Genomic DNA, 57,671 nt, shown 5'->3' with positions numbered 1-57,671 from the left:
CCTGGTTGTAGAGATTGGCGGCGCTGATGTCCAGTGCGCCGCCCTGCACGACCGCGTTGCGGCTGTCGACGTCGCCCGCCGTGGCCAGCGTGACCTTGCCGATGGCAGACAGTTTGCCGCCCGCCAGGTTCAGGCTGCCTGCCGACAGGCTCAGATCGCGGCCGGCGAGACTGGTGCCGCCATGAACGATGGAACCCCCGGTCAATCTGATGCTGCCCGGCTGGCTGAGCGAGCCGTCGGCGCCCACGCCCGCCACGAAGCGGCCGGCATTGGAAAGCTGGCCCAAGGCGGTGGCGATGAGATCGCCGCCAGCCAGCACTGAGCCGGTGTTGTCCAGCGTGGATCCCGCCCACAGTTTGGCATTCGTACCCGCGGACGCGATGCCCGCGTTGAGCAGCGCGCCGCCCGCGCTAAGGTCCAGCGCCGCGCCGGACTGCAAGCGGCCGTCCGCCAGGATGGTGAGTTTGCCGCCGGCGCTGGCGACCAGGTCGCCGGCCTGCGTGGCGGCGATGCCGCCCAGCGTCGCGTCCGTGCCGGCCCGCAAGGTCATGCCTTGTTCCGCGGCGGCCGAGCCGAGCGCGGTAAGCGCGCCCCCCGCCTGCGCGGTCAGCGCGCTCCCTGCCTGCAGGCGCGACGCCGCGCCCAGCGCGATATCGCCGCGCTGGGCGATAAGCGACAAGTTTCCTTGCAAGGCGGCCACCGTGCCATCGACCGAGATCTTGTCGCCCGCGGTCAAGATCTGCGAGGCGCCGGCCAGCATGCGTCCGGCGGCCTGCAGCGCGCCTTGCGCGGTGGCGGTCAACGTGCGGCCGGCCTGCACCAGCCCGGCCCCGCCGACGGTCACGTCGCGGCCCGTCAGCGTCAGATCGGCATCGGTGGCGGCAGTGCCGTCCACTCGCGCGTCGCGCGCGGCGGCCAGCAGCATGTTACCCACCGAACTCAGGGCGCCCGTTGCGTACAGGTCACGATCCGCGCGGGCAGTCAGCGTGCCAGCGGCTTGCAGTTGGCCGTTCTGTTTGACGACGAGATCGCGTCCCGCCTTGATCGAGGCATTGCCCGCCGCGCGTTCGCCCAGGGCGGCAGCAAGGCCACCCAACAGGACGTCTCCACTTGCGGCGAGCGTCAGGCCGCCGCCCGCGGCAATGACGCCGTCTGATCCCAGGTTGCCGCCTGCGCGCGCGCTCAGCCCGTCGGATGCCTGCATCCTGCCGCCCGCGCCGACCAGCAGGTTCGCGCCCGCATCGGCCGTCAGGCCGCCTTCCAGCGCGGTGGCGATGCCGTCGATGCGGATGTCGCGCTGCGCGCCCAGGACGATGGGGGAACCGGCGGTCGCCGTGCCCGTGATGAAGAGGTCGCGGCCCGCCTGCGCCTGCAAGACGCCGCCCGCGGCGCCCGCGCCCGTGGCGGTGCCCGCCGTGCCTGCGATGCGCAGGTCCTGGCCCGCGCCCAGCAGCAGCTTGCTGCTGCCCTGGGCCAGGCCGGCCTGGCCGATGCTCAGGTTCCCGGCCGCGTCCGCGCGCAGCGTGCCGTTGGCGACGGTCTTGCCGTTCAGTTCGGCGTCCGTGCCGGCCTTCAGCGTGATGTCCTGCTCGCCCGAAATCGTGCCGTTTGCCAGCAGCTTGCCGCCGGCCTGTGCTTGCAGCAGTCCGCCTGCTTGCAGCGCGCTTGAGGCGCCCAGCGTCATGGCGCCGCCGCTGTCCACCTTGAGCGCGCCCGCATCGGCCAGGACCGTGCCGTCCACCGCCAGATCCTTGTCGATCCGCAGCGTCGCCGCTTGCCCGGCCACCAGCGTGCCCGCCAAGGCGGCGCTGTCGGCTTGCACATCGACCGAGCCATCGGCCTGCAGGCGCGCGTTCGCGCCGGTGGCCAGCGCGCCGCCGGCCTGTAGCGCCAGATTGCCGGCCGCCAGGTTCTGGCCGTCGAGGCTGATGTTGCCAACCGACTCCAGGATCAGATCGGCCAGCGAGGAAATCGTACCTGCCGCCGTCAGCGAACCGCCCGCCCGCGCTTGCAGCGCGCCGCCGGACAGCGCCCGGCTGCCGGCCGTCAAGACCAGGTCTTCACCCGCTTTCAGATTCAGGGCGCCGTTGGCGGATGCCGCCGTGCCGGACATATCCAGTCGCCCCCCGGCGTCCAGGCTTGCCCCCTTGTCGCCACGCACGACGCCGGCCATCTCCAGATTGCCCGCAGCCGCGATCCGCGCCTGGTCCGCGGCGTCCAGTTGCGCCGCCGCGCCGATGCGCAGATTGCCCCCTGCGCCGAGATCCAGCGCGCCGTCGGCGCCCAGCTTGCCGTCCACGCGCGCATCGCGCACCGCCTGGAGTTCCGCGTCCGCGGTGGACACCAGAACGCCGCCCAGCGCCAGGTCGCGCCCGGCGTCAGCCTGCACGCCCTTGCCTTGCAGCTGGCTACCCGCGCCCAGCAGCAGGTCATTGCCGCTCTTGAGCTGCAGCGCCCCGCCATAGGCGAGCGCATTGCCGTCCACGCGCAGGTCGCGCGACGCGTCCAGCGACATGCCGCCTTCGGCCAGCGCCGTGCCGGCGAGGTTCAGATCCTGCCCGGCCGCAAGCGTCATCGATGCGTCGGATTGCAGGTGCGAGCCGCCCGCCGCCGTCAGCGTCTGGCCCGCCTTCAGGTCCAGGCCGCGTGCCGCGTAGACCTGTCCCGCCACTGCCGCGTTGCGCGCGGCCTGTAGCGTCAGGGCGTCCAGCGAACTGAGCGCGCCCGCCACGCGGAGATCGCCCAGCGTCGTGACGTTGACCGCGCCCTTGGCCGCGACCCGCGCCAGCTCGCCCATCGACAGGTCGCCGCCGGCGTTCAAGCTCAGGCCGCCGGCGCTGGCGGCAAGCGTCCCGTCCACGGACAGCTTGCCCGCGGCATCGATGTTCATGTCGCCGTTGCCGCGCCAGACGCCGGCCAGCGTCATGTCCTGGCCGGCCTGGGCGCGCGACGCGCCTTCGGCGTCCCATTGCGCCGTCTTGCCCATGGCAAGGTCACGCACTGCAATCAGCGACGTGTTGCCGGTGGCTGCAGCCTTGCTATCGATGCGCGCATCGCGTCCCGCGTTCAAGAGGATGTCGCCACGCGCGGCCATCACGCCGCCCGCCAGCAGATCGCCCATGGCGCGCGCCTCCACGCCCACGCCCTGCGTGCGGCTGGCGTCGCCCAAGCGGAGGTCCTTGCCCGCGTTCATGGCCAGTTGGCCGCCGTAGGCCAGCGCCGCCCCGTCCACCTGTACGTCGCGCCCGGCATCCAGCGTCAGGCCCTTGTTGGTTTCCGCCTCTCCGGCGAGCACCAGATCCTGGCCCGCGCGCAAGGTCATGGCGCCTTCCGATTGCAGGCGCGCATCCGCGCCGGCCTGCAACCGTCCTATCGCCTCCAGCAGCAGCGGGCCGCCAGCCAGCAGCTTGCCCGTCACCGACGCATCGGTTCCCGCTTGCGCCGTCAAGCCGGCCAGCGAAGACACCGTGCCCACCACGTTCAGCGCGCCCTTCGCGACCATGGACAAGGGACCGCCGGATTGGGCGCTGCCGCCCACCGTCATGTCGCCGTCCGAGGCCAGGGTCAATGCGCCCGAGGCTGCGCCGGCCGTGCCGCTGACGTCCAGCGCGCCTCCCGCGCGCAACTCCGTGCCCTGGTTGCTGAGCAGGCTGCCCGACAGCGCCACGTCTCCGCCAGCTTGCAGGCTGGCCGCGCCCGTGGTTTGCAGGTCGCCCGTGACCCTCGCCGTGTCCTGTGCGCGCAGCGTCAGGTCGCCGTCGGCGCCGAGCTTGGCGCCGAACACCGCATCGCGGCCCGCCGTCAGGGCGGCCGATCCGGCGGCCACCATTTCGCCGGCCGTGACAAGGTCGCGCGCCGCCTGGACCGTGACGCCCTTGCCCTGCGTCTTGCTGGCTGCGCCCAGCAGCAGGTCGCTGCCGGCAGTCATGGACAATTCGCCGCCGTAGGCCAGCGCGCCGCCGTCCACGCGCAGCTCGCGCGCCGCGTCGATCGCGATACCGCCATCGCTCAGGGCAGCGCCCGCGAGGCTGGCGTCCTGGCCCGCGCTAAGCGTCATATTCTTGGACGATTGCAGTTGCGCGGCCTGTCCCGTGCGCAGGCCCTGGCCTGCCCGCAACGACAAGGCGTCGCCGGACAGCAGCTTGCCGTCCACCGTTGCGCCGGCCACCGATACGAAAGTCAACGCGCCCTGGCCGGCCAATTCACCGGCGACCGACAACGCGCCGCCGCTCTCACCACGCAGTGCGCCGCCCGCCAGCGCCTTGCCGGCGCTTCCCACCGTCAGATCGCCGCCCGCGCGCAGATCGATTGCGCCGGATGCCGCGGAAGTTACGCCGTCCAGGCGCAGGGCGCCGGCGGCCTCGATGTGGTTGCCCTGGTTGCTGCGCAATGCACCCGCCAGCGTCGCATCCTGCCCTGCCTTGAGTCGCGCCTTGCCTTCCGCATCCAGTTGCGCGGCTTGGGCGATGGCCAGATTGCGCCCGCCATCCAGCTTCAGGTCGCCTGCGGCCACGGTCTTGCCGCCGAGGCTGGCATCGCGGCCTGCGACCAGTGCGATATCGCCGCGCGAAGCCATGGTCCCCTCTGCCAGCAGATCGCCGCCGGCGCGCGCGGCTACGCCCTCGCCCTGCGTGCGGCTGGCGTCGCCCAAGCGCAGATCATTGCCAGCGTCCATCGACAGTTGACCGCCGTAGGCCAATGCCGCACCATCCACGCGCAGATCGCGCGCGGCGTCCAACGTCAGACTCTTGTTGGCTTCCGCCTCGCCTGCCAGGACCAGATCCTGGCCCGCGCGCAACTGCATGGCGTCTTCCGATTGCAAGCGTGCATCCGCGCCTGCCACCAACCGGCCCAGCGTTTCCAGCAGCAGCGGACCGCCGGCCAGCAGCTTGCCATTGACCGTCGCGTCGCCGGCGGCCTGAGCCGTCAAGCCGGACAGCGAGGACACCGTGCCCGCCACGTTCAGCGCGCCCTTCGCGACCATGGACAAGGGACCGCCGGATTGGGCGCTGCCGCCCACCGTCATGTCGCCGTCGGAGGCCAGGGTCAATGCGCCCTGCGCTGCACCCGCCGTGCCGCTGACGCCCAGCGCGCCCCCAGCACGCAGTTCCGTGCCCTGGTTGCTGAGCACGCCGCCCGACAACGTCATGTCGCCGCCGGCTTGCAGGCTGGCCACGCCGGTCGCTTCCAGCTGGCCCGTGACTTGCGCCGTGTCTTGCGCACGCAGTGTTATGCCGCCGTCGGCGCTGAGCCTGGAACCGATGACCGCGTCCCGGCCCGCGGTGAGCGTCACGGAGCCCGGCGCCACCATCTCGCCGCCAGCGCCCAAGTCGCGCCCAGCCAGAGCGCTGATGCCTTTGCCCTGGGTCTTGCTGATATCGCCCAGCCACAGATCGCGACCGGCGCTCATCGACAGGCCGCCGCCGTAGGCCAGCGCGCTGCCGTCCACGCGCAGCTCCCGTGTTGCGTTGATCGCGATGCCGCCATCGCTCAAGGCAGCGCCCGCAAGGCTGACGTCCTGGCCCGCGCTCAACGTCATGTTCTTGGACGATTGCAGTTGCGCCGCCTGGCTTGTGCGCAGGTCCGTGCCCGCGCGCAGCGACAGGGCGTCGCCGGACAGCAGCTTGCCGTTCACCGTAGCGCCGCCCACCGATACGAAAGTCAACGCGCCCTGGCCGGCCAGTTCGCCGTCCACGCGCAACGCGCCGCCGCTTGCGCCGCTGAGCGCGCCGCCCGCGTATGCCTTGCCCTGCGCGCCCACGGACAGATCGCCGCCCGCGAGCAAATCGATGGCGCCCGCGACCGAGGAGGTTTCTCCGTCCAGCCGCAGCTTGCCAGCGGCGTCGATGCGTATGCCCTGATTGGTGCGCACAGCGCCAGCCAGCGTGGCGTCCTGCCCAGCCTGGATTTGCGCCGAGCGTTCCGCCTCCAGCTGCGCGCCCTGCGCAATGGCCAGGTTGCGTCCTCCCGCCAGCGTCACATCGTTGGTGGCGACCGTCTTGCCGCCGAGCTGCGCATCGCGCCCCGCGGTCAACGCGATATCGCCGCGCGCGGCCATCGCGCCGTCCGACTGCAGGTCACCGCCCGCGCGCGCCGACACGCCCTCGCCCTGCGTGCGGCTGGCATTGGTCAAACGCAGATCCTGGCCCGCATCCATCGACAGGACGCCGCCATAAGCCAGCGCCGCGCCGTCCACGCGCAGGTCGCGGCCCGCGCCCAGTGTCAGGCCGGCATTGGTTTCCGCCACGCCGGCCAGAAGCATGCTCTGGCCAGCACGCAGCTGCATGGCGCCGTCCGATTGCAGACGCGAGTCCGCGCCCGCCGCCATCTGGCCTATCGCTTCCAGCAGCAGCGGACCGCCAGCCAGCAGCTTGCCGTCGACCGCGGCATCGCGCGCGGCCTGGGCCGTCAATCCGGCCAGCGAGGAGACCGTACCCGCCACGTTCAGCGCGCCCTGCGTGCTCAACCTGACCGGGCCGCCTGCCTGCGCGCTGCCGCTGACCGACAGGTCGCCGCCGGAAGCCAGCGTCAGTTCACCCGCTGCCGCGCCCACCGCGCCGCTGATGGCGAGCGGGCCCGCCGCGCGCATGTCCACGCCCTGATTGCCGCTCAGGCTACCCGCAAGCGAAATGCCTGCTCCGGACTGCAGCCGCGCGCGGCCCAGCGCTTCCACCTGTCCGGTGACGGCCGTGGCGCCTTGCGCGCTCAGGTCCAGATCGCCGCGCGCCAACACCCGGGCGTCCACCGCGGCTTCGCGTCCGGCCTTCAGTTCAGCTGCCGTCTCCGACACCAGTTCGCCATCGGCTCGCAGATCGCGCGCCGCATCGATTCCAACACGCTTGCCCTGCGCCTTGCTGGCCGCGCCCATGCGCAGATCGCCGCCGCTCTTCAGGTCCAGCGCACCTCCATAAGCCAGCGCGCTGCCGTCCAGGCGCAGGTCGCGCGTGGATTCGACCAGCATCGCGCCATCGGTCAGGGCCGCGCCGGCCAGCGTGACGCCTGAACCCGCGCGTATGGTCATGCCTCCTGCCGACTGCAGCTGCGCGCCGGCCTCCGACACCGCGTCCGCGCCCGCCTGCGCCTGCAACACGCCGGACGCATAAACCTGGCGCGACAACAGCATGTCGCGTCCCGCCTGCAGCGTGACGCCTTCCTTCGCGGAAACCACGCCACCCGCCGTGGAAACGCCGCCGCTCGGCTCGCCCGGCGCGGACGGGTCAGGAGTCTTGCCGGGCTCGCCGCCGGTGGCCGATCCAGATCCAGTTCCCGATCCGGCGCCGGAGCCCGAACCATTGTCGGTTCCTGCCCCCCCGCCGGTCCCGCCACCCGTGTTCCCGCCTTGCCCCGGCTGCGGCGCGACCGCCTGGCCCGCCACCTTCAGATTGCGTCCGGCTTGCGCACGCAAGTCCTGATCCGAAGTCAGCAAGCCTCCCGACAAGGAGAGATCCTTGCCCGCCGCCACGCGCAAGGCGCCTTGCGTGCGCAGGCTGCCCTGCGCGCCGACAGCCACATCGCCGCCAGCGTCGAGCGTCAAGGCGCCGCCCGCGCCGACCGCGCCCTGCACGGAAACGTCGCGCGCAGCCGCAAGCGCGGCAGTCCCGCCGGCCTGTGCCGCGCCTTGGACAGACAGATCGCCGCCGCTGTCCACGCGCAGATTGCCGGCCGCCTGCGCGGTGCCGCGCGGCGCAATCCGGACGTCGCCCGCCGCCGTGACCTGCAGGTCGCCGGTCAGCGCCACCAGGTTGCCGCCGATATTCACGCCCACGCCGGCCTCGGTGCCGATCAGGCGCACGCTGTTGGCATACATGCCGCCCAGCGCCGCGGTATCCAGCGCCACCTCGGGCGCCGCGCCTTCGCCCGCCTGGGCCGCAACGGCGCCCGATGCGTAATCGACGCGCGCCGCGCCCGCGGTCACGTTGAGCTTGTCGGCCCACACGTCCGCGTTGATCTCCAGCGTGCGCGCCAGCAGGTCCACCTGGCTGAGGTTGGCGCCGTTCAGGCCCGCGCCTTCGACGCGGATCTTGCCTGACGCGATGTCGAAGCCGATGCTGCCGTCCGGTCCGACCTGGGGCTTGCCGGTGGTCAGGGTGGCGCGGTCTGCGTTCAAGAAGCCGCAGCCGTTGCAGGTGATGCCCGCCGGGTTGGCGACGATCACGTTGGCGCGGTTGCCGGCCACTTCCAGCGTGCCCAGCAGTTGCGACGGGTTGGGCGCGGTGACCTGGTTGAGAATGGTGCTGGCGCGCTGATTGCCCAGCATGGGATTGCCGCCCACCTGCCCCGCCAGTTGGGTCTGGCTGGCGCCACCGCTGTTGTTGAGCACCGCGCCGGACGGGCCCACGTTGAACTGCGTGTAGCGGTTGTTGGACACGCCGCCCGCCGACGGCGGCGCGATGTTGATGACCGGCACGCCGTTGCTGACGCCGACGGAGGGCTTCGCTCCCGCCACGCTCTTGTCCACCGAAATCGGCAAGGTCTGCGCCAATACTGGCGACCAGACCTGGGTGAAGACGACGGACCAGACTATCAGGGAGCGAAGCTTGGACATCATGCGTATCCGGTTGGACTAAGGATGGACTGCGGTTTGGCTGCGCAAGGCCGCCGGATCAGAACTCGAACATCAGCACCGCCGCGAACATGGTCGAGGCGGTTTTCAGGGACTCGGGCTTTTTCAGCGGCCAGCCGGCAGACAGGTCATAGCTGGCATTGACATAGGGCATGGCGAGCCGTCCACGCAGCCCGGCCACGGCGCCGACCAGCGTGCGGCCGGATAGCGACGCCGCCGACGGACCGCCCACCCGGCCCACGTCCAGGCCCGTGTACAACTGGTGGCCGGGCACGCGCAGCAGCTTGTCCAGGCCCAGCGACAAGTCGTTGCGCAAGGTCCAGCCGTCCTCGGCGGCCAGCGTCATCTGCCCGTCGAAACCCCGCACCGCATAGCGGTTGCCGATGGTGAAGTAGTCGGACGGCACGATGGGCGTCTTGGCGTGCTGGATCTGCCAATTCAGCTGGTAGGCCCAGGGCTGCTCCGCCAGTTCGAACGGCAGATACAGGCCCGCATTGGCCGAAAGTATGGTGCTGCGGCCGTTCCAATCCGGATCGCCATAGACGTAGCCCGGCTGGTCGGACAGCCCGGTCAGCGTGCCGCGCACGCCCCCGCCGACGTCCAGCGCGGCGCGGCCCAGATAGTGGCGATGCCCCAGGTTGAACTCGTAGCCGGTGACGTCGCGCCGCTGCACCTCGATGTCCACGTCGTTGAGCGTGCTGGTGGTGCGCTTGCGCAGCAGCGTCAGCGATGCCGTGCCCTTGTAGGCGGCGCTGCGATACGGCACCACCGAGACGCCTGCCTGCACCTGCTTGGTCGTGCCGCCGTAGATGATGGGTTCATCGAAGCCGGCCACGGTCTGGCGGTAGGTGGATTTGCTGGCGCCGGCAAAGAAAGTCCAGTAGCCGAAGGGAATGCTGTAGTTCAGCGAGGCGGCGCGCGTGTTCGACTCGGCGTCACGCCAGCGCGCATTGCTGTTCCACGACACCGACAGCTGGTCGTACAGGAACAGGGGCGAGTCCAGGGTCAGGCCGGCGTTGACCTGGTACTTGCCAATGGCGTCCATGCCGGCGTTGTCGCCGCCGATGTACCCATGCCAGCGCTTGCCGGTGCCGGGACGGATGAGGATGTCGGAATCGCCCAGCTCCGGCCCGGGCGCGACGTCGATGGACGCATCGGCCTGGCTGCCCAGCCTGCGGATGTTTTCCAGCGCCTGGTCCAGGTCGCGCTGGTTCACTTCGCCGCCCGGCCCCGTGGGCAAGGCCGTGCGCCACCAGCCGATGGCGCCCTCGCCCTTGACGGCGGATATGCGGCCCGGCAGGTAGCGCAGCGTCAGCGTGCCCGCGGCCAGGGATTGTTCCGGCACGACCACCCGCGCCGTGACGAGTCCGCGATCGATCAGCAGGCCGATCAGATGTTCCTGCAAGGCCCGCAACCCCAGGCCGCCCACGCAATGGCCAACGACGGCATCGGCTGCGCGCGCCAGCGATTCAGCCGGCTGCGCTCCGTCCCAGACGACTTCCTTCAGGGCAAAGCAAGGCGTTTCGACCGGCAGGACCAGGCCGCCGGCGGCGGGCGCGGCGGGCGACAGCACGTCCGGCCGTTCGGCCGCTCGGGCGCGCTGCGCTCCAAGTTCCTGTTCTTGGCGACGTTCGATTTCGGTAGCGCGCACCGCTGCTTCGGGCAGCGGCTGCGCACCGGATCCAGCCGGGAAAAAGCCAGCCGCCAACATGCCCGCGGCCATGCGCAGGCGCCAATAGTGATTCATGCCGGTATGGCGCCTGCGGACGTGCGCGGCGCTCCTTGTTATCGCTTTATGAAACCAAATGTGTTTCGAGTTTGCCTTAAAACACAATTAATAACAATAAATATCTGAATGTATAAGATCATAAATTAACGGAATTGGTGGAATTTAGAGCATAAAGAAGCGCAAATTCATGCGTGAATGCCATAGTTCCGTAGCCCGGAACTATCACGATCGCAGTAGAAGCGATTTGATGTGAAACAAATCGCAAGCAGTTCGAAGTTCGCGAGCCGGCAGCTTTTTTTACGCGGACACGCGTCGCGGGCAAATAGGAGAAGTTCGAGATCTGGCGGCAAAACCTAGGACCGGCCGCTTGCACACGGGTTATCCCCGATACGGGCATATCAACAAATCGTCAATAATTCGCCAACGTTTTATCGCCGATCCGTCCCCTTCCCCTCCCAGCCCATGCCTGTATCCGTCCGGGACGCCATTGTTTCCTCCTCCCACCTGGCCTCTTCAGCCCCCGAGCTTTCCGAAGTCGAATTCGGCCTGATCATCGCCTCGCACGCGTTCAACCGCTGGATGGTGCGCTGCATGGCCTGTGCGGGACTGCCCGAGCTGACCTCGCTGGACATCCTGGTGCTCAACCACGTGTTCCACCGCGGCCGGGGCAAGAAGCTGGCGGACATCTGCTTCACGCTCAACGTCGAAGACACCCACCTGGTGAACTACTCGTTGAAGAAACTCGAGCGCCTGGGCGTGGTGCAAAGCGCCAAGACGGGCAAGGAAGTGATCTACACGGCGACCGACGCCGGCGCGGCCGCCATCCAGCGCTACGCCGAAGTGCGCGAGCAATGCCTCGTCAAACCCTTCATCGACTCCCCCGCGGCGGACGACGCCAGCCATCAGCTGGCCAACACTCTGCGCGCCCTCTCGGGCCTGTACGACCAGGCCGCCCGCGCCGCCACCTCCCTGTGAGAATCCAAGTTGTCTAGCACCACCGCATCTACTTCCGCCCCGCTGCTGTCCGTGCGCGGCGTGTCGGTCGACTTCAATACCGAAAACGGCGTGTTCCGCGCCGTCGACAACCTGGATTTCGAGGTGCGCCCCGGCAGGACGCTGGCCATCGTCGGCGAATCGGGCTCAGGCAAGTCGGTCACGTCCATGGCCATCATGCGCCTGACGGACTACACCAACGGCCGCATCGCCACGGGACAGATCCTGTTCCGCGACAGCGCCGACCGCGAGATCGACCTGACCGCGGCTTCCGACGAAGACATGCGCGCCATCCGCGGCAACGACATCGCGATGATCTTCCAGGAGCCGATGACTTCGCTGAACCCGGTGTTCACCGTCGGCGACCAGATCGTCGAGGCCATCATGCTGCACCAGCAGCTGTCGCGCTCGGCCGCGCGCCAGGCGGCGCGCAAACTGCTGGAGAAGGTCCGCCTGCCGGACGCCGAACAAATGCTGGACCGCTACCCGCACCAGTTGTCGGGCGGCATGCGCCAGCGCGTGATGATTGCGATGGCGCTGTCGTGCCAGCCGCGCCTGCTGATCGCCGACGAGCCGACCACGGCCCTGGACGTCACCATCCAGGCGCAGATCCTGAACACCGTCCGCGAACTGCAGCGCGACCTGGGCACCGCGGTGATCTTCATCACCCATGACATGGGCGTGGTCGCGGAAATGGCCGACGACGTGGTGGTGATGCTACGCGGCAAGAAGGTCGAGCAAGGCACCGTGGACGAGATCTTCAACGCGCCTAAACATCCCTACACCCGCGCGTTGCTGGCGGCGGTGCCGCGCCTGGGCAGCCTGACGGGCCGCGACCTGCCGCTGCGCACGCCGCAGACCGTGCTGGAAGGCGACACGCTGCGCGAAGTGGGCGAGACGCGCGAGCAGGACACCGCGCGCTATGACGAGCCCGTGCTGCGCGTGGAAAAACTGACCACCCGCTTTGACGTGGGCCACAACTTCTTCGGCCGGGTCACGCACCGCGTGCACGCCGTCGAGGAAGTGAGCTTCGACGTCTACCCTGGCGAAACGCTGGCGCTGGTGGGCGAGTCCGGCAGCGGCAAGTCCACCATCGGCAAGACCTTGCAGCAGCTGGTGGCGCCGACCTCGGGCGCCGTGCGCTACAACGGCCAGGACATTTTCTCGATGGACAGCGTCGGCCGCCAACGCCTGCGCCAGGAGATCCAGTACATCTTCCAGGATCCCTACGCCTCGCTGGATCCGCGCAAGACGGTGGCGTTCAGCATCGCGGAACCGATCCGCACGCACGGCCTGTTGACCAGCGAAGACGCCATTGCCCGCCGCATCGGCGAACTACTGGAGCAGGTCGGCCTGAAGCCCGAACACGCCAAGCGCTACCCACATGAATTTTCGGGCGGGCAGCGCCAGCGCGTTTGCATTGCGCGCGCACTGGCCAGCAATCCCAAACTGATCATCGCGGACGAATCCGTGTCGGCGCTGGACGTGTCGATCCAGGCGCAGATCCTGAACCTGCTGATGGACCTGCAAAAGGACCGCGGCCTGTCCTATCTGTTCATCACGCACGACATGGCGGTCGTGGAGAAAGTCAGCCACCGCGTCGCGGTCCTGTACCTGGGCCAGATCGTCGAACTCGGCACCCGCCGCCAGATTTTCGAATCGCCGCAACACGCGTACACGAAGAAGCTGCTGGCCGCCGTGCCGGTGGCCGAGCCCGGCCGCCACATCGACACCTCGCTGATCGAAGGCGAGATTCCCAGCCCGGTGCGGCGCGTCGGCGACGAACCCGCCATCATTCCCCTGGTTGAATTCGCGCCCGGCCACCAGGTGGCCCGCGCGGCTTGAGCCGCATATCCTTTTTCACGTCGGCCCGTCCGGCTTCCCGTTCCTGGAGTTGAACATGCTCTCCCTACGCAAAACCTACACCGCCACCGCCCTGGCTCTGGCGCTGGGCGGCGCGCTGCCCGCAGTCTTCACGACCGCTCACGCCGCCGGCACGCTCAATGTCGCCATCAACCAGGACCCGGGCAGCTGGGACCCGATCGACACCTTCGTGACCTTCTGGGGTTCGGTGGGCAGCAACCTGTATGACGGCCTGACCATGCGCGGCGCCGACCTGAAGCTGCAGCCGGGGCTGGCCACCAGCTGGGAATACCTGGACGACAACAAGCGCCTGCGCTTCAAGCTGCGCGAAGGCGTCAAGTTCCACAACGGCGAACCCTTCAACGCCGAAGCCGTGAAGTTCACCTTCGAGCGCCTCTTGGGCGCGGAAGGCGCCAAGGGTCCGCAGAAGTCCAACTACGACTCGATCGGCGAGATCAAGGTGGTGGACGAATACACCGTGGACTTCATCCTGAAGCAGCCCGATCCGGTCCTGCTGACCAAGCTGGCCGGCTATGGCGCCATGATCGTGCCGCCCAAGTACATCAAGGAAAAGGGCGAAGACAACTTCAACACCAACCCGGTCGGCACCGGCCCGTTCAAGTTCGAAAGCTACCAGCCCAAGGTCAACGTGACGCTGGCGCGCAATGACGACTACTGGGGCGGCAAGCCCAAGCTGGACAAGGTGGTCTACCGCTTCATCGGCGAGCCGGGCACGCAAGTCGCCGAGCTGCAGGCTGGCCGCATCGACGTCGCCACCCTGATCCCGCTGGGCCTGATCGAAACCGTGAAGAAGTCCGGCAACGCCGATGTCATCTCCACCGGCGGCCCGGTCGCTTTCGCGCTGCGCTACAACACCAAGAGCGGCATCACGCAGAACCGCGACGTGCGCCGCGCGCTGATCATGGCCGTGGACCGCGACGCCATCGTCAAGCAACTGCTGCTGGGCCAGGCCAAGACCATCGCCAGCTTCCAGGGTCCGCAGTCCTTCGGCTACAACCCCGAGCAGAAGCCCCTGCCCTTCAACCCCGCCGAAGCCAAGAAGCTGCTGGCCGCCGCCGGCGTGAAGCCTGGCGCCACCGTGCAGATCGACGTCCGCGGCAGCGATTCGAACTTCCGCGAAGTGGCCCAGGCCGTGTCGGGCTATCTGCAAGGCGTGGGCGTGCGCGCCACGATCAAGCCGTATGAAACCGGCGTGCTGCTCAACGACATCATCCCCGGCGGCAAGACCGGCGAAATGTGGCAGAACCAGTGGGGCGGCTGGACCTACGACTACGACAACACGGCCTACCTGATGTACCACACGGGCCAGAAGTGGAACCCGTACGACAACGACGCCAAGCTCAACGGCATGCTGGAAGCGCAGCGCACGGTCTATGACGTGAAGAAGCGCGAAGCCATGCTGCAGGAGATCGCCGGCTACGTGGCCGACCAGGCGCTGGAAATGCCGCTGTACAGCCTGAACACGATCGTCGGGGTGAACAAGCGCGTGAAGGATCTGGAGGTTCCGGGCGACATCCGCTTCCGGTTCCTGAACGCCTCTGTGGAGTAGAGTAGGTCCCCCCCCCGAAGCGCTACGCGCTTCCCCCCCAGGGGGGCATGCCTACGGACCGGCAGAGCCGGCTCCGTGGCATCCCGCTGGGGGAGGACCGGTTGCTATTGGCGTGATGACGCTATGAACAACCGGCACTTTTTTTGGAATGCTTTTGGCGCTGCCTTGAGGCATTAACCTTACCGACCCGTTCCGGCGCAAGCCGGGACGGCGATTTATGACCGGATTTCTCATCAAACGCGTGTTGCAGGCCGTCTTCGTGATTGTCGCGGTGACACTGCTCGTCTCCTATGCCGTGCGCCTGACCGGCGACCCTGCGCTGATGCTCAGCCAGGGCTCGGGCAGCGTCACCGAGCAGGACCTGGCCAATATCCGCCAGGCGCTGGGGCTGAACCGTCCCTTCTACGAGCAGTACCTGTCCTATATGCAGGGGCTGCTGCATGGCGATTTCGGCCGCAGCTTCATGGGTGGCACGTCGGTCGCCAAGCTGATCGGCGATGCGCTGCCCGCCACGCTGATGCTGGCGTTCACCTCGCTGCTGGCGTCGATCCTGATCTCGCTGCCGCTGGGCATCCAGGCCGCGATCAAGCGCGGCAAGACCACGGACCAGGCGATTCGCATCCTGTCGCTGGTGGGGCTGTCCTTTCCCAACTTCTGGCTGGCGTTGATGCTGGTGCTGCTGCTGTCGATCACCTTCCCGCTGTTGCCGCCGTCCGGCTGGAGCGGGCCGGCCAGCCTGGTGCTGCCGTCGCTGACGATGGCCATCATCCTCAGCGCCACCAATATCCGCCTGGTGCGCACCACCATGCTGGAAACGCTGTCGGCGCAATACATCATGGTGGCGCGCAGCAAGGGCCTGAAGGAACGCGTGGTGCTGTACAAGCACGCGCTGCGCAACTGTGCGATTCCGCTCATCACCTACCTGGGCCTGCAGTTCGGCGGCCTGATCGGCGGCATCGTGGTCATTGAAATGGTCTTCAACTGGCCCGGCCTGGGCACGCTGGCGTTCGACGCCATCTCCGGCCGCGACTACCCGGTGCTGCAGGGCACGGTCACCGTGCTGGCCTCCGTCATCGTCCTGGTCAACCTGATCGTCGACATCGCCTACGGCATCGTCGACCCCCGCATCCGCACGCGCTGAGCCTTATGCAGACTACTACCCCCACCGCCGCCGCTCCCAAGGCGGCCAAGCCCCGCAGCCGCTACCGCTCGCTGGAATTCGTGCTGGGCGCGCTGCTGACCGGCACCATGATCGTGCTGGTGCTGACCTCCGGCTGGCTGTTTCCCGACGGCGGCGAAGCCATGGACCTGGCCGCCCGCCTGATGGCTCCCTTTACCTCTGCGGCCCACCCCTTCGGCACCGACCCGCTGGGCCGCGACGTGCTGGCCCGCGTCATCGTCGGCGGCAAGATCTCGCTGACGGTGGGCTTCGCCTCGGTCGTCGGCGGCGCGCTGCTGGGCATCGTCATGGGCCTGATCGCCGGCTACTACCGCGGCTTCTGGGACATGATCGTCATGCGCTTTGCCGACGTGCAACTGGCGCTGCCGTTCATCCTGGTGGCCATCACCTTCATCGCCATCCTGGGCGGCGGGCTGTTCAACGTCATCTTCTTCATGATCGTGTCGCAGTGGGTGCAATACGCGCGCCTGGTGCGCGCCCAGGTCCTGGCCCTGCGCGAGCGTGAGTTCGTGCTGGCCGCCCGCGCCTTCGGCGTGCGCGACCTGGCCATGATCCGCCACCACATCGTGCCCAATCTGCTGGGTCCGCTGGTCATCCTGATGACGCTGAACGTCGCCAACAACATCCTGCTGGAAAGCAGCCTGACCTTCCTGGGCCTGGGCGTGGACCCCATGATCCCGAGCTGGGGCGGTATGCTTGCCGACGGCCGCACGTATATGCAGACGGCCTGGTGGGTCAGCGTCTTCCCGGGCCTGGCCATCATGCTGACGGTGCTGGGCCTGAACCTGCTGGGCGACTGGCTGCGCGACCGCCTGGATCCGACCGGCAAGGTCTGAAGCCGCCCCGGTCCGCCTGAAAGGAATATCGAGTATGTCTTTGCTGGAAAAAACATTCGACCGCACGCTGGACGCCTGGACCCACGCCTACATGGCGCCGGCCTGGCGCGGCGCGGTCGTGGAAGGCTGGCTGTTCGAAGGCGTGGAAGCGCGCCGCGCGGCCCAGGAACGCCTGGCGCAAGCCGGCGTCACGGCGCGCTTTCGCAGCGCCTACAAGCCGCTGCTGCACTACTTCCTGGAAGAGGTCGAGCGCGAAGGGCTGGCGTCCGTCGTGGTGCGCTATCCGCTGCACGAACATGCACAGGCCAAGCGCTTCACGCTGGAAGCCTACCCGCTCATCGCGCTGCTGCAAGGCGTGGACGTCGCCATGCAGCCCGGCGCCGATGACCTGCACTATGACGTCAGCCTGCGCTACGCCGATGGCCGCGAGCTCGATACCCGCGTCTATGCGCCCAACCAGGTCGGGTACGCCCAGGACGGCACGCCCGAACTGTCGCCCACCGGCTGGCTGCGCGTGCGCGACGCCGAAGGCGCGCTTCAGACCGATGCCGCCCAGGCCACCGAATACCAGCAGGCGTTCCGCGCCATCTTGGACACGGTGCGCAACCATGCCTGGGGCGCGCACGAGCCCTATTTCGAACGCCTGGAAATCCGCGTGGATCTGCCGGGCATCGACTTCGCCCTGCCGGTGGACGAGGAAATCGTCAGCACCTTCGAGGCGCTGCACGAAGACATCTATTTTTCGCTGCTGGAACATTTCCAGAAACACTCGGGCCGCCCGTCCGGCGACCGCGGCCTGCAACCCGGCCAGATCATTCCCGACATCCGCCGCCACGACGGCGCGGCGCGCGTGCAGATCTCGCTGGAGCATTTCGGCGCCCTGGCGCCCGTTGCGCCCGCGCCGCTGGCTGCACCGCTGGCCCAGGCCCGCGAACCGCTGTCGGCAGGCCAGATCGCCAGCTGCATGGCGGCGTTCGGCGGAGACTCCTTCCAGGCCGTATCGCGCCAGGGCCGTCCGGTGCTGGGCACCTACCTGCGCGGCCCCGGCCCCGCGGTCTTCATTTCGGGCGCGCAGCACGCCAACGAAACCTCTGGCGTGGTCGGCGCCCTGCGCGCGGCGCAGACGCTGGCCGAGCGCGGCGACGCGCACTTCGCTCTGATCGCCGCCGAAAATCCCGATGGCTACGCGCTGTTCAACCGCCTGCGCGCGCACCATCCGCGCCACATGCTGCACGCCTCGCGCTACAGCGCGCTGGGCGACGACATCGCCTACCGCGAGCGCGCCCCGTTCTTCGAACGCGAAGGCCGCCACCAGGCGCATGCGATCAGCGGCGCGCAGCTGCACATCAACCTGCACGGCTATCCCGCCCATGAATGGACCCGGCCGCTATCCGGCTACCTGCCGCGCCATTTCGAACTGTGGACCATCCCCAAGGGCTTCTTCCTGGTGCTGCGCCATCATCCGGGCTGGGGCGACCGCGCCCGCCGCCTGATCGAAGGCGTTACCGCCCGGCTGGCCCGCAATGTTCCCGGCCTGGTCGAGTTCAATGCGCGGCAACTTGAACTATTCCAGGCGCACGCGCTCGAAACCGGATTCGACGTGCTGAACGGCATCCCGGTGCAGATCAGCGAAAGCGACCGCGAGGACCTGCCCATGGCGTTGATTTCCGAGTTTCCGGATGAAACCGTCTACGGCGACCGCTTCGTTTTCGCGCATACTGTGCAGATGGAAACCGTCCTGGCGGCGACCGAGCTCTACCGCGCAGGGCTCTAGCGGCAAAAAGACCGGCGTAGCCAAGGACCGCGCCGGCACCCGACCTGTAAAACCATTAGAAAAATGAATATCCGAGAACGCAACCACGGCGATGACCTGGCCCTGGTGGACATCTGGCTCCGTTCGGTACGCGCCACCCACACGTTCCTGACGGAAAAGGAAATCCAGGCCATGTACCCGCAGGTGCTCAATACCGACCTGCCTTCGGTGCGGGTCTGGGTCTGTGAGGACGATGCCGGCGAAGTCGCTGGCTTCATGGGCCTGAACGGCAACAAGGTCCAGATGCTGTTCGTGGATGCCAACAAGCGCGGCAAGGGAGCTGGCCGGCGCCTGCTGAACTTCGCGCGCTCGCTGCACGGCACCCTGGTGGTGGACGTCAACGAACAGAATCCCCAGGCCCACGGCTTCTACAAGCACTACGGGTTCGAGGACGTGGGCCGCTCGGAGCACGACGACGCGGGTCGCCCTCGTCCCATCATCCACATGAAGCTGGCGGGCTGACGCCTGCCCGCCCCGCCAGGCGCCTAGCCTTTGGATTGCTCCGGATGCCTGGCCCGCCAGGCTTTCAGCGCTTCCCGGTAATCGTCCATGGCTTCGTTGTAGGTGTCATAGACACAGGGGATGCAGCCGCTGTTGCAACACTCTTCGGGTTCGGGCGCGACGGGCGGAACGGGTTGCGGGTCGTCGTCGGGGATCTGCTTGGTGCTCATACCCGAATCTTAGCGCCGATGCCCTGCGCCAGCCGCCGCGTCCGCCTCTGGCAGCGGCCATTCGGCGCGGCGGATTTCGTAGCGACGCTTGCCAGCGCCGCCCGCTCCCGCGCCGCCGATCTGGCGCATGCCGCATTTTTCCAGCACCCGGCAGGACGCGGCATTCTCTTCCAGCGCCACGGCCGACAGCGCCTCGACCGGCAAGCGCCCGAATCCCAACGACAGCAGCGCCTGGGCGATTTCGGTGGCATATCCCATGCCCCAGCTCGCGGGGAGGAAGGCATAGGCGACCTCGACCTCGTCGCAGCCCCGCGACTGGGTGCGCTTCAAGCCCGCGCGGCCCGCCAGCGCGCCGCTGGCGCGGTCGGCCAGCACATACATGCCGTAGCCCAGCTCGGCCCAATGCTCGACGTTCTGCAACAGATAGCGGCGGCTGGCCGAGTCCGTCCGGGTGCCGCCCATGGTGGCCATGAGGCGCTCGTCCGCATGCATCGCGGCAATGAAGGAAAAATCAGTTTCGTCCATGCGCCGGGCTTGCAGCCGGGCGGTCTGGAAAGTGTCGGGGAGCAGTGCGGCGGACATGGCGGGCGGAAGGAATGGCGTGACGGAAATGATACCGGCGGACGGCCCGCCGGCCCATCGTCCAACGGACGAATCCCCCGGGTCGAGGCCGGCCCCGGGGCGTGGCTTTCAACTGCGGTGCACGTCCGCGAACGCGATGCTCTCGTACTGGTCCGCCAGGGCCGCGGCGTTTTCACCGTAGCCCTGCGTGCCGGAAGCCTCTGTCATTGCTGGGCTGCCGGCCGAGCCTGGATCGCCGCGGGCGGCCAGGTGGCCTTGATGGCGTCGTAGATGCGCTTGCCCACGCGGCCGTCTTCCGGCAGCTTGCGCTTGACCTGTTCTTCGCGCACGGCATCGCGGGTCTTGCTGCCCGGAATGCCGTCGGCCACGCCTACGTCATAGCCCAGGCCGTAGAGCATCTCCTGGAGCTCCTTGATCTGCGCGCGCGACAGGCCGGGGTCGTCCGTGGGCCAGGCCGCGACGAGATCCGGACCGCCTTGCAGGCGATTGAGCAGCATCGACACCGCCAAGCCATAGCGGCGCGACTGGTTGTAATGCAGGATGGCGTCGAAATTCACGGTCGCCAGGAACACCGGGCCAGCGGAACCCGTGGGCGCGAACAGATAGGCCTGCTCCTCGTTGCCCGACGCCAACTTCAAGGCCGAGCCGTTGCCCTGCTTCACGCCGGCCTGGGCCCACTGGGCTATCGTGCGGCGGTCCTGCGAGCCCACGTATTCGGCTTCGGGCGAGGCCGGAATGGCAGAGGCCAGCTCGGCCGGCACACGCACTTCGATCACGGCGGGCAGGCTGTGCGTCCACTTGGCGCGGCGCTTGCGCAGGTGATTGGCGGTCGACGCCAACGCGTCGGGCAGCGAGTTGTAGAGATCGATCTTGCCGTTGCCGTCGCCATCGGCGGCCAGTTCATAGAACGAGGTCGGGATGAACTGCGTCATGCCAAAGGCGCCGCTCCAGGAACCGACGAAGCTGTCCGCCGGCACCACGCCGTCGCGCAGCAGGCGCACCGAGGCGTAGGCGTTCTTTTCCCACAGCGACTTGTTCTCGGTGCAGGCGCGCGTCAGCCAGGCGTCCAGCACATTGGTCCTGCCGACCTGGCGGCCGTAGTTGGTCTCGATGCCGAAGATCGCGACCAGCGTGGCCGGATCCACCTGGTATTGCTGGCTGATGGCCGACAGTTGCGGACCATACTTGGCGAGCACCCCCAGGCCGTCGCGCACGCGCTCTTCGTCCACGGTCTTGGCGATGTAGTCCCACCAGGCCTCGCGCCCCTCGGGCTGGCCCTTGGCCGATGCGACCGTGGTGGGCAGCAGCTTGGCGTTGGCGGTGTATTTGTCCCAATCGGCCACGGTCAGGCCGTTGGCCGTGGCGCCCTTGCGCAGCTTGGCGATGCAGGCCTTGGTGTCGAGTTCGGTCGGGATGATGACCGTGGGCGCGGGGGTGGCGGTGGCGGCGGGCGCCGCGGTGGCAGCCGGCGCAGCCGTTGCGGCAGGCGCAGCGGTCGCCGCCGGGACGGCAGCGGCCGGAGCCGCCGCGGGCGCAGGCAAGGTCGCGGGCGCGGGCAAGCTTGCCGGCGCGGGCGCAGCCGACCTGGGAGGCAACACCTGGCCGGCCCGGTCATCGGCCGGAGCCGCCGGCGCGGTGGCGGCTGGCGCGGGAGCGTCGTCGAAGCTGCGTTTGGGCGTCAGGGCCGGCAGGGTCTGCACCGGCACCGACGGCTGGGCGCGCGATCCAGTGGCTGAAGCAGGCCCCTGCGCCTGAGCGGCGCCGGCTGCGGCGGCGGCAAAAGCCGCGGCCAGCAGCACACGGGAGAAGGTGTCGATTCGAAGGCGTACGGAACGCTGACGCATGGCAATCCTGAAAAATCGAAGTCAGCCGGGATCGTACCGCGACCGGCCGTCAAAATCGAACGGCCTCCTGGGCAGGCCCGCCCGCATTGCCGCCCAAACGCCTTGCAGGCTGGAAGCGACTTCGCGGCGCCCTAGGCGACTCTCAGCCGAGGCTGCCCGGAGCCATCCGAAGCGCAGCCCCACCGGGGCGAGCATCGGAATGGCGCAGGGTGGCCTCGGCGGCTAAAGGACTCTGACATCCGCAAGCTCGAATCCCTGCCACCCGCACTTCGGTTTTGGGAAGCACGGTTCTTGAGCCGCCGGCGTCCGGACTGCGGGATTCCGATGCTCGCCCCGGTGGGGCTGCGCTTCGGATCCCTCCGCCCGGTCACCGGCTCACGGCATCTACCCATGAAGGGGATCCGAAAACAGTGCATTAGGCAGCCTGCCGCGCTTGCGCCGCCGCGCTCGCGGGCGGCGCGCGCAGCACGCGCCGGCACAGCAGCATGGCGATCAGGCTGAACAGGGCAAAGCCCACGGTCTGCCCCGCCAACACGCCTTCCGGGCCGCCGTAATGCGCGCCCAGCCAGACGAAGGGCAAGGTGCCCACGGTAGCGCGCAGCCAGCCGATGGCGGTGGAGTACGTGGCATAGCCCAGGTTGTTGAACACCGCGACGGCGACGAAGTACAGGCTGTTGAGCGCCCAGGCGAAACTGCCGTAGCGGCAGAAAAAAACGATCAGGTCGCGCCCAGGTCCGGTCACCTGGAACAGATCCGGCATCCAGGGCGCCAGCAAGGCCAGCAGGACCGCTACGCCGAAGCCATACGTCAAGGACCAGCGCGCGGTCACGCGCGCCGTCTCCTGTACGCGGTCCCATTGCCCTGCGCCCAGGTTCTGCCCCAGGATGGGTCCGATGGCGCCGGGCAGTACGAAGAACAGCGCGTAGGCCAGTTGCAGCACCCGGTCTACCACGGTGGCGCCCGCCATCACGCTGGAGCCGAAGCCGGCGTATGTGGACAGGGTGAAGATGACTGCCGCGGGCGTGGCCAGCGTGGTCAGCGCGGCAGGCAAGGCGATCCGCCCAATTGCGGCCAGGTGCGCGCGCAGCGCGGCGCCGGCGGGCCAAGTCACCAGGCGATGCTTGCCGAACACCAGCCAGGCGCCCAGCGCCACCGTGACCAGGCGGCCCATGCCGCCGGCCCAGGCCACGCCCTCCATGCCGCCGTCCAGCACGAAGATGACCAGCGGGTCCAGCGCCGCGACCGCCGCCGTCCCCGCCAGCAGCACCCACATGGACTGGCGGCCATGGCCGGCGGCGCGCAACAGGTTGGACAGCATCATGCCCACGCCCATCACGACCGCGAACGGGGTCGTGATGAGCACGTAGGACAGCAGATGCGCGCGCACGTCCTCCGCCAGGTCGATGGCTGCCGTGTAGGGGCCGATCACGGCCAGGAACAACGCGCCGGACACGAGCGCGGCGGCAACCATCAGCACCAGCGAGGCGCCCGCCAGCGCGCGGGCGCGCGGCGCATCGCCCGCCCCCAGCGCGCGCGACACCAGGGCCGTGCCGCCCACGCTCACGCCGATGCAGACCGAGATGATGGTGAACTGCGTCATCGATCCGAAGCCCACCGCGCCCAGCACCGCCTCGTCCTTGAGCGTGCCCAGGTACAGCAGCGACAGGAACTCCACCGCGAACACGGCCAGCATGCTGGCCCAGCCGGTCAGGACCATTTCCAGCACATGCGGGCCCATCGGCCCGGAGACGAAGCGGGCGCGCGGGTCGGATGCGGCGGAGGACAGGTTTTCAGAGGTCATGAGGCTCGTGGATGGAGCGCGGTCAGACCGCGCGGTGAATTGCCAGGCCCGCGTTCAGCGGCCCGCGGGCGCGAACCAATACTGGTACACGCTGCCCTCATTCGAATACCAGGGCAACAGGCCGATGGTGTCGGATTCCCGGCCCACCGTCACCAGCAGGCCTCCCGCCTCGGGCCGCAGCAGCGCCACGTGGCGCCGCACACCCATGGACTCGTACTGGCGCCAGTCGTGCCGCACGCTGATCCACAGCCGGCCCTGCGTGCAACCGCCAAGGCGCCGGATGCCATCCGGCCTGGAAGGCTGGGCCGCGCCAGGCAGGGCGGCAGGATCCTGCTCGCCGTTCAACTGCGGCAGGCGGCCCAAGGCGCGCGCGCCCTGCCCGTCCAGCGCCAATATCTCCCATCCGTCCGCGGCGGCCGTGAAAGCCACAGTGGCCTCGGGTCCGGAACGCCATTCCGGCAACGGGTTGTCGGACATGCCCGGAAGGTCCAGGGGATACTGCAGGAACTTGCGCAGGTCCATCGATGCGCCGGCCTCGCGGTCGCCAGACACGAACTCGCCTTGCGCCCGATAGACGCCGGCCAGATCCGGGCATTGGGCCGGATCCGATGGCAGCGCCGCAAGCGTCCCGTCCCGGAACGGAGGCCAGGCAACCGACACCCCGTCGACCCGGGATGCGCCGCAGCCGCTCAAGGCCAGCGCAGCCAGCGCCGCCGCTGCAAGCCTGCTCACTCTCCACGCGCCGCACACCGCTGCCTTCATGCCTGCCCTCTGCTCTTGCCGGCCGCCGCGCTGGCCCAGGCCGCGCGTCCGACTATCGGTCTGGCGCGAACTATATCCGAATCCCGGCCGGCCGAATCCCGGCCGGCCGAATCCCGCACCGCGTTGCCAAGCGCGCGCCGGGAGAGAATAATCGGCTACTCCCCTCCGACCCGCGCCATGACACCGTTCCGAGGCAAGCTCCGCATCCGGCATCTGGAAATCGTGCTGACCGTCGCCGAATTGGGCAACCTGTCCAAGGCCGCCACGCAATTGCACAGCACACAGTCGGGGCTGTCGCGCGCCATCGCCGAGATCGAAGAGCTGGTCGGCGCGCGGCTGTTCGAACGCACCGCCCGCGGCACCACCTGCACGCCGCTGGGCGAAACCATGTGCCGCCATGCCCGCCTGCTGCTCACCGACTTCCGCAAGGCCGAGATCGATCTCGCCGCGGTCTCGCGCGGCGACGAGGGCAGCCTGACGGTAGGCTGTTTTTCGATGTTCGCGGGCTGGCCGGTGGCCGAGGCCGCGCGCGCCTACCGCCAGGCTTATCCGCGCATCACGCTCACCATCGAAATCGGCACGCATGAACGGCTGATCGAAGACCTGGACGCCGGCGCGCTGGACGTGCTGATCAGCCGCTTCTCGTCCACCGTCAATCCGCAGGTCTACCGCTCCACCACGCTGCTGGAAGATCCGGTAGTGCTGGCCTGCGCCACGCATCATCCGCTGGCCGGCCAGCCCGGCGCCACGCTGGCCGACTACGTGGCCTATCCCTGGATCACCGCCCTGCCCGGCAGCCGCATCCGCGGCGAACTGGAAATGTCGCTGCGCCAGGCGGGGCTGGCGATTCCGGATATGATCGGCGCCCTGTCGCTGGAATTCGGCCGCGAAATGCTGCTGGACGGCCTGTATCTGTGGATGCTGCCCGGCAGCGTGGCCGCTATCCGGCAGGCGCGCGGCGAGCTGGTGGTCCTGGCCGACCGGCCGGTCCTGCGCAAGTCGCCGCTGGCGGCCATCTGGCGCCGCGACCGCCCCAGCACGCGGCAGGCGCGCGCCTTCGCCGCCCAGCTCCAGCTCGCCATCCAGGCCGACGCCGTCGCATTGACGGCCTGAGCCTGCCGGCGCGTTGCGCGTTATTCTGGACAGGCAACACTTTTTGATCGGAGCACCCATGTACGACTGGCTCAACGCACTGCCCAAGGCGGAATTGCACCTGCACCTGGAAGGTTCGCTCGAACCCGAGCTGCTGTTCCGGCTGGCGCAGCGCAACGGCGTGGCGCTGCCGTGGCCGGACATCGAGTCCCTGCGCGCGGCCTACGACTACGGCAATCTCCAGGAATTCCTGGACCTCTATTACCGCGGCGCGGACGTGCTGCGCACCGAGCAGGATTTCTACGACCTGACCTGGGCCTATCTGCTCAAGTGCCGCGAGCAGAACGTCGTTCATACCGAACCGTTCTTCGACCCGCAGACCCATACCGATCGCGGCGTGCCGTTCGACGTAGTGCTGACCGGCATCAACCAGGCCCTCGAAGACGGCCGCAAGCAGCTGGGCGTAAGCAGCGGACTGATCCTGAGCTTTCTGCGCCATCTGCCCGAAGAGCAGGCCATGCGCACGCTGGAAGCCGCCCTGCCCCACCGCGACGCGTTCATCGCCGTCGGCCTGGACAGCAGCGAAATGGGCTTTCCGCCGCGTCTGTTCCAGCGCGTGTTCGACCGCGCCCGCGCCGAGGGACTGCCGGGCGTTGCGCACGCCGGCGAGGAAGGCCCGCCGGAATACATCTGGGAAGCGCTGGACCTGCTGAAGGTGCTGCGCATCGACCACGGCGTGCGCGCCGCCGAAGACCCGAAATTGATTGCGCGCCTGATCGACGAGCAGATCCCGCTGACGGTCTGTCCGCTATCCAACACCCGGCTGCGCGTGTTCCAGCACATGCGCGACCACAACATCCTGTCGCTGCTGGACGCGGGCGTGAAGGTCACCGTCAACTCCGACGATCCCGCGTATTTCGGCGGCTACGTCAACGAGAACTTCCACGCGCTGTACGAGCATCTGGGCATGTCGCGGGCGCAGGCCCAGGCCCTGGCGGACAACAGCCTGGACGCGCGCATCCTCAAGTAGCCGGCGCTCCGGCCCCAGCCATGCGGATTGCGCATGGCAATGTTCAAAACCTGCATGCCTGGCGCGGCCCATTCCTCCCTACCATAGTCCGACCGCCGCGGCGCCTGCCGCGGCCGGGCTACAGACCAGAAACAAGGGGCAGGATATGAGTCAGTTCGTGGAAGCGTCGCTGCAGGCAGGCACGCTGACCGGCGTGCAGGAGAGCGGCGTGTGCCGCTACAGCGCCATTCCCTACGCGCAGGCGCCCGTTGGCCGCCTGCGCTTCGCACCGCCGCAGCCCGCAGCATGGCGCGGCAAGCTTGACGCCACCCGGCCGGGACCGGTCGCGCCGCAACTGCCCTCGCGCCTGCGCGGCGCCATGGGCGACTTCGACGCCGAACACTCCGAGGACTGCCTGCACCTGACCGTATGGACGCCCGCCGCCGACGGCAGGCGGCGGCCGATCGTCGTGTGGCTGCATGGCGGCGCCTGGCAAAGCGGCGGCGGCGCGCTGGACTGGTATGACGGCGCGAGCCTCGCGCAGCGCGGCGACATGGTGGTGGTCGCGGTCAACTACCGGCTGGCCGCGCTGGGCTGGCTGTACGTGCCTGGCCAGACGGCCAACGCGGGCCTGCTGGACCAGGAAGCCGCCATCGATTGGGTGCTGGACAACATCCAGGACCTGGGCGGCGATCCCGAGCAAGTCACCGTCATGGGCCAGTCGGCGGGCGCATCCTCGATCTGCGCCATGCTGGCGCGCCAGCCGCGCTTCTCCCGCGCCATCCTGCAAAGCGCGGCGCTGGGCCGGGGGTTTCGCAGCGCAAAGCAGGCCGATGCGCTGGGACAGGCCTTCCTGCGCGCCGCGGGAGCCGATTCCCTGGAAGCCGCGCGCGAACTGCCCGTGGCGGCATTGCTGGCGGCGCAGCAGGCGCCCGCCGTCGCCGAAACCCTGCGCGCCGAAGGCAGCAGCCGCAGCCAGTTCGCGCCGGTGCTCGACGGCCAGGTGCTGCCACAGGACATCGCCCCCGCGCTCAAGCGGGCCTCGTCCCGCGCCGACGTGCTGGTCTGCTACACGCGCGACGAAATGGCCGCCTTTCCCGGCAATGGCCGCACTGCCTCCGACCAGGATCTGGGCGACGCGGTATTCGGTGCGCCCTCGCGCCAGTGGGCCGCCGACGCCGCGGCCCAAGGCCGCCAAGCCTGGCTGGCGCGCTTTGACGTGGCGCCCACGGCGGCCTTCGGCGCCTGCCATTGCATCGAGCTGCCCTTCGTCTTCGACACATTGGCGGCATTCGCCGGCGCGCCCATGCTTGCCGGCCTGCCGGCGGAACAGGCGCGGCAGCTTGCACGCGCCACGCAGCAGGCGTGGATCGCGTTCATCCGCGGCGACGCGCCAGGCTGGCCGTCGGCCCCGCACATGCAGATCCTGGCCTGAGCCGGGACGGCCTGCGCGCTGGCGCGAGCGGACGCCGCCCGCGCATCCAACACATCAAAACAAGGGGAATTCCATGTTCAAGCAAACCGCGCTCGCGCTGGCGCTGCTGGCGCCGCTGGCGGCTACCGCCGCCTATCCGGACAAGCCCGTCAAGATCATCGTGTCCAACCCGCCCGGCGGTCCCGTGGACGTCATGCTGCGCGTGCTGGCCAGCAAACTGGGCGCTGCCTGGGGCCAGCCCGTGGTGGTGGAGAACAAGCCGGGCGCGTCCGGCATCATCAGCACCGGCGCATTGGTCAAGTCCGCGCCCGACGGCTACACCTTGGGCATGGTGGTGGCCTCGTCCGTCACCATCGTGCCCTTCGCCGTGGACAGCCTGCCGTTCGACACACAGAAGGACCTCAAGCCGATCTCGCTGGTGGCGCGCACGCCCTTCATCTTCATCGTGCCCAAGGACAGTCCGCTCAAAACGTGGGAAGACTTCGTGCGCGAAAGCAAGACGCGCAACCTCAGCGTGGGTTCGTTCTCCATCGGCACGGCGTTCCATCTGGTCTGGGAACAGACGGCGCGGCGCGCCGGCATCAAGGCTTTGTACGTGCCCTCGTCCTCGTCGGGCAAGACGCAGAACGACCTGATCGGCGGCCAGTTGGACGTGGGCCTGGACGCGCCTTCGAGTTCCAAGGGCCTGATCGAAAGCGGCCGGCTGCGCGCGCTGGCGATCACCAGCCCGGAGCGCTTCGGCGGCCTGCCCGACACGCCCACGCTGAAGGAATCCGGATTGAAGGACTACGCGCCGCAGCCCTGGATCGGACTGATGGCGCCCGCCGGCATTCCGGACGACCGCGTGGCGCTGATCCAGAAATCGGTGGCGGACATCCTGAAGGAACCGGCGATGCGCGCGCAGATGGAAACCCTGGGCATGATCCCCATCGGCAGCACGCCCGAGGAGCTGGCCGCGACCATCGAAGCCGACCGCGCCGACATGGGACCACTGATCAAGGAACTGGGCATCAAGCTGCAATAGCGGCGCTTGCAGCGGCGCGGGTTTGAAGACGCGCCCTTCAGGCCGCGCCCAGCGTGCGCAGGAACATCGCCGACAAGGAGCCGGACAACGCTTGCGCGTCGCGCCGGCCCTGCGCGATGGAGGCGTCCACCGCGCCATGCATGCCGTGGTACAGGACGATGGCGGCCAGCGCCGCATCGTCCAGCTTCCAGCAGCCGGCACGCGCGCCGGCCTCGAGTATCGCTTCCAGCTGTTCCAGCACGGCGCTTTTTTCAGCCACGCCGCGATCGGGATGCTGGGCGTCGTGGAACACCACGTCATGCAGCTCGTAGCCGTCGAAGTAGGCCTCGACGCCGGCGCGGGTCCAGGCCCGCAGCCGCGCCACGCCATCGTCCGGCGCACAGGCCCGCACTTCGCTGTCGATATGGTCCAGGAACCCTTGCGAGAACTTGGCGCGCAGCGCCGCCAGCATGTCGTTCTTGGACGTGAAGTAGTGATAGAACGTGCCCTTGGCCACGCCGGCGCGTTCCACGATCTCGTTGATGGTGGTGGCCTCGACACCCTTCTGGATGAAGAGCGCTTGCGCAGCCGCCATCAACTCGTCCAGCCGCACGGCGGCCGGCTTGGTGCGGGGCTTGGGAGCGGCGTCCGTGCCAGGCAGGGAAAGCGGGTCGGCGGGAGCAGCGGGCATATCGTCCAGGGGTCAGGTCAGCAGCAAGGCGCCAGTGTAGAGGAGGCACAGGGCCGCGATCAAAAGCTGAGAATCGTTCTTCTTTTCATTGACCGACGGTCGGTCGATGCATAGAATACACCTTCCCCCACTCAGCATCCCGCCATGCATCCCGCACGCCGCCGCGCCCTGGTCCTCGCCGTCAACCTGGGCAGCTTCATCACCATCCTGGACATCAGCATCGTCAACGTGGCGCTGCCCACCATGCAGGCGGCCCTGCGCATCGACATGGCCGGACTGCAATGGGTGGTGGACGCCTACGCCCTGTTCCTGTCGGCCTTCATGCTGTCCGCTGGGCCTTTGGGCGACCGCTATGGACGCAAGCGTTCCTGGCTGGCCGGCGTGCTGCTGTTCACCGCGGGATCCGCGCTGTGCGGCCTGGCGGACAACCTGACGGCGCTGCTGATCGGCCGCGCCGTGCAGGGCGTGGCCGGCGCCCTGCTGGTGCCGGGCGCGCTGTCACTTCTGACCCAGGCCTTTCCCGATCCCAAGGAACGCGCCCAGGCCATCGGCATCTGGGCCTCGTGCAACGCGATTTCGCTCATCGTGGGCCCCATGCTGGGCGGCGTGCTGGTCGCCCACTTCAACTGGCAGAGCATCTTCCTCATCAACCTGCCGGTGGGCGCCCTGGCCATCGCGCTGGGCGCCTGGAGCATCACGGAAAGCGCCCATCCCGAACACGCAGCCTTCGATCCCGCGGGCCAGGCGCTTAGCGTGCTGTGGCTGGGCGCGCTGACCTATGGGCTGATCGCCGCCGGCGAACACGGCTGGGCTGCACCGCAAGCCACGGCCGCGCTCGCCATCGCCGCCGTCGGGCTGCTCGCCTTTCTGTGGGTTGAGCACCGCGCCGCGCGGCCCATCCTGCCGTTGGGATTGTTCCGCGATGCCGGCTTCGCCATCACCAACTTCGCCTCCTTCGTGCTGGGCTTCTCCGCCTACAGCAGCCTGTTCTTCTTTTCGCTCTACCTGCAACACGTGCAAGGACTGTCGCCACTAGCCACTGGCTGGCAGTTGGCGCCGCAGTTCGCCGCGGCCGGGCTGGTGTCGCTGGTGTTCGGCCGGCTCAACCTGCGCTTCGGCCTGCCGCGCCTGATGATCGCGGGCTTCGCCTTCATCGGCCTGGCCATGCTGGGCATGACGCGCTTCGAAGCGCACACGCCTTACCTCGTGTCCGGCTCCCTGCTGGTCCTGTTGGGCCTGGGCACCGGCCTGGCCGTGCCATCGACCAGCATGGCCGTGATGGCCACGGTGCCGCGCGAGCGTTCCGGCATGGCCTCCGCTACCATGAACGCGCTGCGCCAGACCGGCATGACGATAGGCATCGCGCTCCTGGGCGCGCTGATGAGCGGACGCGCCATCGAAGCGCTGACGGCCTCGCTCGCGCAACGGGGCGCACCCGACGCGCAGGCGCTGGCGCGGGCTGCCATCACCTTGCATGAACTGCCGGCGCAACCCGCCAATGCGGCCGAACTGGCCGCGGCCGCGCTGGCCGGCGGCTTCCATGCCGCCATGCTTTTCGCAGGCGCCGCATCGTTGCTGGCGGCACTGTTGCTGCTGTTCCTCGCGCGCGGCGCAAAGAACGTCCTGCACGCCGCATGACTCGCGGATTCCGGCGCGCGGAATTCCATCGGCCGGAATCAAAACAGCCTGTTTTTAAGCGTTGGTAACAAACGCTCGCGCCGTCTTGCGCTTCGGTAAGATCCTCGTCCAATAACAGGTTAACAACCACGAGGAGAGCAAAGCATGCCTTACCGCAAACCCCTGTTCCGCCTGGCCCCGCTGGCGCTCGCCGCCCACCTGCTGATGGCGGGTCCGGCCGCCGCGCAAAGCGCGCCCGGCACGCAAGGCCCGCTGGTCCCCGCGCCCAATCCGGCATTGGCCGCGCAGATCGATCAACGCGCCAAGGCCATCGAAGACAAGCTCATCGCCTGGCGCCGAGATATCCACGAACACCCCGAACTGGGCAACCAGGAAAACCGCACCGCCAAGCTGGTCGCCGATCACCTGCGCGCGCTTGGCATGGAAGTGAAAACCGGCGTTGCCGGCACTGGCGTGGTCGCCGTGCTCAAGGGCGGCAAGCCCGGGCCGGTGGTGGCGCTGCGCGCCGACATGGACGCGCTGCCCGTCAAGGAGCAAGTGGACCTGCCCTTCGCGTCCAAGGCCAAGGGCACCTACCTGGGCAAGGAAGTGGACGTGATGCATGCCTGCGGCCATGACACCCACACCGCCATCCTGATGGCCACGGCCGAAGTCCTGGCCGGCATGAAGGACCAGCTCCCCGGCAGCGTGAAGTTCATCTTCCAGCCCGCCGAGGAAAGCCCCGCCGACTTCGAGCCCGACGGCAAGAAGATCTGGGGCGCCAAGATGATGGTGCAGGAAGGCGTGCTGGAGAATCCCAAGGTGGACGCCATCTTCGGCCTGCACGTGTCCAGCGCCTATCCGGCGGGCAAGCTCAGCTGGCGCAGCGGCCCCGCCATGGCCGCCGCCGACCAGTTCTGGATCGACGTCACCGGCAAGCAGACGCACGGCGCGCGGCCCTGGTCCGGCATCGACCCCATCGTGGTCAGCTCGCAGATCATCCTGGGCCTGCAGACCATCCCCAGCCGCCAGATCAACAGCATGCTGGAGCCGGCGGTCATCACCGTGGGCGCCATCCACGGCGGCAACCGCATGAACATCGTGCCGGACAACGTGGCCATGACCGGCACCATCCGCACGTATGACGAAGGCATGAAGAAGGACATCCACCAACGCATCGCGCGCACCGCGGACATGATCGCGCAGAGCGCGGGCGCCAAGGCGGACGTGCGCGTGGTGGAGTTGTACAACGCCACCGTCAACAATCCCGCGCTGACCGAGCAGATGGGCCCGACGCTGCGGCGAGTGGCGGGCGAAGGCAACTACGGCCTGCAGCCCAAGTCCACCGCGTCGGAGGACTTCTCGTTCTATCAAGAGAAGGTGCCGGGCATGTTCTTCTACCTGGGCGTGACGCCCAAGGGCACCGACGTCGAGAAGGCTGCGCCGAACCATTCGCCGCGCTTCTACGTCGATGAGTCCGGCCTCATCAACGGCGTGCGCGCGCTGTCGAACCTGACCGTGGACTACATGGCGCAGGCGCAGAAAGGCAGCTGATCCGCGCGCCCCGCGCGCGTTTGAAAAATGCCCGCCGCGCGATGCGGCGGGCATAAGCAAACGGCTACAAATTCTTTGTCAGGCCCGGCCCGGCTTTCTACAGTACGCCCCTTTGCCGCCCCCGCGGCAGTCACGTAGAAGCCACGCCATGCCGATCTCCCGTCGAACCTTCATGCTTGCCGGCGCACTGGCGCTGCCGCTGGCGCGGCCGCGCATCGCGCGCGCATCCGCCTGGCCCGAGCGTCCGATCCGGCTCATCGTCACCTTCCCGCCCGGCGGCGCGAGCGACATCGCCGCGCGCCTCATCGCGCCCACGCTGGCCGAACGGCTGGGCCAGCCCATCGTCATCGAAAACAAGCCCGGCGCGGGCTCGACCATAGGCGCGAGCCTGGTCGCGCAGGCGCCCAACGACGGCTACACGCTGCTGATGTCGAACTCGGCGCCGCTGTCCATTTCTCCCGCCCTGATGCCCCAAGGCGGATACGACGCGCTCGCCAGCTTCGACCATATCGCGTACCTGGGCGCGGTGCCCACCGTGTTCGTCGTCCATCCTTCCGTGCCGGTATCCAGCTTTGCGGAGCTGACCGCCTGGATCCGCGCGCAGGACCAGCCGGTGCAGTACGGCAGCGGCGGACTGGCGTCGGTGGGCCAGATCGTGGGCGAGCTGTATGCCCGGCAAACCGGCGCGCGCCTGCAGCACATTCCGTACAAGGGATCTGGCGCCATGCGCAACGATCTGCTGGGCGGCCAGATTCGCTTCGCGGTGGACGCGTTGCCGCAGAACCTGCCCTTCCTGCGATCCGGCCAACTGCGCCTGTTGGCGGTCACCACAAGCAAGCCGGTGCCGCAGGCGCCCGACATCCCCGCAGTGGGCGAGCTGGGGTATCCGGGCCTGATCGCCGAGAACTTCGTCGGCCTGTCCGGTCCCGCCGGCTTGCCGGCCGCGGTCTCGCAGCGCTTGAACGACGCCATTGCGCAGACGCTGGCCAGCGCGGACATCCGCGCCAGGCTGGAGGGACAGGGCTTCGTGCTGGCGCAAAAATCCCCCGCCGAGTTCACCGACTTCGTCCGCCGCCAGGCCGCAGCCTGGGGACCGGTGGTGCGCGCCACGGGAGCCAGCCTGTGAGCGCCCGCCGCATGCTTGTGCTGTTCGGCCATCCGGGCCGCGGCGGCTTCAACGAAGCGGCCGTGCGTGGCGCGGAACGCGCCGCGCAGGCGGGCCAGCCCTTGCAGCTGGAATGGATCGCCGACCACGACGCCGCCGCGCGCGCCGAACGCCTCGCACAGCTTTGCGCCACCGCTCCCGACCTGGTCATCGTGCATGGCGGCCAGGGCGATGCGCCCGTGGCCAAGGTGGCGCCGCGCTATCCGCGCACGCAGTTCGCCATCACGCAGGGGCACCACACCGCCGCCAACGTCGCGTCATACGAGATCCTGCAAGAGCACTCGGCTTTTCTTGCCGGGGTGTTGGCGGGCCTGCGCGCGGCCAACGGGCGGGCCGCCCATCTGTCCAGCGAAAAAGTGCGGCCCGGCCTGAAGGGCCGCGCCGCCTATGCCGATGGCGTGCGGCGCGTCACGGGCCAGGATCCGCTGACCGCCTTCTGCGGCAACCAGCACGATCCGGCGCTGGGCGCGGCCTGGGCCCGCGCGCTGTCCGCACGCGACGCCCGCGTACTGTTTGCCATGATGGACGGCGGCCGCGATGGCGTGACGCGCGTGTGCCGCGAAACGGGCGTGTGGCAGATCGGCAATGTGCTGGACTGGGTGGCGCGCGACCCGCAGGTCTATCTGGCATCGGCGCTGGCCGATTCGGGACTGTGCGTGCAGCGCGCCGCCGCCGACCATGCCGCGGGCGCGCTGGCGGTGAGCCGCGTGACCCGTTACGGCCTGGAGGAAGCCGCGTCGCTGCGGCTGGTGCTGGGCACGAAAGTCGGCGCGGAAGAACGCCGTATTTTGGATGAGTGGGCGGGCCGGCTCGCAGCGGGAACCCTGGACATTGCATCCGACTACGCGGGGCCGGAATTCACGCTGCCGCCCCCTGCCCGCGCCGGCTACGCGGTCGCTTCGAACGCCTGGTGATAGGAAACGTCCCCATGCGCCGCACCCGTGTAGACCTGCGCCATGAAGTACTCCGGCGGCACGCCGGGATACGTCAGCGCGGGCGTCTGCGCAAAACCGAATCGCGTGTAGTACGCCGGATCGCCCATCACCACGCAGCCCGCCGCACCCAATGCCTTCAAGCGCGCCAGACCGTCCCGGATCAAGGCCGCGCCTATGCCCCGGCCTTGCAGTTCCGGCAGCACCGCGACCGGCCCCAGGCCGTACCAGTCCGCCGAACCGTCGCTGATCGTCACCGGAGAAAACGCGACATGGCCCGCGACACGCCCGTCCACCCGCGCCACCAGCGACAGCGTCAGCGCGCCGGCCTCGCGCAGCGCGTTGGTGATGTGGCCCTCGGTCTGCTGGCTGTGGGGATTGTCTTTGAAGGCGGCCTGCGTCAGCGTGAAGATCGCCTCGCGGTCGTCCGGTGTTTCGGGAAGGATGTGCATGCCTCGACTCCTGTAGGCTCAAGCGCAAAGTGTAGCCGGGCATAGTCGCCATTCCGCATTGACGCCTGCCGGCACGGTGGCTACAGTGGCCGGCAGCCCGGCGCCGCGTCATCGCATCGGCGCCCAGCCCCTTTCCGAACCGCCCGCGGCGCGCCGCGGCCCTACTCTGGACCCCTATGAACAGCTACCGTGTCGGCATCGCCGGCTTCGGCGCCATCGGCCAGGCCGTGGCGCAATCCCTGGATGCCGGCGTGCCCGGCCTGACGCTCACCGCCGTCGCGGTGCGCGATCCCAAGGCTCCGCCGGCCTTTGCCTGGACTCAGGCCGCGCCCGCCTACACCACCATCGATGCGCTGCACGAACACTGCGACGTGGTCGTGGAATGTGCCCCCGCCGCGGTGTTCCGCGACATCGCCGAACCCGTGCTGCGCGCCGGCAAGAAGATGGTGGTGCTGAGCTCGGGCGCGCTGCTGCGCCATGACGACCTGATCGAACTGGCCCGCCAGCACCACGGCCAGATCCTGGTGCCCTCGGGCGCCATCCTGGGCCTGGACGCCATCACGGCCGCCGCCGAGGGCGTCATCCATTCCGTCACCATGATCACGCGCAAGCCGGTGCGCGGCCTGCTGGGCGCGCCCTACCTGACGGACAACAACATCGATATCGCGAACATCACCGAGCCACGCCTGATCTTCCGCGGCTCGCCACGGGAAGCGGCGGTGGGCTTTCCGGCCAACCTGAACGTGGCGGTCAGCGTATCGCTGGCCGGCATCGGCCCGGACAAGACCACGCTGGAAATCTGGGCCGATCCCTCGCTGGAACGCAATCTGCACCGCGTCGAGGTCGTGTCCGACTCGGCCTCGTTTTCGATGGAAATCCAGAACATTCCCTCGGCCAATCCCAAGACCGGCCGCATCACCGCGCAAAGCGTGGTCGCCGCGCTGCGCAAGCTGACCGGTCCGCTGCGCGTGGGTACCTGAATCGCGGCGGGCGCCGCGCTAGGCCGCCGCCCGCCGCGGCCCGTCCACCGGGCGCAAGCGCTCTACCGGAGCGCCCGCCCGCGCCATCGGTCCCGCCCGCCAGTTCCCGGCGCCATCCAGGTCCAGCCTGTGCGTATGGAACACGTCCAGCGTGCTGCGATGTCCCACGCTGACCAGCATGCATGACGGCAGCGCCTCGCGCAGCAGACTGTACAGCGCATGCTCCAACCCTTCGTCGGTAGCGGACGTGGCCTCGTCCAGGAACACGATGGCGGGCCGGTTGTAGAGCACGCGCGCGAACGCCACGCGCTGCTGTTCGCCGATGGAAAGCATGCGCGACCAATCCGCGACTTCATCCAGGCGCCCGGCCAGATGTCCAAGGTTGACCAGCCGCAGCGCGTCGGCCAGGCGCGCATCGTCCTCGGGCTGCGCCAATCCCGGATACGCGACCGCGCCGCGCAAGTCGCCCAGGGGCAGATAGGGCCGCTGCGACAGGAACAAGGCAGAGGCGCCCTGCGGCCGGCGCACCGCACCCTGCGCATAGGGCCACAGGCCCGCCAGCGCGCGCAGCAAGGTGGTCTTGCCGCTGCCCGACGATCCCTTGATCAGCAGGGCCTGACCCGGCCGCAAGTTCAGGTTCAGGTCGCGCAACAGCACCGTGCCGTCGGGGCGCGACACTTGCACGGATTCGATATCCAGGCCGTCCGGCAGGCTCTCCGTCCGCACCGAAGGCAACACGCGCGCAGCTTCGTTGGCGTCCAGAAAGCCGTTCAACCGGTCCAGCGTCGCGCGGTACTGCGCGAAGGTGTCGTAGGAGGTGCGGAAGAACGACAAGGAATCCTGCACCTGCCCGAAGGCCTGCGAAGTCTGGATCACGTCGCCCAGCTTGATCGCGCCGCTGAAAAAGCGCGGCGCCTGCAGGATGAATGGGAACACCACGGCCACCTGGCTCACCGACAGGTTGAAGCCGTCGAACTTCAGCCCCCGGTACACGCGCGCCCACAAGTTGGCGATGTAGGCCGAGAAACGCGTCCACAAGGTGGCACGCTCCACGTTCTCGCCCTGATAGAACGCCACGTTCTCGGCGTTCTCGCGCAGGCGCACCAGCGCGTAGCGGAAGTTCGCCGTCAGGCGTTCGGACAGGAAATTCAGCTTGATCAGCGGACGCCCGATCTTGAACGCGAACAGCGTCGCCACGATCACATACAGGTACACCATGAACACCATGGCGCGCGGGATCTCCACGCCCGCCACCGTCAAGGCGCCGGACAGGCCCCACAGGATGGACGTGAACGCCACCAGCGAGACGACCGCGCTCAGCGCGCCGATCGCCAGCGTGCGCGACCCCGTCACGAACATGGCGATGTCCTGTTCGATGCGCTGATCGGGGTTGTCGACCGGAGAGTCGACGAAATGGCCGCGGTAGTAGGCGCCCGCGCCCAGCCAGTCGCGGGTCAGCCTGTCGTTGAGCCACACGCGCCAGCGGATGTCGAAAGCCTGCCCGGCATAACTGTCGGCCAGGGTGCGCATCACGTGCACACAGGCCAGCACCGAGAAGATGCCCAAAAAGCGCCAGAAGGCGCTCTGATCCAATGCCTGCAACGCGCTGTAGAAGCCGTTGTACCAAAACGAAAACAGCACCGTCATGCGCACGGCGAACATCGCCAGGAACAACAGCAGCGCCAGCGTCAGCACGGGCCGCCAACTGCGGCGGGGATCGAGATACGGCCGCGCCAGCCGCCAGAACTTGCGTCCCCAATCCGTGTAACGCGCAAGCACGCCTCCGACCAGCATCAGCGCGACGGCCGAGATGCCGAACGCGCTCGCCAGCCAGAGCCCGCTTTCCGCCAGTTGCTGCTGCCAGTTCAGGTCCATGAGTCGATTGCCCTCCGATACGCGTTTCTGGTTAGACGAGACGCGCGCATCGAGTTCCGGAGCACAGGCCGTTTTAAGCCTGGCTTAAGCGTTCCGGCTGGGTGATCGAAAGCCGTCTGACAGCAAGACGGGCCACGGCGGCTATCATGAGCGCCTGAGCAGCAATACCGGCAAGTAAGGAACCATGGACAAGATCCGGCTAGACAAATGGCTGTGGGCCGCGCGCTTCTACAAGACGCGCAGCCTGGCCGTGCAGGAAATCGGCAAGGGCCGGGTGTTGGTGAACGACCAGCCCGCCAAGCCCGCGCGCGAAGTCGCGCCAGGCGATCTGGTCACAGTGCGCAAGGAGGACCCGGCGCTGCATGTACGGGTGATGGCCGTCAGCGGCGTGCGCGGCCCCGCCCCCGTCGCGCGCCAGCTCTACGAGGAAACGCCCGAAAGCGTGGCGGCGCGTGAGCGCGCAGCGGAAATGCGCCGCCTGGCGCCCGAGCCCGCGCTGGGCATAGAAGCCGGACGCCCGACCAAGCGCGACCGGCGGCTGATAGACCAGATGCGGGGCAAGTAAGTCCCCGGGCGCCGCCGGAACGCGTACGCATGTCCCGGCCGCCTTCCACGGCGCTCAAGCAGCCTCGTCCGCCAACACCGCCACTGTCTGCACGCTGGTGTACTCCAGCAGCCCTTCCAGCCCATTCTCCACGCCCAGCCCGGACTGCTTGCGCCCGCCGAACGGCACGTCCGGCGACATGGCGTGGATATGGTTGATCCATACCGTGCCGGTTTCCAGGCGCCGCGCGATGGACCGCGCCAGCGCCAGGTCCTTGGACCATACCGACCCGCCCAGTCCATAGTCTGTGTCATTGGCGCGTTGGACGACCTCGTCGATGTCCCGGTATTTCAGCAAGGGCAGCACCGGTCCGAACGCCTCTTCCACCACGCTGCGCGCGTCGTCCGGCGGATTGTCCAGGATGGCGACCGGCACGAAATAGCCCTTGCCTTGCGGAATGTCGCCACCGGCTAGAAAGCGCACGCCGTTGCGATGCGCATCCGCGATGAGATCCTTGACCCGCTCGTACTGCGGGCGGTTCTGGATCGGCCCCAGCCCTGTCCCCGGCTGCGCGCCATCTCCCATGACCACGCCCCGTGCGTGTTCCACCAACGCCGCGGCGAACTCGTCATAGATGGATTCATGCACATACAGCCGTTTGGTGGCCAGGCAAAACTGCGAGGAATTTCGGAACGCTCCCCAGAACAGCTTGGCGGCCGTCTCGCGCACGTCCACGTCCGGCAGCACGATGGCGGCATCGTTGCCGCCCAGTTCCAGCGTGATGCGTTTGAGCCTGCCGGATGCGCTCTGCATGACGCGCCTGCCCGTCGCGGTCGAGCCGGTAAAGGCGATCTTGTCGATGCCCGGATGCTCGGTCAGCCAGGGCCCCAGCCGGTCTCCGCCGCACACCACGTTCAGCACGCCTGGCGGCAGCAGGTCGCGAAACAGTTCGCCCATCTTGAGCGAAGTCAGCGGCGTGAATGGCGACGGCTTCAACACGACGGTGTTGCCCGCCAGCAAGGCCGGGGCGATCTTCCAGATGGCCAGCGTCATCGGAAAATTCCAAGGCGCGATCGCAGCCACCACGCCGATAGGCACATGGCGAGTCTCGAACACGCGGCCGGCGCCGTCGTCCAGCCGCGTGGCGGGCAGATCGCGCGCCGCGGTCGCGCGCAGCCAGGCGACGCAACGGCCGACCTCGGCGCGCGCGTCGGCGTGAGGCTTGCCCTGCTCGCGCGTGAGCAGGCGCATGAAGCCTTCGGTGTATTCCTCCAGTCTGTCAGCCATGGCAAGAAGCGCTGCCTGGCGCCGTTCCAAGGGCGTCTCGCTCCATTGCGCAAATGCGCGCGTCGCGGCCGCGACTGCTTCGTTCAACTGCGCCAGCGACGCGTCCGGCACGGTGGCAATGCGTTCCTCCGTGGCGGGATTGAGCACATCGAAGGTTTGCACCGACGTTTCCGCGCGGCCATCCACCGTCATGGTGTAACCGGAATCCAGATTCAGCTGCATGGTTCTATGCCTGTTTCGCGTTGGGTTGTTCGGGACAAAGGACCTGGCGCCCCACCACGCGGCCAGCCGCCAGATCGAGTAGCGCTGCCTGGGCGTCCTGCAGGCAGCGGCAGGAAATCGGAATGGCGCGCGGCCCGCGTTCCCGCACCAAGGTCATGAGTTCCTGCAATTCGGCCAGCGTGCCGATGTAGGACCCTTCGATGCTGATGGCACGCATGGGCACCAAGGCCGGCGACAGCGGCAATTCCCCGCCGAACAGCCCGATCAAAATCAATTGCCCGCCTTTGGCCAGCAGATCCATGCCCTGCTTCACCGTGCCCGCCGCGCCCACGCAATCGATCACCGCCCAGATCTCGCCAGCGGCGCGTCGAACCTCGTCCAGCGCGTTTGCGGCATGCGCGTCCACGGCAAGGCTGGCGCCGGCGGCCAGCGCGGCGCCCCGGCGCGCGCCATCGGGTTCCAGCACGATCACCTGCGGACACCCCAAGGCGCGCAGCAAGCTCACGCACATGAGGCCCAGGCCGCCTGCGCCGACCACTACGACCGTTTCCGCCTGCAGCACCTCCGGCGCAATCTTGCGGATGGCGCTGTAGGACGTCAGGCCCGAGCATGCGTAGGGCGCGGCCTGCTCTGGTCGCAGGTCGCCGATATCGATCAGGTAGCGGGCGTCCGGCACCAGGATATGGTCGCTATAGCCGCCCGGCCGAAAGATCCCCAGGAAGCGCGGTGCGGCGCACAGGTTTTCGCGACCGCGCCGGCAGACCTTGCAGTCGCCGCAACCGATCCATGGATACACCAGAAAGCGCTGTCCCGCGACAACCCCATTTGCGTCTGGCCCGGCGGCGACCACCACGCCCGCTGTCTCATGGCCCAGAGTCAACGGCAGCGTGACGCCGCGCTGCTCCACGCGCAGGCGCTTGTCGCCGCCCAGATCGTAGTAGCCCTCCCACGTATGCACGTCGGTATGGCATACGCCCGCGGCAAGCACCCGCAGCAACACCTGCGCGCCTTGCGGTTCGGGCGCCGGGCGCTCGATGGGAACCAGCGGCTGACCAAAGTCGGTTACGTCATAGCTGATCATCGCATCGCCTGCTTGATCAATGGGCAGCCGCCGCGGTCTTCGGGCCGGAATGCGACGTCGCCCGGGATGACCGCCACCTGTTTGTACAGATCCCACTCGCCGCGGGATTCCTCCGGCTTCTTCACTTCGAACAGATACATGTCGCGCACCACCCGCCCGTCCGCGCGCAGCCGTCCGTTGCGCGTCATGAAATCGTTGATGGGCGTCTCACGCATCTTGGCCATCACGGCGTCGGCGTCCTTGGTGCCGGCCGCCTTGACCGCGTTCAAATAATGCAGCACCGCGCCGTAGGTACCGGCCTGGGTCATGGTCGGCTTGCGCCCGACCTTGTCCTGGAAGCGTTGCGACCAGGCCCGCGTGGCGTCGTTCTGGTCCCAATAGAACGCCTCGGTCAACAGCAGCCCCTGGCCCAGGGGCAGTCCGATGGACTTCACGTCCGAGAGGAACGCCAGCAGCGCCACCAGCTTCTGCTGGCCGCCCGGCCGGCCGATACCGAAGTCCGCCGCCTGCTTGATCGCGCTGATCACGTCGTTGCCGCCCAACGCCAGGCCGATGATGCCCGCTTTGGAAGTCTGCGCCTGCAGCAGATAGGAACTGAAGTCCGGCGTATTCAGGGGCGAACGCACAGCCCCCAGCACCTTGCCGCCGTTCTTCTCGATGACCGCGGAGGCGTCGGCCTGCAACGCGTAGCCGAACGAGTAATCCGCGGTCATGAAATACCATTCCTTGCCGCCCTGAGCGGACACCGCCGCGCCCGTACCGTTGGCCAGCGCGTAGGTATCGTAGGTCCAATGGACGGTGTAGGGCGAACACGCCTTGGCGGTCAATTCCGAGGTCGACGCGCTCGTCACCATGACGATCTTTTTCTTTTCGCGGCCGAGTTCGCTGATGGCCAGCGCCAGCGCCGACGTGGGCAAGTCGGTGACCATGTCCACGCCATCCTGGTCGAACCAGCGCCGCGTCGCCGCGCTGGCGACGTCGACCTTGTTCTGGCCATCGGTGTACACCAGCTCGACCGGCTGGCCCAGCACGCTGCCGCCGAAATCCTGCACGGCCATGCGCGCGGCCTCTACCAGGCCCTTGCCGCCGATGTCGGAATACGCCGAGCTCATGTCCGCCATTACGCCGATCTTCACTGGGCCGCCGGCTGGCTGCGCTTGTGCGCCTGCCGCAACGATAGCGGCGCCCGCCAACGCGTACACCGTTTTCACGATTGCCATCGATATGTCTCCGTTATGAGTAAACGCCATTTGCGCAGCAACTGGCCTATTGCCCCGGCCCGAGTCCTTTTGTATCGTAGGCACGCATTTTTCAGCTTCGTCCAAAGCGACGATTTTCGTGTTGCTTGCGGGTTTCCCCCGAGCCGGCGCGCAGTCGTTCCTCACCCAACAGGCAGATCATGCGCCCTCTGTTTTCGCCCGGACATGCGCTGGCCAGCGGCAAGCTCGGCATCCCCGCTGCCCACGCCGACCACATCCCGCGTGAATCGCTGTGCGCACTGGTCTGTGCGCCCGGCAGTCCCAAGATCGTCCTCGCGCGCGGCCCCGCCGGCTATGGCAAGACCACGCTGCTAGCCCAGTGCCTGGCCCGCTTGAGCGCGCAATCCGTGCGCGGTGCGTGGCTGACGCTGGACCGCGGCGATAACGATCTGCCGCGCTTTCTGCGATGCCTGACCGCCGCGCTGGAACCCTTGGCCGCACCGCCCGGGGCGCTGGCGGACATGGAGGCCGACGACGCGCTGGCGCTCGCCCTCATCGAAGCCATCGCTACGCAAACCGCCCCCTTTGCGCTGGTGCTGGACGAGTTCGAGTCCATCGTCGCGCCAGGCGTGCTGGACTTCGTGCAGAACCTGATCAACCGCCTGCCGCCACAGGGCCGGCTGCTGATCGGGTCGCGTCACGCCACCGGCCTGGAACTGGGACGCTTGCGGGCCGACGGCCGGCTGCTGGAAATCGACGCCGCCCAGCTTTGCTTTTCGCTGGACGAGACCACCCTGTTCTTCGCCCGGCGCAACCCTGCGATCACGCGCGCCGAAATCGGCCAGCTTCATCACAAGACCGAAGGCTGGATCGCCGCGCTCTGGCTGGCCTGCGTCTCGCTGGCGCGACAGGACTCCGCCTCGGCGTTCATCGAACGCTTTTCGGGCAGCGACCAGTCCGTCTCCGACTATCTGGCCCAGGATGTGCTCGCCGGACAGACGCCCGAGTTGCGGCGCTTTCTGTTGCGCACCAGCATCCTGAAGCAACTGAACACGGCGCTATGCCAGGCTTTGCTGCCGGACCTGGACTGCGGCAGCATCCTGCGCGAACTCGAAGACGGGCAGATCCTGCTGTCGCGCTCCTCCGCGGATGCGGCTCAATACCGTTACCACGGCCTGTTCGCGAGCTATCTGCAATCCAGACTGCGGCAGCAGGATCCAGCGGACATTCCCGCGCTGCATCTGGCGGCCTCCCGCTGGTACGCCGAGCAGGGCCGCCCCGTTCCTGCCATCGATCATGCCATCGAAGGCGGCGACTTCGATCAGGCCCTCGCCTTGCTGGCGACACACGCGGAAGCGCTGCTGGCCGAGGGGCGCATGCGGCTGCTCTCCCGCTGGTTCACGCAATTGCCCGCGGCCGTCCTGGCCCGCCGCCCGGCGCTGCAGGCGGTGCAGGTGTGGGCAACCTGTTTTACGCGGGGCGCCAGCGAGGCATCGCTGCAGATGGACGAGCTGAGGCTGGCTTGCAGCCCCGATCCCGACGTCCGCGCGCACGTGCAGGCCCTGCGGCCCTTGCTGCTCTCCATGACCGATCGCCACGAAGAGGCCTACGCGCTCGGCATGCCCGGCATCGCCGCCGCGGCGAACGCATCCACCTTCGCCGCGACTGCTTTGGCCAATGCCATGGCCAACGTCGCAGCCGTGCTTGGCCGCTACCAGGAAGCGCAACAACTGCTGGATGCCGCCCGCCGCGCGCAGAGCCTGGCCGCCAGCGCCTTCAATCAGATGTACTCCGAAGCGGTGGAGGGCATCATCGACCTGCAGGAGGGCCGCATGCGTCAGGCTGGCGCGCATTTCCGCATGGCGGTCCACTCCACCCGCAAAGGCGCGTACGGCCAGGCCAACGGCAACGCCTGGGCCGGCGTGCTGTACGCGGCCGGGGTATACGAAGCCGGCGATCTGGAGCAGGCTGCCCGGCTGTTGCGCGTCTACGTGCCGCTGGGGCGGGACACGGGACACCCGGACCATCTGATACTCGGTTATGTGATGCTGGCGCGCATCGCCTTTCTGTCGGGCGACATCGTGCAGACCTTTTATCTGCTGGGCGAACTGGAGTACCTCGGCCATCAACGCCGCCTGCCCCGGATTGCAGGCAGCGCCCGCGTGGAGCGCGCGCGCGTGCTGCTGCTGCAAGGACACCCGCAGGCCGCGCACGACGAGCTCAGGCGCGCGGAAGACGACGATCTGTGGGCTCGCATCGAAACGCTGCGCCTGCCTTCCAACGACTTGCTGTACCCGCGGCTGGGGATGCTGCGCGTGCAGTCCTACACGGGCAAGCCCGGGGATGCGTTGCGCCAGCTGGATGCGGACATTGCGCGCGCCGTATCGGCCCGCCGCGTCCGGCGCGCCTACAAGTTGGGGATATTCCGCGCCGTCGCCCTGGCGCGCGCGGGCGATGAAGCGCAAGCCCACCAGCAGTTGGCAACCTTGCTGGACACGGCGCAGCGCGAGGGACTATGCCGCGTGCTGGCTGACGAAGGCAGCGCCTTCCTCTCGCTATTGCCGCGCTTTTTCTCCTCGCCAGTCGGCTGCGCATGGTTGAATGGCTGCGCGTCAGCCCAGGCCTGGTTCAACCGTTTCCAACGCCATGCCGGAATGCCCGTGGACGCCAGCCCGGCCGCGCCAGCCGCCGAGCGCGCGCCGGCCGACGCCTTGACGGCCAAGGAACTGAACGTGCTGCGCCTGGTCGCGGACGGCCATTCCAACAACGCCATCGCCCAGCGCCTGTTCGTATCCGAAAGCACCGTGCGCACCCATCTGCGCAACCTGAACGTAAAACTGTGCGCCGACAGCCGCACCCGCGCCGTGGCCCTGGCGCGCGAAGCCGGTCTGCTGTAAGGCCGGGACTGGCTGGCCTGCCGGCGATTAAGATAGGGACTTTTGCGCGTGTCCATCATGAAAAGCAGTTCTACAGGCGGCCTGGTCTATTCCACCGACGGCGGCCGCATGTGCCCCGAATGCCGCAAGCCGCTGGCGCAGTGCCTGTGCAAACAGGCACAGACGATTCCCGCCGGCGATGGCGTGGCCCGCGTGTCGCGCGAAACCAAGGGGCGCGGCGGCAAGAGCGTCACCGTGATCAAGGGCCTGGCGCTGGACGGCGCGGCGCTGAATGCGCTGGGCAAACAGCTGCGCAACGCCTGCGGCTCCGGCGGAACGGTAAAGGACGGCGTGATCGAAATCCAGGGCGACCACTGCGAGCGCGTCATGGAATCCCTGCAAAAACAAGGCATCCGCGCCAAGCGCGCGGGCGGCTGACACCGACGGAGCACCAGCAATGACCGAACCCCAAACCAGCACCGTCGCCAGTTGGCACGCCCATGTCTATTTCGACGCCGCCAGCCGCGACGCCGCGTACGCCCTGCGCGAACGGATCGCCGCGCGCTTCGCCGGCCAGATGGAACTGGGGCGCTTCCATGAGCGCCCCGTCGGCCCGCATCCCCAGTGGAGCTACCAGATTGCCTTCACGCCCGAGCGCTTCGCGGAGATCGCCACCTGGCTGACGCTGCACCACGGGGCGCTGGATGTCTTCATGCATCCCAACACAGGCGACTCCCTGCGCGACCACCGCGACTGCGCGGTGTGGATCGGACGCAGCTACACGCTGAACCTGCAGGCGCTGGGCGCCTGAGCAGCTACAGCGCGCGGCCCACGATCAGCGAATCCAGCGCCATCATGGGATCGCTGCTCTTGCCTTCGTACGGCAGGCGGCTGAGCACGTAGCGCATCGCGTTGATACGCGCGCGCTTCTTGCAGTCGGACTTGACCACCACCCAGGGCGCATCGGCCGTGTCGGTGTGCGCGAACATCGCCTCCTTGGCCCGGGTGTAGTCGTCCCATTTGTCCAGCGAGGCCAGGTCCACCGGGCTGAGCTTCCACTGCTTGAGCGGATGCACCTTGCGCTGCAGGAAACGGCGGCGCTGCTCTTCCTGGCTGACCGAGAACCAGAACTTGATCAGGTGAATGCCGCTGCTGACCAGATGGCGCTCGAAATCCGGCACCTGGCGCAGAAAGTCCAGGTATTCGTTCTGGGTGCAGAAGCCCATTACGCGCTCCACGCCGGCGCGGTTGTACCAGGAGCGGTCGAACATGACGATCTCGCCCGCGGTGGGCAGATGCTGCACGTAGCGCTGGAAGTACCACTGGCCCTTTTCCGTATCGGAGGGCTTCTCCAATGCGACCACGCGCGCGCCGCGCGGGTTCAGGTGTTCCATCATGCGCTTGATGGTGCCGCCCTTGCCGGCGGCGTCGCGGCCTTCGAACAGGATCACGACGCGCTGGCCGGTGGCCTTGACCCAGGCCTGCAGCTTCAGCAGTTCGACCTGCAGGTTGTACTTCTGCTTTTCGTAGTTACGGCGCAGCATGCGGTGGCGATAGGGATAGATGCCTTCGCGCCAGTCCGCGGCCAGTTCATCGTCAGGATTGCGGCGCGTGCGCGGCGCTGCCGAATTGGCTTCCAGCAGCGCGCGATGCACGGCCTGCGCGTCGTCCGGCGACAGTTCCTCGATGACCGAGCGCAGCGCCTCGCGCGCCTGGGCCGGTGCGCTGACGTTGTAGCGACGGGCGATATCGGCCAGCACGGCCACCGTCTCCTGACGCGCGGCGTCCTGGCGCGCGACGACGCGCTTGCGCACATCGAGAGCCGGCTCGGCGGCGGCCGCGGCCGACACGGCGTCGCCCGCCGCGGGCGTCTTGGCCGCGCGCGGCTTGCGGCTGGTGGTCACTGGCGTGACGACGGTCTTGACTACCGTCTTGACGGCCGGCTTGGTGACCGCCCTGGTGTCAGCGCCTGCGGTCCGCTTGGCCGCGCGCTTGCGCGGCGTCTCGGCTACGGCTTGTTCGGTGGCTGGCGTTGTCTTGTCTGTCATCGATCCTGTCCTCGCTACGCTGATCGTCCTGTCCGCGCCTGTCAGGCTTGCGCCTGGGGCCGCTGTCGGGAAAAGCGCAAACGCTACTCCGAGCCCTGCCCTGCGGATTTGACTTCGATCAAACGTTGTAACATTTTTGCAGAGCGCACGGCCGCTACACTGGTCTCCCGTCACCCGCCCCTGCGCCATGTGGTCATTCATCAAACGGCTATTAGCCGGCCCGACGCCGCCCGAAGATCCCCTGCGCGAAACCCTGAGCTTCGATGAAGCCGGCTTCACGCGCAGCAGCGAACTGGCGCGCGCGCTGGGCCAGCGGGAATTCTGGCCCTGGAGCGAGATCCATGAATTCGGCTTCCGCTATACGCAGGCCGTCTTTCCCGACCCCTGGTCGGGCGACTACATGGAAGGCCTGTGGTTCCTGCGCGTGCCCAGCGACGGCGGCGGGCTGATGGCCATGGAGTTCGACGAGGCCACGCTGGACGCCGAACGGCTGCCTCCCGCCCTGCAACGGAACATGCCCGGGCTGGACATGGGCGCGCTGCGCGCGGGGCTGGCCGCCGCCGCGCGCGGGCCACGCAACTTCGAGGACAGTGGGGAATGGGTGGCGTGGCGGCGCGCAGCCGCTACACCCGGTCCAGGCCCTGCTTGAGATCGGCCAGGATGTCCTCGGGCGTCTCCAGGCCCACCGACAGCCGCAGCAAGCCCTCCGACAGCCCGTAGCGTTCGCGATCCTCGGCCGAGTAGCTGGCATGCGTCATGGACGCGGGATGCTGGATCAGGGTTTCGGGATCGCCCAGGCTGACCGCGATGCGCGCGAGCTTCAGGCTGTTGAGCAGCGCGCGCCCCGCCGCCAGTCCGCCCTTGAGTTCGAACGCGACCAGGCCGCCGCCGGCCGATTGCTGGCGACGCGCGATCTCCGCGCCCGCCGTATCCGCCAAGCCGGGATAGAACACGTCGGCCACCGCGGAATGCTCGCGCAACAGCCTGGCCACCTTCAAGGCGGATTCGCTGTGGCGCGCCACGCGCAGCTCCAGCGTTTTGATGCCGCGCAGCACCAGGAAGGCGGTGAACGGCGACAAGGTGGCGCCCGTGAAGTAGCGCAGCCCTTGCAGCCGGATGGCGTCGATGTGTTCCTTGCGCCCCAGCACGGCGCCGGCCAGCAGGTCGCCGTGGCCGCCCAGGTACTTGGTGGCCGAATGCAGCACAATGTCGGCGCCATGCTCCAGCGGACGCTGCAGCACCGGCGTCGCGAAGGTGTTGTCGACGATGGTCAGCAGCCCCTTGCCGCGGGCAATGGCGGACACCGCCGCGATATCCACCAGGCGCAGGTTGGGATTGGCCGGCGTCTCGAAATAGACCGCGCGTGTCTTGGGACCGATGGCCGCGGCTACGGTCTCGGGTCGGGTGAAGTCGGCGAATACCGCGCGCACGCCAAAGCGCGCCAGTCCCTGCGTGAACAGGGTGAAGGCGGTGCCGTACACGATCTGGTCCACGACGATTTCATCGCCGCTTTGCAATAGCGAGAACAGGGTCGCCGAAATCGCCGCCATGCCGGACGCGGTCACCACGCCGGCTTCGGCGCCTTCCAGCGAAGCCAGGCGCTCTTCCAGCAGCGCCTGCGTCGGATTGCGGGTGCGGCCGTAGACGTAGCCCTGCTTTTCGCCCAGACGGATCTGGTCGAAGGATTCGATGCTGTCCTGGGTGTATGTGGAAGTCAGGTAGAGGGGCGGAGCCAAGGCGCCCTGCTCGTCCAGCGGGTCATAGCCCAGGTGGATCGCGCGCGTGGCAAAACCGTGTTGCGAGGACAAAGACATTTCAGCGTTCCTGTATGTTCGGGTAAGGCCGGGGCGCACAGCCCCGGCGCGGAATCAGCGTTTGTGGTCGGCGCGGCGCGACAGCCATTCACCGGTGAATTGCACGATGGAAACCAGCGCGATCAGGATCACGATCACCTCGAACATCACGCGCGTCTCATAGCGTTCGTAGCCATAGCGGATCGCCAGATCGCCCAGGCCGCCGGCGCCTACGGCGCCTGCCATGGCCGAGGCGTTGATCATTGCGATGACGCTGACGGTCATGCCGCCGATGATGCCCGGCAAGGCTTCCGGCAATAGCACGTGGCGCACGATGTGCCAGCGACGGCACCCCATGGCCCTGGCGGCCTCCACCAACCCGTGGTCCACGTCGTTCAGGCTGACCTGGGCGATGCGCGCGAAGAACGGCACCAGATTGGCCGACAGCGGCACGATGGCGGCCCACGTGCCCAGCGTGGTACCCACCAGGAAGCGCGTGAACGGCAGCATCGCCACCAGCAGGATGATGAAGGGGATGGCGCGGAAGGTATTGACCGTCACCGACAGGACCTTGTTGAAGCGCGGCCTGGGATAGAGATTGCCCGGCGCGGTGACGGTCAGCACCACAGCCAGCGTCAGGCCCAAAACGATGGCGATGACGGCAGAGACGCTCACCATCGCCAGGGTTTGCAGGAATGCCTGCAGGTATTTATCAAGCATCGGCAGCGACATAACCCAGCACCTTGATCTGATCGGCCACCAGCGCGGCGCGCGCGGCCTCTTCCTGTAATGCGTCCGCAGGCACGGACACCAGCAGGCTGCCCTGCGCATGGCCGCGCAAGCGGTCCAGTCCGCCATGCAGCAGCGTCGCACCGGCGCCGAGCGCGGCCAACGCCTGCAGGGACACGCCATCCGGACGCCCCTGCCCCGTAAAGCGCAGCCGCAGCACCGCTATGCCCGCGCGGCCCTGCAGGTCGGGCACCAGCCTGCCGGCAAGATCGGCGGGCAAGTCGTGCTGCAAGGGCCGCAGCAAGGCCCGCGTGGCATCGGCCTGGGGATTGCCGAACACGCGCCAGACCTCGCCTTCCTCGACCTTGCGGCCGCCATCCAGCACCAGCACCCTGTGGCAGACCTCGCGGATCACCGCCATGTCGTGCGTGATCAGCACCACCGTCAGGCCCAGCTTGCGGTTGATGTCCAGCAACAAGGCCAGGATCGACTGCGTGGTTTCCGGGTCCAGCGCCGACGTGGCTTCGTCGCACAGCAGGATCTCCGGTTCATGCACCAGCGCGCGGGCGATGCCCACCCGCTGCTTCTGGCCGCCGGACAGCTTGGCCGGATAGACATCGGCCTTGTCGCGCAGCCCCACCAGTTCCAGCAGTTCCTCCACCCGAGCCCGCGCCGCGGCGGGCCTGACGCCCGCCACGCGCAAAGGCAAGGCCACGTTCTCGGCCACGGTCTTGGCCGACAGCAGGTTGAAGTGCTGGAAGATCATGCCGATGCGACGGCGCAGCCCCACCAGCGCGTTCTCGTCCAGGCCGCCCACATCCACGCCGTCCACCCGCACCCGGCCGGCGCTGGGCCGCTCCAGCATGTTGATGGAACGCAGCAGCGTGGACTTGCCTGCGCCGCTGCGTCCGATGATGCCGAAGACCTCGCCGCGGGCGATGGAAAACGACACATCGGACAGCGCGGCCACCGGCCCCTGCGCGCCCTCGTAGCGCTTCTGCAGCCCTTCGAACACGACGTGCGCATCAACGGCCTGCGGTCGCGGTGCGGCGTCGGCCAGCTCGGCCATGGAGAATTCGTGTTGCATCATTGCCCGATTCCGATCTCAGAAAACCGGAATCACCGAGCCTTCGTACTTGCTCAGGATGAACTGGCGCACTTCCTCGGAGTGATAGGCCTTGACCAGTTCAGGCACCCAGGGCGCGTTCTTGTCCTGTTCGCGAACCGCGATGATGTTCACGTAGGGGTTGTTTTCCTTCTTCTCCACCGCGATGCCGTCGCGCGTGGCGATCAGCCCGGCCTGATAGGCGAAGCTGTTGACGATGGCCGCGGTGTCCACGTCCGGCAGCGAGCGCGCCAGCACCACGGAGGCGCTTTCCACGAAATTGAGCTTCTTGGGGTTGGAGGTCACGTCCGCCAAGGTCGCCGTGCCGGTGGCCGGATCGAAACCGTCCTTCAACGTGATCAGGCCCTGGTCGCGCAGGATGACCAGCGCGCGCGTCTGGTTGCTGGGGTCGTTGGGAATGCCGACGCGGGCGCCTTCGGGCAGCTCATTGAGCGACTTGTACTTCCTGGAGTAGAACGCGATGGGCGAGATCAGCGTGTTGGCCACGGATACGAGCTTGTAGCCGCGCTGCTTGATCTGGTCGTTCAGGAAGGGGATGTGCTGGAAAGCGTTGGCGTTCAGGTCGCCGTTGTTGAGCGCCTCGTTCGGACTGGCGGTGCCTGTGATCACCACGGGCTCCACGGCCAGGCCGTTCTTCTTGGCGACCTGGGCCACCACCTCCCAGATCTGCTCGTCGACGCCACCGCGCACGCCCACCTTCAGGGGTTTGGGATCGGCCGAGAAAGCCGGGCCATGGAACATTGCCGCCGAAGCCAGCACCGCGCCCAGCAGGCGCTTGAAGAAACGGGAAGTCATGTTGGAATCGCCTCTCAGGCTATGCGGTTATGAGAGAAACGATTCTAGGGAGGGGGACGGACCCCGCGAACGAATAGTTCGTTGAGTCCTTATTACAGGGGCGTTTGGTTATGGCGGCTGGGCATATGGTCCCGGCACATGCGCCGCGCAGATCAGAAGGGTTTGACGACCACCAGCGTCACGATGGCCGCGGAAGCGATGACGGTGAAAGGCGCGTACAGATCCACCAGCGGCGGACGCTTGGCGCTGCCATTGGCCATGCGCCGCAATGCCGCGCTCTGGATGCCGAGCAGCGCCGACAGCGCCAGCGCGAAGCCAACCTTGACCCAGATCCAGGTCATCGCGAACCAGCCGAAAGTCATGGCCAGGTGCAGGCCGACCAGCCAGGTCAGCACCATGGCCGGCGTGGTCACGTAGAGCGTCCAACGGCGCAACGCGCCCAGCATCTTGCGTTCTTTGGGCGCTTCTTCGCTGTCCTGCGGCTGCGAGGACAGCAGGAACAAGGACACGAACAGCGATCCGCCCAGCCAGGCGACCACGGCCGCCACGTGAAGCATTTTCAGGAGTTGATAGGTCATGATGCCCGCGATTATCGCCGGATGCGGACCGCGCCGCGAGTCGGCGCGGCGCATCCGTTTGCGCTACGGCAAGCGGTGCCCGGCAAGGCTGCCTTACTTGGCCGCCTCGGGGCTGGCCGGGGCGGCCGCGCCGGATGCAGGGGCCGACGCCGGAGCGGGAGCGGTCGAAGCGGGCGCGGCGGATGTCGGCGCGGCGCTTGCCGGCGCGGCGCTTGCCGGAGCGGCGGACGCGGGCCCACCAGGTGCAGGCGCTTTTGGAGATTCGCTACCGCCGTTGGCCGCGGCCGGATTCAGGGTATCGGCTGGCTTGTCCGGAGATTCCGCGGGCTCGGCCGGCGCGGCCTTGGGCTGCGCCTTGGCACGGCTCGCGGGCGGATGAGGCGCGGCGGCCGCCTGCGCGTCCGGCAGGAAACGCTGCAGCAACTGGAAGAAACCTTCGTAGAACTTGGGTCGCGCAACCGTCTGGCTGCCCGTCTTCACCAGCGAATCGTCGCTGGAGCCGAACGGCATGGACACCTGCCCCAGCACGCTCACCCCCACGCTGGCCGAGCTGTTGGTTCGCTTGATCGAATAGCGGTCCTGCACCGCGTTGGCGAACACCGTGGCGCGCTCGTTCGCGCTGCCGTCGGAGGCGCATTCGATGTTGAAGGCGATCTGCGTATGCTGGCCGTTCTCGTCCTGGAAATTCTTGTGCCCCGTGACCCGCGAACCCTCGAACTTGTCGATGTTGTAGCCCTGGCTCAGCAAGGCGCGGCGGCCCGCGTCGCAGGCGGCGACGTTACTTGCTTCGACGGTGCGCGAGTAGGTGTTGTTCTGGGTGAAGTCTTCTTTTTCGAACTCTGGCTTGGGGGATGAGCATCCCGCCAGGACGCCCACCAGGGCAACGGACAGGGCCAGCGACGAACTGCGGGAAAAACGGGGCATGAATTGGAGGAACAGTAATGCGTCAAGCGTCCGTTATAGCGCATCCCCGGCACCATTTCTTTTACGAGGAATGTGCAGTTCAACGGAGAGGTAACAGAGTTCAAAAAAGGGCCGCATCGCGACCCGGGCAGCCGCGTTCAGGGCGACACGCGCGCCGGCGCAAGCGGCGGCGCCTCCTGCGCCTCCAGGTTCAGGCTGCGCCGGTAGTGCTTGCAGCCAGCGGCGAGCAGGCCGATGCACAACACCGCGGCCACGCCAATCAGGACCGAGATGGATTGCCCGACTGCCGCCGGGTTCTTGAACAACCGATCAGTCAGCATGGCCACGGCGGTGGTGCCCAGGCCCAGCCCGATCAGGTTCGAGATCAGCAGGAATAGCGCCGACACCTGGGCGCGCAGCTGATTGGGGGGCAGGATCTGCATCGCAGCCGTCGAGGTCGGCATGGGGAACGAGGCGAAGAACATGGCCGGCAGCAGCAAGCCCACCGACCACCACAGGGAATCGACCTGGGTGAAGATCACCGCCGGCAAGGCCATGCCGGCCGCGCCGATCACGCCGGCGCGCAGCGGCGCATCGCTGTAGCCGCGCTTGGCCAGCCAGTCCATCAGCCAGCCGCCGCAGAACACCCCGGCGGTGTTGGCGACGAGCACCACCACGCCCAGCATGTAGCCGGCTTCCGAAGGCGACATGCCGAACTTGCGCATGTAGAACGCCGGCGTCCAGCCCAGCAGCGCGAACAGCACCATCGCATAGAACGAGAAGCCCAGGTAGTGGCAGAAAAAGGTGCTGCGGTGGCGGCCCAGGAAGCGGAAAGTATCTTTCATGGCAGGCTTCTGCACCTGCCCCGAGGCATTGCGCCGCAAGCCCAGCCGCTGCGGATCTCGCACCGTCAGCAGGATCAGCAGCGCGATCAGCAGGCCTGGCAATCCCACAATGAAGAAGGTCACCTGCCAGGGCCGCATCGCGCCTATCCAGGGCAAGGCAACGGTATCCACGCTCTTGAGCAGGTTGATGACGTAGCCGCCGATCAGGAATGCCATGCCGCCGCCGATGAACGAGCCGATCGAATATATCCCGACTGCGCGCCCCAGTTTTTCACGCGGAAACATGTCGCTGAGCATGGAGTACGTGGCAGGCGACAGCGCCGCCTCGCCCACGCCCACGCCGATCCGCGCAAGAAACATCTGCGCGAAATTGCGCGACAGGCCACATGCCGCCGTGGCCAGGCTCCAGAATGCGACGCCGATCGCGATGATCTTGGGCCGCGAATAGCGATCCGCCAGCAAGGCGATCGGTATGCCCATGAAGGCGTAGAACAAGGAAAACGCCAGCCCGTGCAGCAAGCTGAATTGCGTGTCGGACAGCTGCAGATCATGCTTGATGGGCTCGATCATCAGCGCCAGGATCTGCCTGTCGACGAAGGAAAATATGTACGCTAGCATGCATATCACCACGACATACCACTCGTAGGCGTAGCTAGGTTTTGATCCGTGCCGCGGGCTGCCGTCAGTCATGGTTTGTTTCCCTTGTATGGTGGTGAGATCTGCCCATGCCCAAGGACCGGGTCGCGTCTCACTTGCTTGCAGGCCCATCTTTTGTAGGTCTTTGCGCAGCCAGCCTCTATACGCCTGACGCAATGACTGTTCCCGCTGCGCAGGAAAGCATGTTCAACGACACCAATCCGCTGGACCGCCATTGCTTGCTGGACTCGGGCAACATCGCCGAGATCAAGGACCAGGTCAGCCAGCACCTCTGGTCGCACCGCATGTGCGTCCCCCCGGGAAAACCCCTGCAATCCCGCCTGTACGGCGTCTTCTTCGGCAATGCGGCCTTGTTCGATCTGCACTATGGCGCGGAAGTCGAGATCGACGCCGGCGATATCGCCAGCTACTACCTGATCCGAATCACGCTGCAAGGCTCCGGGCTGATCACGCTGGGCAAGCGCAGCGCGTCGATGAGCGCGGGCAGCCTGACCATTTCCTCGCCGTCCGAGCGCAGCGTGATCCGCATCGGCCGCGACTGCCGCAACCTGATCCTGCGCATCGAGCGCGAGGCGCTGGAGCGCCAGCTGCAGCGGCTGCTTGAACGCCCTATCAAGCAGGCGCTGGTGTTCGACCTGCAAATGGATGCCGACGCTTCCGGACCGGTGGCGGTGCGCGAAACGCTGGACTATCTGTGCCGGCTGTACCGCCATCCCGCCATTGAAGGCGTCACGCAAACGCTGGCCGCCGGCTTTTCAGACTACCTGCTGACGCTGCTGCTGACCCAGCTGCCGCACAACTACTCCGAGGCCTTGCAGGCAGACCGCCGCCAGCCGTTGCCGCTGCACGTGCGGCGCGCGCGCGATTACATAGAAAGCCATCTGGACCAGCCGCTATCGCTGATGGACCTGGCGGCCTACTGCGGCGTCTCCGTGCGCACGCTGCAAAACGGCTTTTCGCAGTTCCTGAAGCAGAGTCCCAGCGACTACGTGCGCAACCAGCGGCTGGCCCAGGTGCACGCGGCGCTTGCGCAAGCCGGCGAAGGCGATAGCGTCACCGACATCCTGCTGCGGCACGGCATTTCCAGCTTCGGGCATTTCGCCACCCACTACCGCAAGCGCTACGGCTGCCTGCCGTCGGACACCCTGCGCCAAAGCAGGCATTAGGCGTCGCACGGCAGCGCCGGATTCGCTTGCCGGATCGGAACGCCGCTTGCGCGTTCGGCGCAGCCCCGCCTGCACGCCGCCGCTAGGATCAAGGCTCCATCTGACGGAGCTTGACCATGAGAATCAGCGTCATAGGCGGCGGCCACGGCTGCTACGCGGCAGCGGCCGAGCTGTTTGAGAAAGGCCATCACGTGCATTGGTGGCGCAGGGACTGGTCGGCCTTCCAGGGCTTGCGGGATGCGGGCGCGCTGACGGTCACCGACTATCGCGGCAGCCGCCAGGTTCCGCTGGGCGACGGACCGCGGCAGTTGCAGCTGGTGCGCGACCTGGCCACAGCCGTGGAGCATGCGGAGCTGCTGGTCATTCCCCTGCCTTCCACCACCCACGAAGCGCTGGCGCGGGAATTGGCGCCGCTGCTGCGCGACGGCCAGGTCGTGTTCCTGCCGCCTGGCACCTTCGGCTGCTACGTCTTCGCCCGCGCCATGAAAGACGCGGGAAACGCCGCGGATACGGCCTTCGCCGAAACCGGCACCCTGCCCTATCTGGCCCGCAAGCATGGCGAAAAGGTCGTGATCAGCGGCTACGCCACCCGTCTGCCCACCGGCGTCTTTCCGCGGCGGCTGTCGGAGCAGGCGCTGGCCGTGGTCCAGCGCGCCTACCCCAGCATCGAACCGATAGAGGACGGACTTTCGGGCGCACTGATGAACGCCGGCCCCATCATCCATCCGCCGCTCATCATGATGAATGCAGGGCCGCTGGAACACTTCGACAAATGGGACATCCACAACGAAGGCACCCAGGCCTCCATACGGCGCGTGACCGACGCGCTGGACGCGGAGCGCATCGCCATCCGTGTGGCCCTGGGCTATGCCGCGCCCCACTTCCCGTTGGCCGACCACTATGCCGCCGAAGGCGATGAATGGATGTACGGCCGCGGCGCCCATGGCAAGCTCACCGACAGCGGCGACTGGCGCGAGGACATAGACCTGCACACGCACCGCTACATGCTCGAAGACACGCGGCTCGGCCTGTCATTCCTGGTGTCCGCCGGCCGCTGGGCGGGCGTGCCGACGCCGGTCGCGCAAGGCCTGCTGAGCCTGGCCAGCGCGCTCACCGGCCGCGACCTCTACGCGGAAGGACGCACATTCGAACGCCTGGGCCTGGACCGCCTGTCGCACGCGGACATGCGCCAGCTTCTGGCCGAAGGCTGCTGACACGGAGATGCAAGCCATGAATGAAAAAATGTGCGTAGTCGGCGCCGGCCGCATGGGCGTGGGCATCACGCTGTCATACATCCATGCCGGACTGGACGTCACGCTGATAGACATCAAATCGCGCACGCCCGCCGAGCAAGCCGGGTACTTCGCCCGCGTGCGGGACGACCTGCGCCGCGAGCTCGGCATCCTGTGCAGCCTGGGCTTGCTCGACGCCGCGCAGGCGGAGGTTGCGCTGGCGCGCGTGCGCCTATGCACGCGCGAGGATGCGGAGGCAGACCTGCGGCAGGCGCGCGTGGTGTTCGAAGCCGTGCCTGAACGCCTGGACGCCAAGCGCGATGCCTTTGTATGGCTGGGAGCGGCCTGCGCGCCGAACAGCATCATCGCGTCCACCACGTCCACCTTTCTGGTCACCGAGCTGGCGGAACTGGTGCAAAACCCGCAGCGCTTCCTGAACGCGCACTGGCTCAACCCCGCCTACCTGATACCGCTGGTGGAAGTGAGCCGCGGCCCGCAGACCAGCGAGGCCGCGACGCAAGGGCTGCTGGCAGCGCTGCGCCTGGCGGGCAAGAAGCCCGTGCAGTGCGCCCCCGCCG

45 protein-coding genes (2 of these 45 cut by a window edge) are annotated in these 57,671 nt (G+C 67.9%); 24 read left to right on the top strand and 21 right to left on the bottom strand.

What is annotated here, in order from left to right; all coding sequences use genetic code 11:
• Together IB258_RS05840 and IB258_RS05835 are read right to left on the bottom strand one after the other, a co-directional pair.
• Positions 1–8,545, bottom strand: the 5' portion of a protein-coding gene (locus tag IB258_RS05840) for a hemagglutinin repeat-containing protein (RefSeq protein WP_192352289.1). It extends 7,130 nt beyond the left edge of the window; 8,545 of the gene's 15,675 nt are visible here — the first part of the coding sequence; its start codon is at positions 8,543–8,545; the stop codon falls past the left edge of the window.
• A gap of 58 nt (positions 8,546–8,603) precedes the next feature.
• Complete coding sequence (locus tag IB258_RS05835) at positions 8,604–10,310, bottom strand: ShlB/FhaC/HecB family hemolysin secretion/activation protein (RefSeq protein WP_192352288.1); 1,707 nt, start codon at positions 10,308–10,310, stop codon at positions 8,604–8,606.
• Between the two features lie 444 nt (positions 10,311–10,754).
• Here IB258_RS05835 and IB258_RS05830 point away from each other — a divergent pair, with 444 nt between their 5' ends.
• The 7 genes from IB258_RS05830 to IB258_RS05800 all read left to right on the top strand — a co-directional run bounded on the left by IB258_RS05830 (position 10,755) and on the right by IB258_RS05800 (position 19,009).
• Positions 10,755–11,267 carry a winged helix DNA-binding protein gene (locus IB258_RS05830; protein WP_035360603.1) on the top strand — a complete coding sequence of 171 codons (513 nt, stop codon included), beginning with the start codon at positions 10,755–10,757 and terminating at the stop codon, positions 11,265–11,267.
• Positions 11,268–11,276: 9 nt separating this feature from the next.
• The gene (locus IB258_RS05825) at positions 11,277–13,130 is read left to right on the top strand and encodes a dipeptide ABC transporter ATP-binding protein (RefSeq protein ID WP_225590298.1); all 1,854 of its coding nucleotides are present in this window, start codon (positions 11,277–11,279) and stop codon (positions 13,128–13,130) included.
• Positions 13,131–13,185: 55 nt separating this feature from the next.
• Entirely contained in the window at positions 13,186–14,718 is a 1,533-nt protein-coding gene (locus tag IB258_RS05820; RefSeq protein ID WP_192352287.1) for an ABC transporter substrate-binding protein, read from the top strand.
• Positions 14,719–14,935: 217 nt separating this feature from the next.
• The gene (locus tag IB258_RS05815; RefSeq protein WP_054452620.1) at positions 14,936–15,859 is read left to right on the top strand and encodes an ABC transporter permease; all 924 of its coding nucleotides are present in this window, start codon (positions 14,936–14,938) and stop codon (positions 15,857–15,859) included.
• Positions 15,860–15,864: 5 nt separating this feature from the next.
• Positions 15,865–16,734: an ABC transporter permease gene (locus IB258_RS05810; protein WP_118934718.1), complete on the top strand. Its 870-nt coding sequence runs from the start codon at positions 15,865–15,867 to the stop codon at positions 16,732–16,734.
• A 34-nt stretch (positions 16,735–16,768) separates the two neighbouring features.
• A complete protein-coding gene (locus IB258_RS05805; RefSeq protein WP_125472620.1) occupies positions 16,769–18,508 on the top strand; it encodes a peptidase M14 in 1,740 nt (579 codons plus the stop codon).
• Between the two features lie 63 nt (positions 18,509–18,571).
• Positions 18,572–19,009 carry an acetyltransferase gene (locus tag IB258_RS05800; protein ID WP_054452633.1) on the top strand — a complete coding sequence of 146 codons (438 nt, stop codon included), beginning with the start codon at positions 18,572–18,574 and terminating at the stop codon, positions 19,007–19,009.
• A 23-nt stretch (positions 19,010–19,032) separates the two neighbouring features.
• Here the strand turns inward: IB258_RS05800 and IB258_RS05795 are convergent, their stop codons facing one another.
• From IB258_RS05795 to IB258_RS05770, 5 genes are all read right to left on the bottom strand, one after another.
• Positions 19,033–19,218, bottom strand: coding sequence for an oxidoreductase-like domain-containing protein (locus tag IB258_RS05795; protein ID WP_054452636.1), 186 nt, complete (start codon positions 19,216–19,218; stop codon positions 19,033–19,035).
• Positions 19,219–19,227: 9 nt separating this feature from the next.
• The gene (locus tag IB258_RS05790) at positions 19,228–19,800 is read right to left on the bottom strand and encodes a GNAT family N-acetyltransferase (RefSeq protein ID WP_054452642.1); all 573 of its coding nucleotides are present in this window, start codon (positions 19,798–19,800) and stop codon (positions 19,228–19,230) included.
• Positions 19,801–20,003: 203 nt separating this feature from the next.
• Positions 20,004–21,644 carry a lytic murein transglycosylase gene (locus IB258_RS05780; RefSeq protein ID WP_119449936.1) on the bottom strand — a complete coding sequence of 547 codons (1,641 nt, stop codon included), beginning with the start codon at positions 21,642–21,644 and terminating at the stop codon, positions 20,004–20,006.
• A gap of 415 nt (positions 21,645–22,059) precedes the next feature.
• The gene (locus tag IB258_RS05775) at positions 22,060–23,445 is read right to left on the bottom strand and encodes an MATE family efflux transporter (RefSeq protein WP_225590297.1); all 1,386 of its coding nucleotides are present in this window, start codon (positions 23,443–23,445) and stop codon (positions 22,060–22,062) included.
• Between the two features lie 54 nt (positions 23,446–23,499).
• Positions 23,500–24,177: a hypothetical protein gene (locus IB258_RS05770; RefSeq protein WP_370539814.1), complete on the bottom strand. Its 678-nt coding sequence runs from the start codon at positions 24,175–24,177 to the stop codon at positions 23,500–23,502.
• A gap of 207 nt (positions 24,178–24,384) precedes the next feature.
• Between IB258_RS05770 and IB258_RS05765 the strand changes: the two genes are divergently transcribed.
• The 4 genes from IB258_RS05765 to IB258_RS05750 all read left to right on the top strand — a co-directional run bounded on the left by IB258_RS05765 (position 24,385) and on the right by IB258_RS05750 (position 28,767).
• The gene (locus IB258_RS05765; protein ID WP_054452654.1) at positions 24,385–25,320 is read left to right on the top strand and encodes a LysR family transcriptional regulator; all 936 of its coding nucleotides are present in this window, start codon (positions 24,385–24,387) and stop codon (positions 25,318–25,320) included.
• Between the two features lie 58 nt (positions 25,321–25,378).
• A complete protein-coding gene (locus IB258_RS05760) occupies positions 25,379–26,329 on the top strand; it encodes an adenosine deaminase (RefSeq protein WP_054452656.1) in 951 nt (316 codons plus the stop codon).
• A 145-nt stretch (positions 26,330–26,474) separates the two neighbouring features.
• On the top strand, positions 26,475–27,743 hold the full coding sequence (locus IB258_RS05755) for a carboxylesterase family protein (protein WP_192352285.1): 1,269 nt from the start codon (positions 26,475–26,477) through the stop codon (positions 27,741–27,743).
• A gap of 73 nt (positions 27,744–27,816) precedes the next feature.
• A complete protein-coding gene (locus IB258_RS05750) occupies positions 27,817–28,767 on the top strand; it encodes a tripartite tricarboxylate transporter substrate binding protein (protein WP_192352284.1) in 951 nt (316 codons plus the stop codon).
• A gap of 37 nt (positions 28,768–28,804) precedes the next feature.
• On the opposite strand, the gene IB258_RS05745 is transcribed toward IB258_RS05750, so the two are convergent.
• Positions 28,805–29,437, bottom strand: a complete 633-nt coding sequence (locus IB258_RS05745; RefSeq protein ID WP_192328666.1) for a TetR/AcrR family transcriptional regulator — start codon at positions 29,435–29,437, stop codon at positions 28,805–28,807.
• A 144-nt stretch (positions 29,438–29,581) separates the two neighbouring features.
• Here IB258_RS05745 and IB258_RS05740 point away from each other — a divergent pair, with 144 nt between their 5' ends.
• From IB258_RS05740 to IB258_RS05725, 4 genes are all read left to right on the top strand, one after another.
• Complete coding sequence (locus IB258_RS05740) at positions 29,582–31,075, top strand: MFS transporter (RefSeq protein ID WP_192352283.1); 1,494 nt, start codon at positions 29,582–29,584, stop codon at positions 31,073–31,075.
• Positions 31,076–31,219: 144 nt separating this feature from the next.
• The gene (locus tag IB258_RS05735; protein WP_088156934.1) at positions 31,220–32,608 is read left to right on the top strand and encodes an amidohydrolase; all 1,389 of its coding nucleotides are present in this window, start codon (positions 31,220–31,222) and stop codon (positions 32,606–32,608) included.
• Between the two features lie 148 nt (positions 32,609–32,756).
• Positions 32,757–33,734, top strand: a complete 978-nt coding sequence (locus IB258_RS05730; protein ID WP_054452673.1) for a tripartite tricarboxylate transporter substrate binding protein — start codon at positions 32,757–32,759, stop codon at positions 33,732–33,734.
• Entirely contained in the window at positions 33,731–34,687 is a 957-nt protein-coding gene (locus IB258_RS05725) for a BMP family ABC transporter substrate-binding protein (RefSeq protein ID WP_192352282.1), read from the top strand. The genes IB258_RS05730 and IB258_RS05725 overlap by 4 nt, the downstream gene beginning before the upstream one ends.
• On the opposite strand, the gene IB258_RS05720 is transcribed toward IB258_RS05725, so the two are convergent.
• Entirely contained in the window at positions 34,660–35,157 is a 498-nt protein-coding gene (locus IB258_RS05720) for a GNAT family N-acetyltransferase (RefSeq protein WP_175181826.1), read from the bottom strand. The genes IB258_RS05725 and IB258_RS05720 overlap by 28 nt on opposite strands.
• A 176-nt stretch (positions 35,158–35,333) precedes the next feature.
• Here IB258_RS05720 and IB258_RS05715 point away from each other — a divergent pair, with 176 nt between their 5' ends.
• Entirely contained in the window at positions 35,334–36,137 is an 804-nt protein-coding gene (locus IB258_RS05715) for an aspartate dehydrogenase (RefSeq protein ID WP_192352281.1), read from the top strand.
• 18 nt (positions 36,138–36,155) lie between these two features.
• Here the strand turns inward: IB258_RS05715 and IB258_RS05710 are convergent, their stop codons facing one another.
• Positions 36,156–38,012 (bottom strand): ABC transporter ATP-binding protein/permease, encoded by a 1,857-nt coding sequence (locus IB258_RS05710; protein WP_192352280.1) that lies wholly within the window; start codon positions 38,010–38,012, stop codon positions 36,156–36,158.
• 184 nt (positions 38,013–38,196) lie between these two features.
• Here IB258_RS05710 and IB258_RS05705 point away from each other — a divergent pair, with 184 nt between their 5' ends.
• Positions 38,197–38,577, top strand: a complete 381-nt coding sequence (locus tag IB258_RS05705; RefSeq protein ID WP_054452689.1) for an RNA-binding S4 domain-containing protein — start codon at positions 38,197–38,199, stop codon at positions 38,575–38,577.
• Positions 38,578–38,631: 54 nt separating this feature from the next.
• On the opposite strand, the gene IB258_RS05700 is transcribed toward IB258_RS05705, so the two are convergent.
• The 3 genes from IB258_RS05700 to IB258_RS05690 are packed head-to-tail and all read right to left on the bottom strand — an operon-like array spanning position 38,632 to position 42,366.
• Positions 38,632–40,065 carry an aldehyde dehydrogenase family protein gene (locus tag IB258_RS05700; protein WP_175181824.1) on the bottom strand — a complete coding sequence of 478 codons (1,434 nt, stop codon included), beginning with the start codon at positions 40,063–40,065 and terminating at the stop codon, positions 38,632–38,634.
• A 4-nt stretch (positions 40,066–40,069) separates the two neighbouring features.
• Positions 40,070–41,146 carry an alcohol dehydrogenase catalytic domain-containing protein gene (locus IB258_RS05695; RefSeq protein ID WP_054452692.1) on the bottom strand — a complete coding sequence of 359 codons (1,077 nt, stop codon included), beginning with the start codon at positions 41,144–41,146 and terminating at the stop codon, positions 40,070–40,072.
• Positions 41,143–42,366, bottom strand: coding sequence for an ABC transporter substrate-binding protein (locus tag IB258_RS05690; RefSeq protein WP_054452695.1), 1,224 nt, complete (start codon positions 42,364–42,366; stop codon positions 41,143–41,145). Before IB258_RS05690 ends, IB258_RS05695 begins: the two co-directional genes overlap by 4 nt.
• A gap of 179 nt (positions 42,367–42,545) precedes the next feature.
• On the opposite strand from IB258_RS05690, the gene IB258_RS05685 reads away from it, so the two are divergent.
• From IB258_RS05685 to IB258_RS05675, 3 genes are read left to right on the top strand one after another with little or no spacing between them, the layout of a single operon-like run.
• Complete coding sequence (locus IB258_RS05685) at positions 42,546–45,242, top strand: LuxR C-terminal-related transcriptional regulator (protein WP_225590296.1); 2,697 nt, start codon at positions 42,546–42,548, stop codon at positions 45,240–45,242.
• Between the two features lie 57 nt (positions 45,243–45,299).
• Entirely contained in the window at positions 45,300–45,659 is a 360-nt protein-coding gene (locus IB258_RS05680) for a translation initiation factor Sui1 (protein ID WP_054453658.1), read from the top strand.
• 19 nt (positions 45,660–45,678) lie between these two features.
• Entirely contained in the window at positions 45,679–46,032 is a 354-nt protein-coding gene (locus IB258_RS05675) for a DOPA 4,5-dioxygenase family protein (protein WP_054452702.1), read from the top strand.
• Between the two features lie 4 nt (positions 46,033–46,036).
• Here the strand turns inward: IB258_RS05675 and ppk2 are convergent, their stop codons facing one another.
• Positions 46,037–47,269 carry a polyphosphate kinase 2 gene (gene ppk2, locus IB258_RS05670; protein WP_054452704.1) on the bottom strand — a complete coding sequence of 411 codons (1,233 nt, stop codon included), beginning with the start codon at positions 47,267–47,269 and terminating at the stop codon, positions 46,037–46,039.
• A gap of 187 nt (positions 47,270–47,456) precedes the next feature.
• Between ppk2 and IB258_RS05665 the strand changes: the two genes are divergently transcribed.
• Positions 47,457–47,918: a hypothetical protein gene (locus IB258_RS05665; protein ID WP_054452708.1), complete on the top strand. Its 462-nt coding sequence runs from the start codon at positions 47,457–47,459 to the stop codon at positions 47,916–47,918.
• On the opposite strand, the gene IB258_RS05660 is transcribed toward IB258_RS05665, so the two are convergent.
• The 7 genes from IB258_RS05660 to IB258_RS05630 all read right to left on the bottom strand — a co-directional run bounded on the left by IB258_RS05660 (position 47,893) and on the right by IB258_RS05630 (position 54,728).
• A complete protein-coding gene (locus IB258_RS05660) occupies positions 47,893–49,083 on the bottom strand; it encodes a PLP-dependent aspartate aminotransferase family protein (RefSeq protein ID WP_054452711.1) in 1,191 nt (396 codons plus the stop codon). The two genes, IB258_RS05665 and IB258_RS05660, sit on opposite strands and share 26 nt — an antisense overlap.
• A gap of 54 nt (positions 49,084–49,137) precedes the next feature.
• Positions 49,138–49,794, bottom strand: coding sequence for a methionine ABC transporter permease (locus tag IB258_RS05655; RefSeq protein ID WP_054452712.1), 657 nt, complete (start codon positions 49,792–49,794; stop codon positions 49,138–49,140).
• Positions 49,775–50,881: a methionine ABC transporter ATP-binding protein gene (locus IB258_RS05650; protein ID WP_054452714.1), complete on the bottom strand. Its 1,107-nt coding sequence runs from the start codon at positions 50,879–50,881 to the stop codon at positions 49,775–49,777. Before IB258_RS05650 ends, IB258_RS05655 begins: the two co-directional genes overlap by 20 nt.
• Positions 50,882–50,896: 15 nt before the next feature.
• Complete coding sequence (locus IB258_RS05645) at positions 50,897–51,712, bottom strand: MetQ/NlpA family ABC transporter substrate-binding protein (protein ID WP_054452716.1); 816 nt, start codon at positions 51,710–51,712, stop codon at positions 50,897–50,899.
• Positions 51,713–51,864: 152 nt separating this feature from the next.
• Positions 51,865–52,290: a CopD family protein gene (locus IB258_RS05640; protein ID WP_054453660.1), complete on the bottom strand. Its 426-nt coding sequence runs from the start codon at positions 52,288–52,290 to the stop codon at positions 51,865–51,867.
• 93 nt (positions 52,291–52,383) lie between these two features.
• Positions 52,384–53,214, bottom strand: a complete 831-nt coding sequence (locus IB258_RS05635; RefSeq protein WP_119449949.1) for a DUF2242 domain-containing protein — start codon at positions 53,212–53,214, stop codon at positions 52,384–52,386.
• 137 nt (positions 53,215–53,351) lie between these two features.
• Entirely contained in the window at positions 53,352–54,728 is a 1,377-nt protein-coding gene (locus tag IB258_RS05630) for an MFS transporter (RefSeq protein ID WP_082400869.1), read from the bottom strand.
• A gap of 122 nt (positions 54,729–54,850) precedes the next feature.
• On the opposite strand from IB258_RS05630, the gene IB258_RS05625 reads away from it, so the two are divergent.
• The 3 genes from IB258_RS05625 to IB258_RS05615 all read left to right on the top strand — a co-directional run.
• Complete coding sequence (locus IB258_RS05625; protein ID WP_225590295.1) at positions 54,851–55,861, top strand: AraC family transcriptional regulator; 1,011 nt, start codon at positions 54,851–54,853, stop codon at positions 55,859–55,861.
• 116 nt (positions 55,862–55,977) lie between these two features.
• Complete coding sequence (locus tag IB258_RS05620; protein ID WP_192352279.1) at positions 55,978–57,075, top strand: NAD/NADP-dependent octopine/nopaline dehydrogenase family protein; 1,098 nt, start codon at positions 55,978–55,980, stop codon at positions 57,073–57,075.
• A gap of 16 nt (positions 57,076–57,091) precedes the next feature.
• Positions 57,092–57,671, top strand: the 5' portion of a protein-coding gene (locus IB258_RS05615) for a 3-hydroxybutyryl-CoA dehydrogenase (RefSeq protein WP_370539813.1). The gene runs 416 nt beyond the window's last position; the window shows 580 of its 996 coding nt (coding positions 1–580); it begins with the start codon at positions 57,092–57,094; the stop codon falls past the right edge of the window.

The organism is Achromobacter sp. ACM02 (genome assembly GCF_014851605.1).
Classification (GTDB): Bacteria; Pseudomonadota; Gammaproteobacteria; order Burkholderiales; family Burkholderiaceae_B; genus Achromobacter; species Achromobacter aegrifaciens.
Note: the sequence above shows the minus strand (reverse complement) of the source record. Positions and strands in the feature narration are given on the sequence as shown.

Coding starts and splice junctions, on each gene's coding strand:
- IB258_RS05835 (WP_192352288.1), bottom strand. CDS start 10,310: ATGAATCACTATTGGCGCCTGCGCATGGCCGCGGGCATGTTGGCGGCT.
- IB258_RS05830 (WP_035360603.1), top strand. CDS start 10,755: ATGCCTGTATCCGTCCGGGACGCCATTGTTTCCTCCTCCCACCTGGCC.
- IB258_RS05820 (WP_192352287.1), top strand. CDS start 13,186: ATGCTCTCCCTACGCAAAACCTACACCGCCACCGCCCTGGCTCTGGCG.
- IB258_RS05815 (WP_054452620.1), top strand. CDS start 14,936: ATGACCGGATTTCTCATCAAACGCGTGTTGCAGGCCGTCTTCGTGATT.
- IB258_RS05810 (WP_118934718.1), top strand. CDS start 15,865: ATGCAGACTACTACCCCCACCGCCGCCGCTCCCAAGGCGGCCAAGCCC.
- IB258_RS05805 (WP_125472620.1), top strand. CDS start 16,769: ATGTCTTTGCTGGAAAAAACATTCGACCGCACGCTGGACGCCTGGACC.
- IB258_RS05800 (WP_054452633.1), top strand. CDS start 18,572: ATGAATATCCGAGAACGCAACCACGGCGATGACCTGGCCCTGGTGGAC.
- IB258_RS05795 (WP_054452636.1), bottom strand. CDS start 19,218: ATGAGCACCAAGCAGATCCCCGACGACGACCCGCAACCCGTTCCGCCC.
- IB258_RS05790 (WP_054452642.1), bottom strand. CDS start 19,800: ATGTCCGCCGCACTGCTCCCCGACACTTTCCAGACCGCCCGGCTGCAA.
- IB258_RS05780 (WP_119449936.1), bottom strand. CDS start 21,644: ATGCGTCAGCGTTCCGTACGCCTTCGAATCGACACCTTCTCCCGTGTG.
- IB258_RS05775 (WP_225590297.1), bottom strand. CDS start 23,445: ATGACCTCTGAAAACCTGTCCTCCGCCGCATCCGACCCGCGCGCCCGC.
- IB258_RS05765 (WP_054452654.1), top strand. CDS start 24,385: ATGACACCGTTCCGAGGCAAGCTCCGCATCCGGCATCTGGAAATCGTG.
- IB258_RS05760 (WP_054452656.1), top strand. CDS start 25,379: ATGTACGACTGGCTCAACGCACTGCCCAAGGCGGAATTGCACCTGCAC.
- IB258_RS05755 (WP_192352285.1), top strand. CDS start 26,475: ATGAGTCAGTTCGTGGAAGCGTCGCTGCAGGCAGGCACGCTGACCGGC.
- IB258_RS05750 (WP_192352284.1), top strand. CDS start 27,817: ATGTTCAAGCAAACCGCGCTCGCGCTGGCGCTGCTGGCGCCGCTGGCG.
- IB258_RS05745 (WP_192328666.1), bottom strand. CDS start 29,437: ATGCCCGCTGCTCCCGCCGACCCGCTTTCCCTGCCTGGCACGGACGCC.
- IB258_RS05740 (WP_192352283.1), top strand. CDS start 29,582: ATGCATCCCGCACGCCGCCGCGCCCTGGTCCTCGCCGTCAACCTGGGC.
- IB258_RS05735 (WP_088156934.1), top strand. CDS start 31,220: ATGCCTTACCGCAAACCCCTGTTCCGCCTGGCCCCGCTGGCGCTCGCC.
- IB258_RS05730 (WP_054452673.1), top strand. CDS start 32,757: ATGCCGATCTCCCGTCGAACCTTCATGCTTGCCGGCGCACTGGCGCTG.
- IB258_RS05720 (WP_175181826.1), bottom strand. CDS start 35,157: ATGCACATCCTTCCCGAAACACCGGACGACCGCGAGGCGATCTTCACG.
- IB258_RS05715 (WP_192352281.1), top strand. CDS start 35,334: ATGAACAGCTACCGTGTCGGCATCGCCGGCTTCGGCGCCATCGGCCAG.
- IB258_RS05710 (WP_192352280.1), bottom strand. CDS start 38,012: ATGGACCTGAACTGGCAGCAGCAACTGGCGGAAAGCGGGCTCTGGCTG.
- IB258_RS05705 (WP_054452689.1), top strand. CDS start 38,197: ATGGACAAGATCCGGCTAGACAAATGGCTGTGGGCCGCGCGCTTCTAC.
- IB258_RS05700 (WP_175181824.1), bottom strand. CDS start 40,065: ATGCAGCTGAATCTGGATTCCGGTTACACCATGACGGTGGATGGCCGC.
- IB258_RS05695 (WP_054452692.1), bottom strand. CDS start 41,146: ATGATCAGCTATGACGTAACCGACTTTGGTCAGCCGCTGGTTCCCATC.
- IB258_RS05690 (WP_054452695.1), bottom strand. CDS start 42,366: ATGGCAATCGTGAAAACGGTGTACGCGTTGGCGGGCGCCGCTATCGTT.
- IB258_RS05685 (WP_225590296.1), top strand. CDS start 42,546: ATGCGCCCTCTGTTTTCGCCCGGACATGCGCTGGCCAGCGGCAAGCTC.
- IB258_RS05680 (WP_054453658.1), top strand. CDS start 45,300: ATGAAAAGCAGTTCTACAGGCGGCCTGGTCTATTCCACCGACGGCGGC.
- IB258_RS05675 (WP_054452702.1), top strand. CDS start 45,679: ATGACCGAACCCCAAACCAGCACCGTCGCCAGTTGGCACGCCCATGTC.
- ppk2 (WP_054452704.1), bottom strand. CDS start 47,269: ATGACAGACAAGACAACGCCAGCCACCGAACAAGCCGTAGCCGAGACG.
- IB258_RS05665 (WP_054452708.1), top strand. CDS start 47,457: ATGTGGTCATTCATCAAACGGCTATTAGCCGGCCCGACGCCGCCCGAA.
- IB258_RS05660 (WP_054452711.1), bottom strand. CDS start 49,083: ATGTCTTTGTCCTCGCAACACGGTTTTGCCACGCGCGCGATCCACCTG.
- IB258_RS05655 (WP_054452712.1), bottom strand. CDS start 49,794: ATGTCGCTGCCGATGCTTGATAAATACCTGCAGGCATTCCTGCAAACC.
- IB258_RS05650 (WP_054452714.1), bottom strand. CDS start 50,881: ATGATGCAACACGAATTCTCCATGGCCGAGCTGGCCGACGCCGCACCG.
- IB258_RS05645 (WP_054452716.1), bottom strand. CDS start 51,712: ATGACTTCCCGTTTCTTCAAGCGCCTGCTGGGCGCGGTGCTGGCTTCG.
- IB258_RS05640 (WP_054453660.1), bottom strand. CDS start 52,290: ATGACCTATCAACTCCTGAAAATGCTTCACGTGGCGGCCGTGGTCGCC.
- IB258_RS05635 (WP_119449949.1), bottom strand. CDS start 53,214: ATGCCCCGTTTTTCCCGCAGTTCGTCGCTGGCCCTGTCCGTTGCCCTG.
- IB258_RS05630 (WP_082400869.1), bottom strand. CDS start 54,728: ATGACTGACGGCAGCCCGCGGCACGGATCAAAACCTAGCTACGCCTAC.
- IB258_RS05625 (WP_225590295.1), top strand. CDS start 54,851: ATGACTGTTCCCGCTGCGCAGGAAAGCATGTTCAACGACACCAATCCG.
- IB258_RS05620 (WP_192352279.1), top strand. CDS start 55,978: ATGAGAATCAGCGTCATAGGCGGCGGCCACGGCTGCTACGCGGCAGCG.